Below are 56498 nucleotides of genomic sequence, written 5' to 3' on the forward strand. Positions count from 1 at the left end.
ACGTCGCGGCCTGCGGGCTCTACGACATCTGGCTCGCGAACGGACGGATCGCCGACATCGCCCCCGCGGGGGCGATCCGCCGCGCCGGACGCGTTCTCGACGCCGACGGCGCCTGGGCGGTTCCGGGGCTCTGGGACCACCACGCGCATCTTCTGCAGGCGGCGCTGGCCGTCTCCCGGGCGTCGGTCGCGCACGCCGCGTCGCCCGCGGAGGCGGCCCGGTTCGCCGCCGCCCAGCCTCTGCAGGCGGACGGCCGGAGGCTCGTGATCCGCTGGGCAGACGCGCTCTGGTCGGAGCCCGCGTCGCTCGCCCTCCTCGACGAGATGTCCGGCGAGGAACCCGCCTACCTCATCGGCGCCGACGTGCATGCGGTGTGGATGAACTCGGCCGCCTTCCGCCGCGAGGGGCTCGTGCCCTCCGACGCCACCGGCGTGGTGCGCGAGGCGCCGGCCTTCGCCCTCATCGATCGCCTCGGCGACGTCGACGGGGCGATCGCCGACGGGGCGCTGCGGCAGCTCGCCGAGCGCTCGGCGGCACGCGGGGTCGTCGGCGTCTGGGACCTCGAGCTGGGGGAGAACCTCGGGCCGTGGACCCGTCGCGCCGAGGCGGGGTGGGACGGCCTCCGTGTGTTCACCGACGTGTACCCGGAGCACCTCGACGCGGCGATCGCGGCGGGGCTCGGGACGGGGGATCCGGTCGCGGGGAGCGAGCTCGTCCGCCTGGGCATGCTCAAGGTGTTCGGCGACGGGTCGCTGGGCACCCGGACGGCGGCGACGACAGACGACTACTCCGGGCTGCCCGGTCGGAGGGGCGCGCTCAGCACGTCGCCCGATGAGATGGCGGCCCTCGTCGAGCGGGCCGCATCGGCGGGGCTCGCGACGACGATCCACGCGATCGGGGACGTCGCGAACGCGGCGGCTCTCGACGCGTTCGCCCGGGCGGAGGTGCCGGGGCGCATCGAGCACGCGCAGCTCGTGCGCGCGGCCGACGTGCCGCGATTCGCCCGCCTGGACGTCGAGGCGAGCATGCAGCCGCGCCATCTCGTCGACGACCGCGATCTCACCGATCGCTTCTGGGGCGGTCAGACCGCCGTTCCCTACCCCCTCCGGGCGCTCCGCGACGTCGGCGCGAGCCTGCTGTTCGGATCCGACGCCCCGGTCTCCGACCTCGACCCGTGGACCCAGATCGCGGCGGCCGTGCACCGCACGGGCGACGAGCGCGATCCGTGGCGCCCCGAGCAGGCGCTCGACGTCCGCACGGCGCTCGCGGCGTCGACGCTCGGCGGCTCCGGCGACCCGCAGCAGGTGCTGCCGGGGGCGCCGGCGGACCTCGCGCTCGTCGCGGCGGATCCGCTCGCCGCTCCCCGCGCGGTGCTCGAGGCGATGCCCGTGCACGCGACGATGATCGCGGGGCGGCTCACCCACCTCGGCTGAGCCCGCGCACGCGAGAGGCCCCGGGCGACGCCCGGGGCCTCTCGTCTTCGTGCGGCTCAGATCACGCGGAGATGTGCGCGACGAGGAACCAGCGGTCCTTCTCGAGACCGGCCTTGATGCCGATCGCGACGTCCTGGCTCGTGAGGTCGATCTCGTCGAGGCCCTCGATCGCCGCGTCGAGGTCGGCGATGACGGCGTCGATGTCGGAGACGATCCCGGCGATCACGTCGTCCGAGGGGGCGAAGCCGGCCGGGGCGCCCGTGGCGGGGACCTTCTCGGCGACCTTCTCGATGCGGGCGTCGATCGGCAGACCCAGGGCGACGATGCGCTCTGCGGCCTCGTCGGCCCAGCCGCCCGCGTGCTCGACGAGCGTGTCGAGGAACTCGTGGACGCCGATGAAGTTGGCGCCGCGCACGTGCCAGTGCGCCTGCTTGCCGTTGACGGTGAGCGCCTGGAGGCCCAGGACGACGGGGGAGAGGAACTGCGCGGAGCCGGCGGCGACGGTCGGGTCGGCGGCGGTTGCGGCGACGGTGGACTTGCTCATGGAGGATCCCCTTCTCTCGGATGCAGGCGGATGTTCGCCTGCGATGACCTCAACGGTACTCGCTTCTCGCGGCGGCGCAACCAAGGATCGCCTACGCTGATTCAGCATTTGACCAGGGGAAAACAAGGCTCACCTCACTGAGGCGGGCCTTGCCTTCACGCGCCGTCATATGCTCGGGGCATGATGATCGATCCCTCCTCCACCGTGCGGGCGATCGGCGGACTCTCTCCCGCCGTCGCGGAGACCGCCTTCGTCGCCGCGGGCGCCCGGATCGTCGGCGACGTCTCCCTCGGCGAGCGGTCGAGCGTCTGGTACAACGCGGTGCTCCGCGGCGACGTGAACGGCATCCGGGTCGGCGCCGGCTCGAACCTGCAGGACGGCGTGGCCGTGCACGTGGACGCCGCCCACCCGTGCCGGATCGGCGCGGACGTCTCGATCGGCCACGGCGCGGTCGTGCACGGCTGCGAGATCGGAGACGGATCGCTCATCGGAATGGGCGCCGTCGTGCTGTCGGGGGCGGTCATCGGCGAGGAGACGCTCGTGGCGGCCGGCGCCGTGGTGCGGGAGGGGGAGCGGATCCCGCCCCGCTCGCTCGTCGCGGGCGTGCCGGCGAAGACGCGGAGACCCCTGACCGACGAGGAGATCGCGGGCCTGAGGGATAACGCGTCGCGGTACGTCGGATACCGCGAGGAGCATGCGGCCGCCCTGCCGTGACGCGCCCGAGCGACGCGCCGACGCGAGCGCGGCGCCGGATCCGCTACACTCGAGGGGTTGCCTGCGGGCGACGCGGGGATGTAGCTCAATGGTAGAGCCCCAGTCTTCCAAACTGGTTGTGCGGGTTCGATTCCCGTCATCCCCTCCGAATCCGAGAAGGGCTCCGCTCCGGCGGGGCCCTTTCTCCGTATTCGCGGAACGGCTCCCCGGATCCGGTCGGCTAGACTCGTCGAGGCCGTGTCGTGTTCCCGAGGGTCGCGGAATCCGCGGGGCGTAGCTCAGCTTGGTAGAGCGCCCGCTTTGGGAGCGGGAGGTCGCAGGTTCAAATCCTGTCGCCCCGACAACGGCCCACCCCAGACCTCAGCCCGCGGGCGATCCCGTCGGGTCCGCAACAAGGAAGAAGCGAACCAGCATGGTGAACAGCACCGTCGAGAAGCTCAGCCCCACGCGGGTCAAGCTGCACATCACGGTCACCCCGGAGGAGCTCAAGCCGAGCATCGACCACGCCTACGAGCACATCGCTCAGGACGTGCAGATCCCCGGCTTCCGCAAGGGCAAGGTTCCCGCTCCGATCATCGACCAGCGCGTCGGCCGCGGCGTCGTCATCGAGCACGCCGTCAACGAGGGCCTCGACGGGTTCTTCCGCGCCGCGGTCGTCGAGCACGAGATCCAGATGCTCGGCCGTCCCCAGGCCGACATCACGCAGTGGCCGGAGGAGAAGGACTTCTCGGGCGACCTGATCGTCGACATCGAGGTGGACGTCGCGCCGGAGTTCGAGGTCCCCGAGCTCGAGGGCCTGAAGGTCACGGTCGACGCGCTCGAGGTCGACGACGCCGCGATCGACGAGGAGCTCGACGCCCTGCGCGCGCGCTTCGGCACGCTCGTGCCCGTCGACCGTCCCGCGGCGAAGGGCGACTTCGTCGAGCTCGACCTCGTCGCCACCATCGGCGACGACGAGATCGACCGCGCCGAGGGCGTGTCGTACGAGGTCGGCTCGGGCCAGCTGCTCGAGGGCACCGACGAGGCGATCGACTCGCTCACCGCGGGCGAGGAGACGACCTTCCGCTCGACGCTGGTCGGCGGCGAGCGCGCGGGCGAGGAGGCCGAGGTCGCGGTGACCGTCAAGGCCGTCAAGGAGCGCGAGCTCCCCGAGGTCGACGACGACTTCGCCCAGATGGCGAGCGAGCACGACACCGTCGCCGAGCTGCGCGAGTCGCTCGCGGAGACCGCGAAGTCGCGCCGCTCCTTCGAGCAGGGCCAGGCGGCGCGCGACGCGCTCGTCGAGCAGCTGCTCGAGGCCGTCGACCTTCCCGTGCCGGAGAGCGTCATCGAGGACGAGGTGCACCGTCACCTCGAGCAGGAGAACCGCCTCGAGGACGACGAGCACCGCGCCGAGGTCACCGAGGCGAGCGAGAAGCAGTTCCGCACGCAGATCCTCTTCGACCGCATCGCGCGCGACCTCGACATCCAGGTGTCGCAGGACGAGTTCACGCAGTACCTCATCCAGGCCTCCGGGCAGTACGGGATGAGCCCGCAGGACTTCATCCAGGCGCTCCAGCAGGGCGGCCAGCTGCAGGCCGTCATGGGCGACGTGGCGCGCAACAAGGCCATCGCGGTGGTCCTCGGCAAGGCCGAGGTCGTCGACTCGAACGGCGAGAAGGTCGACCTGTCGGGCTTCGTCGCGACGGACGACGACGAGCAGGGCGACGAGGCCGGCGAGGCCGAGCAGAACGCCTGATCCTCCTCTCGCGGCGGGGGGGGGGGGGGGGGGGGGGGGGGGGGGCGGGCCCCGCCCCCCCCCCCCCCCCCCCCGCGGGGAGGGTCATCGGACGAAGAACGAGGACGGAACGCCGTAGCGCAGCGTCTCTCGGGCGAGCTGCGCCTCGGTCTCGCGACGGAGGGTGGCGAGCTCTCGGGGATCCGGGCGGTCCGGCGCCTGGCTCGCGACGGGCTGCTGTTCGGGGCGGGTGCCCCAGACCAGCAGGGCGAGGCCGACGCGCATGGCGATGCGGTCGAGCAGCGACGTGCGCGGGGCGCGGTGCCGGAGGATCTCGTCGGGTCGTCGGGCGTCGCGGCGCGTGTCGGGCGTCGACGACGCAGAGGGAGGGCGGGTGGGAACGGTGGTGTTCACGGGCGTGCTCCTGAGAAGCGTGAGAGGTGTCGGCGGGCCAGAACGGCCGCGCCGGAGGGACGCGCGACGGCGCGTCCGAAAGGAGGGAGGAGAGCGAGCCGCGTGGGGCTCGCGACGCGGCCGACGAGCGGCGCGTCAGGCGGGTCGGGTCGCGCCGGACGTCAGAGGACGAACGCGACGATCGACCGACCGCGGGCGCAGAAGGACCGCGTGGGGACTGCTAGCAGCCGCCGCCGATGGCGAGGAGTCGCTGATCTCGCTGAGCGGGGACGGAAGTCCATGCGGTCGCGTGCACCGGATTGCCGTGTGCGATGTGCGTGATCGTGTTCATGGTCTTCCTCCTCTCGGACCTCAGCGGGCGATCCACCCGTCTCATCAGGGACGTCCCGAACGCTACGCGGCTCCGGGCGTGTCGTCAAGCGAGTTCTCAGGTTCGGCGTGTCGCGCGGCGTGTTCCGCAGGATCCCGCGGAAGTCGGCGAGCACGCGGAATAGGGTGTGTCGAGGATTTCCCGCGGACGAGACGGAGCTGAGGAGGCGTCGGCGCGTGCACCTGAAGAGCCTGACCCTCAAGGGGTTCAAGTCGTTCGCCCAGCCGACGACCTTCGTCCTGGAGCCGGGCGTGACGGCGATCGTCGGTCCCAACGGGTCCGGCAAGTCGAACGTGGTCGACGCCCTCGCCTGGGTCATGGGGGAGCAGGGCGCGAAGAGCCTGCGCGGCGGGAAGATGGAGGACGTCATCTTCGCCGGAACCGCGACGCGCGGACCGCTCGGTCGCGCCGAGGTGCAGCTGACGATCGACAACTCCGACGGAGCGCTGCCGATCGAGTACAGCGAGGTCTCGATCCGGCGCACCCTCTTCCGCAGCGGGCAGAGCGAGTACGCGATCAACGGCGAGGTCTGCCGCCTCCTCGACGTGCAGGAGCTGCTGAGCGACTCGGGGCTCGGGCGGGAGATGCACGTCATCGTCGGCCAGGGGCGGCTCGACACCGTGCTCCGCGCGACGCCCGAAGAGCGCCGCGGATTCATCGAGGAGGCCGCGGGCATCCTCAAGCACCGTCGTCGCAAGGAGAAGACGGTGCGCAAGCTCGAGGCGATGGAGCAGAACCTCGCGCGGCTGAGCGACCTCGCCGGGGAGCTCCGCCGCCAGCTCAAGCCCCTCGGGCGGCAGGCGGAGATCGCCCGCCGCGCCCAGACGGTGCAGGCGGTCGTGCGCGATGCGCGGGCGCGCCTCCTCGCCGACGACGTCGTGCAGCTGCGGGAGGCGCTCGCGGATCACGTCCGCACCGAGCGCGAGAAGCACACGGAGCGCATCGCGCTCGAGGAGCAGGCGACGATGGCCCGCGCTCGCATCGCGGAGCTCGAACGCGAGCGCACCGCCCGCGAGGTCGACGACGCGCGTCAGGTGGTCTTCGGGCTGGAGCAGGTGCAGGATCGGCTGCGCGGCCTGTTCGCCCTCGCCGGCCAGAAGCTGGCGATGCTCGGGTCCGACGACGACCAGGGGGCGCCCGTCACGGTGTCGCAGCAGGCCATCGACGCCGCGCACGAGGAGGTCACCCGCCTGACCGACGGCGTCGGCGACGCCGAGGACGCGGTGCAGGCGGCCGCCCGCGCTCTCGCGGCGGCCCGCGCCGAGCTCGACGAGCTGGACACCCGGATCGCGGAGCAGAGCGCGCTCGTGTCGGAGCACGACATGCGGCTGAACACCCTGCGCGGCGCCGCCGAGGCGGCCGAGCAGACGCTCGACGCGGTGCGCCAGGGGGTCGTCCGCCAGCAGGCCGCGCTCGACGCCGCCCGCGAGCGCCGTCGCGAGGCCGAGGAGGCGTACGACGCGCTCGAGACGGGGGAGGCCTCCGACGCCGCCGCGGACCTGCAGGCGGCCTACGAGCGCGCGCAGGGCGAGGCCTCCGCGGCGGAGCGCGCCCTCGAGGAGACGCGAGCGGCGCACCGCGAGGCCGAGCGCGAGGCCGACGCGCTCGCCGCGAAGGTCTCCGCGCTGGGCTCCGCGCTTGACGTGCAGAGCGCGGCGGCCGACATCATCGCGGAAGGCGGCGACGGCGTGCGCGGCCTCGTGAGCGAGGCAGTGCAGGTGACGGCCGGCTTCGAGCGCGCGGTCGAGACCGTGCTCGGCCCGCTCGCCGAGGGCGTGCTCGTCGACGACGCCGCCGCGGCCTATCGGGTCGCCGCCGCCTCGGCGGACCGGGGCGCGGTGGATCTCGTGATCGCCGAGGGGCGCGACGCCGACCCGGCGCCGACCGCGGCCGGCGCGACCCGGGCGATCGACGTCGTGCGCGCACCCGCAGGCGTCCGGGGAGTGCTCGCCCGCGTGCTCGTCGTCGACGACCTCGCCGCCGCGCGGACCGTGCTCGACTCCCTCGCGCCGGCGGACGCCGCGCTGGCCACGGTCGTGACCCGCGACGGCGAGGTCGCCACCGAGCGCACCGTCCGCGCGGGATCCGGCGACGGCCGTTCGCGTCTCGCCCTCCAGGCGGAGCGCGATGACGCCGCCGAGCGCCTGACGGCCGTTCGCGCCGACGTCGAGCGGCTGAACGAGGACCGCGCGACGGCCGGCGAGCGGCTGCAGGGCGCGCGCGCCGCGCAGAAGACCGCGCTCGCCGAGCTGCGCGCCCACGACGCGCAGCTCGCTCAGCAGGCGGAGCACGTGAACCGGGTGACGGTGCGCCGGGAGGCCGCCGTCGCGGAGTGCGAGCGCCTCGAAGCGGATCTCGGACGGGCGCAGGCGGCCGTGGGCGACTCCGAGGAGCGCCGCCGGCGGGCGCTCGCCGAGCTGCGGGCGGCGGAGGAGCTGCCTCGGCCGGTGCTCGACGTCTCGGCGCGCGACGGGCTCTCCGAGGCCGTCGAACGGGCTCGGGAGGAGGAGATGACCGCGCGGCTCGCGGTCGAGACCCTCCGGGAGCGGGTGCGCACCGCCCAGGCGCACGCCGCGGGCCTCGAACGTCAGCGCGCCCGCGAGCAGGAGGCCGCCGAGCGCGCGGCTCGCCGCGCCGTGATCCGCCGCCGTCAGCGGGAGGCGGCGCAGGCCGTCGTCGACGATCTGCCGGCCGTGCTCGATTCCGTCGCATGCGGCGTGGAGGAGGCGCGGAGCGCGCTGGGGGAGGCGGAGCGCGCCCGCAGCCGCGTCTCGGGAGAGCTCCGGGAGCTGCGCGAGCGCGAGGCGCGTCTCCGCGAGCGCCTCGCGGGGCTGACCGAGAGCGTGCACGGGATCGAGCTGCAGATCCACGAGAAGCGGCTCCATCTCGGGAGCCTCCTCGAGCGCGTCCAGTCCGAGCTCGGGCTCGACGAGGAGGTGCTCGTCGCCGAATACGGGCCCGATCAGCCGGTGCCGCTCGACGCGGTCCTGTCCGATCAGCGCGGGTCCGACTCCGAGGGGGAGAGCGACGCGGACGACGACGAGACCGCGGAGACGACCCCGTACGACCGCGCCGAGCAGGAGAGGCGCCTGCGGCAGGCCGAGCGCGCGCTCACGCAGCTCGGCCGCGTCAACCCCCTCGCCCTCGAGGAGTTCGCGGCCCTCGAGCAGCGGCACGCCTTCCTCGTCGAGCAGCTCGACGACCTCGTGCGCACGCGGAAGGACCTCGAGACGATCATCGCCGACCTCGACGAGCGGATGCAGACGATCTTCGCGGAGGCGTTCGCCGACACGCAGCGCGCGTTCGACGAGATGTTCCCGATCCTGTTCCCCGGCGGCAGCGGATCCATCTCGCTCACGGATCCCGACGACATGCTCGCCACGGGCATCGAGGTCGCGGTGCGCCCCGCGGGCAAGAAGATCGAGCGGCTGTCGCTGCTGTCCGGAGGCGAGCGCTCTCTCGCGGCCGTCGCGCTCCTGACCGCGATCTTCACCGCACGACCCAGCCCCTTCTACATCCTGGACGAGGTCGAGGCCGCGCTCGACGACGCGAACCTCGGCCGCCTCCTCGGGGTGTTCGAGAAGCTGCGCGAGAACAGCCAGCTCCTCGTGATCACCCACCAGAAGCGCACGATGGAGATCGCCGACGCCCTCTACGGCGTCTCGATGCGACAGGACGGCGTCTCGGCGGTCGTGGGGCAGAGGATCCGCGAGACGGCGTAGGTGCCGCGGGCACGGTGCGTGTCTCGCTTTCGGTGGGTATGGGATCCGCATTCCCGCCCCACGTGAGACATGGCCAGTGGGGTGGCGGCGCGGCGCAGGTGCGTGTCTCGCTTTCGGCGGGTGTGGGGCGCTCTTTGCCCCTGTTCGTGAGACACGGTTCGTGGTCCACCGGATCCGTGTCTCACCTTCGGTGGGTATGGGATCCGCATTCCCGCCCCAAGCGAGACATGGTGATCATTCCCGGACGCGCATATGGGGATCCGCGACCTAGGCTGGAGCGCATGGCGACGAGCGAGCACGGCACCTCCGTACACGGATCGGCCGCAGCGGCGTTCGACGCCATCTCGCCCCGGCTGCGCCGTCGCCCCGATGTCGAGGCGCACGACCTCGTCGCCGCCGACGCGAGCGACCGGCTCGCGCTCGTCGAGGCTGAGCGAGTCGCCGGGCCGATCCGCGAGGCGACCGTGATCGGGGACCGCTACGGGGCGATCGCGCTGTCGATCCTCGCGGCCGACGAGACCGCCTGCGTGCGGGTGCACCAGGATCCGATCACCGGCGAGCAGGCGCTGCGGCGCAACGCGGCCGAGCTCGGCATCTCGCTCGACGGGCGCCTGACGCACCATCCGCTCGACGCAGGGCTCGCCGACGGCGCCGGCCTCGTGATCCTCCAGCTGCCGCGCGGCCTCGACGCGCTCGACGAGATCGCCCAGACCGTCGCGGCGTCCGCCGCAGAGGACGCGCGTCTGGTCGCCGTGGGGCGCGTGAAGCACATGACCCTGGCGATGAACGACGTGCTGGCCCGCCGCTTCCGGGAGGTGCGCGCGAGCCGCGGCGTCGGGAAGTCGCGCGCGCTCCACGCGACGGGGGCGGTCCGCGGGCCCGTGACCTGGCCGCGGGAGGAGCGCCACGACGACGTCGGCCTCGTCATCCGCGCGCACGGCGCGGCGTTCGCCGGCACCTCGCTCGATCTCGGCGCGCGGCTCATGATCGGGACGATCCCGCAGATGCCGGATGCGGAATACGCGATCGACCTCGGCTGCGGCACGGGAGCGCTCGGCGTCTCCTACGCGCTCGCCCGCCACGGATCCCGGGTGAGGGCGAGCGATCGCTCGGCGGCGGCCGTGCTCTCGGCGCGCGCGACGGCCGAGGCGAACGGCGTCTCGGACCGCGTGGAGGTCGAACGCCGCGACGCGCTCTCCGCGCAGCCGGACGCGTCCGCCGACCTCGTGCTGCTCAACCCGCCCTTCCACTCCGGCTCCGCCGTCACGACCGCGATCGCGCCGCGCCTGTTCGCCGACGCGGCGCGCGTGCTGCGGCCAGGCGGCGAGCTGTGGACCGTGTGGAACAGCCACCTGCGCTACCGGCCCCAGCTGGAGCGGATCGTCGGGCCCACGCGGCAGGTCGCGCGCGATCGCACGTTCACCGTCACCGCCTCGGCGCGCCGGTAGGCTGGGAGCATGGCGGAGAAGTGGTCCCTCGGTCGCGCGCTGCGCGGCATGTTCGTGAAGCCGACGATCGATGAGAGCACCTGGGACGACCTGGAGACGGCGCTCATCACGGCCGACTTCGGCCCGGACATCACCGAGGCGATCGTCGACGACCTGCGCGAGAAGGTCGAGAGGTTCCGCACGACCGACCCCCGCGACCTCAAGCGGATGCTCGTGGAGAGCCTGGAGGACCGGTTCGCGAAGTTCGACACGACCCTGAAGCTCACCGAGCGTCCCGCCGTGGTGCTCGTCGTCGGCGTCAACGGCGTGGGGAAGACCACCACGATCGGCAAGTTCGCGAACTTCCTGCGCCGCTACGGGCGCTCGATCGTCGTCGGCGCCGCCGACACGTTCCGCGCGGCGGCGGTGGATCAGCTGGCGACCTGGGCGGAGCGCGGCGGCGCGGCCATCGTGCGGCCCGAGCGCGAGGGACAGGATCCGGCGTCCGTCGCCTATCAGACGATCGAGTACGCCCAGCGCACGGGCACGGAGATCGTCCTCGTCGACACCGCGGGGCGCCTGCACACCAAGGGCGGGCTCATGGACGAGCTCACCAAGGTGCGCCGCGTCATCGAGAAGCGCGCCCCCATCAGCGAGGTGCTGCTCGTGCTCGACGCGACCACGGGGCAGAACGGCGTGCAGCAGGCCGAGGTCTTCCTCGAGCACGCCGGCGTCACGGGCCTCGTCATCACGAAGCTCGACGGATCCGCGAAGGGCGGGTTCGTGCTCGCGGTGCAGGAGCGCACGGGGATCCCCGTGAAGCTGCTCGGCCAGGGCGAGGGCATCGGCGATCTCACCGGCTTCACGCCCGCGGCCTTCGCCGCCCAGCTCGTCGGCTGACCCCCGCGCCCCGCGTCGCGCGACGTGGTTGAGTAGTCGTATGGCGATCGAACACGACTTCTTCGGCCTCCTCGAGACCCGGCCCGACGGATCCATCTCCTGGGCCGAGGACATCGACCTCGGTGACATGCGCGTCGAGGTCGAGCTGTCGGCGCCCGACGAGGACGACGTGACCCTCGACGCCCTCGATGCCGGCGCGTCGTTCGTGAACGGGCTCGAGGAGCTCGACAGCCGGGCGCGCAACGCCATGCTCGGCGAGGTGGACAACCGCGCCAGCGATGCGGCCGAGTTCGTCGTGGCGATCGTCGAGAAGTACGGGGACGACCTCGAGGACCTCCTCATCGACGTGTCCGGAGACGCCCCGGTCGACGTGATCCGCACGCTGTCGCTGACGACCGTGCTGATCGTGGCCGAGGAGCACGGCACCTCCGAGCCGTTCGCGCTGTTCGAGTACGTGTTCGACCCCGAGGGCGACGTCGGCGCCGGCCTCGTCGTCGGCTTCGCGAGCGACGGCACCGTGATGTCGGTGCGCGGAGACTGACGAGCCGGATCAGAGCGCGGCGTGGGCCGCGATGAGCTCCTTCGTGAAAGGATGGGCGGGAGACGCCCACACGGCCTCGGTCGGCCCCTGCTCGACGGCGCGCCCGTCGCGCATGACGAGCACCCGGTCGCTCACCCGGCGCACGACCGCGAGGTCATGCGAGATGAACACGAGCGAGAGCCCCTCGTCGCGCTGCAGGGAAGCCAGCAGGTCAAGGATCCCCGCCTGCGTCGTCACGTCGAGCGCGGAGACCGGCTCGTCGCAGACGAGGACGTCTGGCTGGGCGGCGAGGGCGCGGGCGATCGCGACGCGCTGACGCTGCCCGCCGGAGAGAGAGGCGGGTCGGCGGTCGAGGAGCGACGGGGAGAGCCCGACGCGCGCGAGCAGGGCGTCCGGCTCCGGCGCCCGGGGGCCGCGCCGCGCGTCGCGCAGGATGCGCCCCACGACGTGCCGCGGATCGAACGAGCCGAAGGGGTCCTGCGGCACGAGGCGCACGCCCGCGTCGGGATCCCGGAGGATCTCGCCCCCGTCCGGCGCCTCCTGCCCGATGAGGAGGCGCGCCAGGGTCGACTTGCCCGACCCCGACTCGCCCACGATCCCGAGCGCCTCGCCCCGGCGCAGCTCGAGCGACACCTCGTCGACGGCGAGGGTCGGGGGCGCGCCCGCCTGCCCCCGGTAGCGGCGCACGGCGCGATCCGCACGGAGGATCGGCGGCGCATCGTCGACCGACGCGGGCACGGGCTTCGGCCCCGCCGGGATCGCCGCGACGAGCGCACGGGCCGCGGCGGAGCGGGGGCGGGTGAGCACCTCCGCCGTGGCTCCCTCCTCGACGATCCGCCCGCGGTCGAGCACGATCGCGCGCCCGGCGACGCGGCGCACCGCATCGAGATCGTGGGTGATGAGGAGGATCGACGCGCCCTCGTCGCGCAGACGGGCGAGGAGCTCGAGGATCCGCACGGCGGTCGTCGCGTCGAGCGCCGTCGTCGGCTCGTCGGCGATGACGAGGCGTGCATCCCCGACGATCGCCGACGCGATGAGCGCGCGCTGGCGCATGCCGCCTGAGAGCGCTCCTGAGCGCTGGGACATCCTCCGCTCGGGGTCGGGGAGGCCGGCGTGCGCGAGCGCCTCCTGCACGCGCCGACGCCGCTCGCCGCGGGGCACGCGCCGCACGGCGAGCGCCTCTCCGACCTCGTTCTCGATCGTGCGCAGCGGATCGAGCGACTGCAGGGCGTCCTGCAGCACGAAGCCGAGCGCATCGCCGCGCAGCCGGCGCCACGCCCTCTGGGGCGCGCGGCGGAGGTCGGCGCCGCAGGCGGCGAGACGCTCGGCGGAGACGCGCGCGAGGGGGTCCGCCTGCGTGAGGCCGATGAGGGTGCGGGCGAGGACCGACTTCCCCGCGCCGGACTCGCCCACGACGCCGACGGCCTCGCCGGGCGCGATCCGGAGCGACACGTCCTCGAGGACGCGGCCCGCGCGGCCGAGGTCGACGCGGAGCCCCGCGACGTCGAGCAGCGGCGTCATGCCGGGACCCCCTTCGACAGGCGACGGCCGAGGACCGTGAGCGCGGCGGCCGTGACGATGATCGCGACGCCGGGGAACACCGTCATCCACCACGCGTTCAGCAGGTAGACCCGCCCCGCGTTGAGCATCGAGCCCCACTCCGGCGAGGGCGGAGCCGCGCCGAGGCCGAGGAAGCTGAGGGCCGAGACCCACACGACGGCCTGTCCGATGCCGAGCGTGACCATCGCGGCCAGCGGCCAGAGGGTGTTCGGCACGATGTGGCGGACGAGGATCCGGGGCCGGGTGAGCCCCTCGTGGCGCGCGTACGCGACGTAGTCGCTGCGGAGCACGGAGCGCACCCGCGCGCGGATGACGCGCGCGTAGCCCGGTGCGGTCGCGATGCCGATCGCGAGGATCGAGCTGCGGGTGCCCGGGCCGATGATCGTCACGAACAGCAGGGCCAGCACGAGCGTGGGCAGCGCGTAGAGCACCTCGATCACCCGCGACAGCGCGGCGTCGACGAGGCGCGGGCCGACGCCGGCGGCGAAGCCGAGCACGAGCCCGCCCGCCATCCCGATCCCGGTGGCGGCGAGGCCGATCCCCGCGGACGCCCGCGCGCCGTGCACGATGCGGGTGAGGACGTCCCGACCGGACTCGTCCGCGCCGAGGGGGTGGCCGAGCGACGGGCCCCGGAAGCCGTCGGCGGGGGAGACCGCGAGCGGGTCTCCCGGAGCGAGGAGCCCCGGCCAGGCGATCGCGACGAGGAGCAGGGCGATGGCCGCGAGCGACAGGATCCCCGACGCGCCGAGCGAGCGCGCCGCGCGGGCGATCACGAGCCGACCCCCGCGGTCGGCGCGGACAGCGCCCCCGGACGCGGCCCGCGCAGGCGCGGATCGACGACGAGCTCGAGCGCGTCGGTCGCGATCACGACCGCGACGTAGAGCACCGCGACGACCGCGACGGCGCCGATGACGACCGGCACGTCGCGCTGCAGCGCCGCCTCCTGCAGGAGGCGCCCCAGACCGGGCCGGGCGAAGAGCACCTCGACGACGACCGCCCCGCTGAGCAGGCTCCCGAACGCCCAGCCCGACAGGGAGAGCGCGGGGAGCGCGGCGTGGCGGAGGGTGTGGCGGAGGAGCACCCGCGCCTCGCTCGCGCCGCGGGCCCTGGCCGTCACGGCGAACGGAGCGCGGTCGGCGTCGTCGAGCGCGTCCCGCGACACCTGGGAGAGGAAGCCGGCGATCGGGATGGCGAGCGTCACGACGGGCAGCACGAGGGCGGCCGGCTGCGATCCGGAGCTCGTGGCGGGCAGCCAGCCGAGCGTCGAGGCGAACAGGACGATGAGGACGGCGCCGAGCCAGAACTGCGGGGCGACGCTCGCGACGATCTCGAGGCCGCGCATCGCCGCGCCGACGACGGCGCCGACGCGGCCGCGGGAGACGGCCTGGACGAGGGCGCCCGCGACCGTGAGGATCCAGGCGAGCGCGAGGGCGAGGACCGCGAGCAGCAGCGTCGGCGGCAGGTGCGCCCCCAGGAGGTCGATGACCGGCTGACGGCGGGCGTACGAATCGCCCAGCTGCAGCGTGGCGATGTCGCGCAGCTGCACGAGATACTGCACGGCGAGCGGCCGGTCGAGGCCGTACTGCGCGATCGCGTGCTCGACGGCCTCCGGCCCCGCCTGGGAGCCGGGGCCGCCGAGGATCGCCTCGAGCGGGTCGCCCGAGAGGCGCAGGGCGAAGAACACGAGCGTCGCGACGACCCACACGACGAGCAGCGCCGAGCCGATCCGCGCGGCGATCCAGCGCGCGACCGCCGCGCCGCGCCTCGCGCCCGCCGACATCAGCCGTCGAGCTGCGCGTTCACGAAGGTCGGCGTCGAGATCGTGTGCAGCGTCGTCACGCCGGAGACGCCCTTCGTGAGGAAGTGGTTCTGCTGGTCGTACAGCGGCAGCACGGCGTGGGTGCCGAGGATGATCTCCTGCGCCTCCGTGTAGAGGGCGCGGCGCTCGTCCTCGTCTGTCGTCGCGAGGGCCGCCTCGAGCGCCTCGTCGAGCTCGGGGATCGTGAGCTGCGCGTTGTTCGCGAAGTACCCGGACGGCGCGGGGATCGTGCCGTCGGAGTGGTACAGGATCCGCAGGACGTCCGGTCCGACGGTCGTGTACGGGGCCGAGACCGCCTCGTAGTCGTGCGCGGCGAGCGCGCCGTACCAGCTCGAGAGGTCCATGGGCTCGAGCTGCACGTCGAAGCCGACCTCGAGGGCGTTCGCCTGGATCTGCTCGAAGAGCGACTGCTCGGCCGCCGTGGACTGGTTGGTGGACACGGGGAAGCGCACCGTGAGCGCCTCGCCGTCCTTCTGGCGGACCCCGTCGGCGTCGCGCTCGCTCCAGCCCGCCTCGTCGAGCAGCTCATTCGCGCGGTCGACGTCGGTCGCGAACAGCTCCTCGTCGGAGGAGCCGAAGGGCTCCACGCTCGAGAGCACCGAGAACGAGCGCTGGGCCGTGCCGACGAAGAGGGTCTCGATGCCCGGCGACGGGTCGGCGGACCGGACGAACGCCTCGCGCACCCGCTCGTCGTCGAACGGCGCCTGCGACGAGTTCAGCTCGATCCGGTTGGACGACGCGGGGCGCGGGGCGTCGATGTGCTCGATGCCCTGCCCCTCCGCCGCCGCGATGTCGCTCGGCAGCGGATTGTCGATGACGTGCACCTCGCCGGAGGCGAGTGCGGCCTGGCGCGTGGCGGCATCCGGGATGAAGCGCCACTCGATGCCCTCGAGGTGGGCCGGTCCGTCGTGGTCGGCCTCCGGCGCGGTCGCGACGTAGTCGTCGTTGCGCGTGAGCGTCACGCTCTCCTGCGGCGTCCAGCTCTCGACGACGAAGGGCCCGGTGCCGATCGGCGCCTGGCAGTTCTCCTCCTGGCCGCGCTCGATGCCCGCGGGCGACTGCATCGCGGCCCAGTGCTGGCTGAGCACCTCGAGGAGCGCGGACTTGGGCGTCGACAGGTGCAGGCGCACGTGCGCGTCGTCCACGACCTCCACGCTCTCGACCTGCTCGACGGCGAGGTAGCCGGTCGACGAGGCGGTCTCGGGGTCCTGGAGGTGCTCGATGTTGGCCTTGACCGCCTCCGCGTCGAACGGGGTGCCGTCGGTGAAGGAGATGCCCTCGCGGAGGGCGATGTCCCACGTGAGCCCGTCGTCGGACGCCTCGCCCGACTCGGCGAGCCACGGGGCGATCTCGCCCTCGGCGGTGCGGCCGAACAGCGGTTCGAGGTACTGCGTCGACAGCAGCGCCTGCGGATAGTTGCCGCCGACGTGGGGGTCGAGGCAGGTGGGCTCGGCGTCGCCGGTCGCGTAGACGAGCGTGCCGCCCTCGACGGGCTCGGCGGCGTCTCCGCCGTCTGAGGCGGGGGCGCAGCCGACCGCGAGAGCGGCGGTGGCGGCGAGGGCGATGATCGGCAGGGCGCGGCGGATGGTGCGCATGGCTCCTCGGAGGGGGAAGGGATGCTGTGGGCGGACTTTCCGGACCGTGTCCGGAAGTCCGCCCACCAGCCTATCCCGCTTCTCCGGGGGCCGGCCCGCTCAGACCGCCTGCGCGAACTCGGCGGGCGCGCTGTCGGCGATGTGCTGCAGGTGCGCCGGGATCTCGCGGCCCTTCTCGCGCATCGACTGCGCCCAGAGGCGCCCCGCGCGGTACGACGAGCGCACCAGGGGGCCGGCGAGCACTCCGAGGAAGCCGATCCGCTCGGCCTCCTCCTTCATCTCCACGAACTCGGCGGGCTTGACCCACCGCTGGACCGGCAGGTGGCGCGGGGAGGGCCGCAGGTACTGCGTGAGCGTGATGATGTCGCATCCCGCGTCGCGCAGATCCTGCAGCGTCTCGACGACCTCGTGCGGCTCCTCGCCCATGCCGAGGATGAGGTTCGACTTCGTGATGAGCCCGGCGTCGTGCCCCTGCGTGAGCACGCCGAGCGAGCGCTCGTAGGTGAAGGCGGGGCGGATCCGGCGGAAGACCCTCGGCACCGTCTCGACGTTGTGCGCGAAGACCTCGGGCCTGGCGTCGAAGATCTGCCCGAGGAACTCCGGCTTGCCGCTGTGGTCGTTCGCCAGCAGCTCGACGCCCGTGTTCGGGTTGCGGGCGTGGATCTGGCGCACCGTCTCGGCGTTGAGCCAGGCCCCCGTGTCCGGGAGGTCGTCGCGCGCGACGCTCGTGACGGTCGCGTACCGCAGCCCCATCCGGGAGACGGACTCCGCGACGCGCCGGGGCTCGTCGGTGTCGTAGTCCGCGGGCTTGCCCGTGTCGATCTGGCAGAAGTCGCAGCGCCTCGTGCACTGCGAGCCGCCGATGAGGAAGGTCGCCTCGCGGTCCTCCCAGCACTCGAAGATGTTGGGGCAGCCGGCCTCCTGGCACACCGTGTGCAGGTCCTCGGTCTTCACGAGGTTCTGCAGCTCGCGGTACTCGGGCCCCTGGCGCACGCGCGTCTTGATCCACTCGGGCTTCTTCTCGATGGGCGTCTGCGCGTTGCGCACCTCGAGGCGCAGCATCTTGCGGCCCTCGGGGGCGGCGGGGCTCACGCGGGGACCTCCTCGAAGATCTCGAGGAAAGCGCTCGCGACGGCGTCGCGCATCGCCGCGGGGGTGGTCTCCCCGCCGATCTCCCTGCTGATCGTCGTCACGCCGGCGTCGCGGATGCCGCACGGGACGATCTCGTCGAAGGGCGCCAGGGAGTTGGAGCAGTTGAGGGCGAAGCCGTGCATCGACGCGCCCTTCTCGACGCGCACGCCGATCGCGGCGATCTTCGCCGGGGCGAGGGGGCCGTCGACCCACACGCCGGTGCGCCCGGTCACCTGGTAGCCGGAGATCCCGAGCGGGCGGAGCACGTCGATGAGCATGCGCTCGAGGCGGCGCACATGCGGCACGACCTCGCGCTGACCGCCGAGGCGGACGATCGGGTAGCCGACGAGCTGACCCGGGCCGTGCCACGTGATGCGACCGCCGCGGTCGACCTCGATGACGGGGGTCGTCGACCGGGTCGGCCGGTCGGCGGGCTCCGTGCGCGAGCCGGCCGTGAAGACCGCCTCGTGCTCGAGCAGGATCAGCGTGTCGTCGCGGTCGCCCGCGACGACCTCGGAGTGGATGCGCCGCTGCAGCTCCCACCCCTCCGTGTACGGGACCAGGCTCGGGGCGAGCCCGGCATCGAGAATCTCCACGTCATGCTCCTCGGATCGAATTGCGGACCGTGTCCAACAATAGGGCAGAACCCGGGAGCGCCGGCGCACCGGCCTACGCTGGGGGGATGAGCACGAAGAGCCCCCGACCCGGTCGGCCGCGCGCCATCTCCCGGGAGATGCTCGCGGAGGCGGCCTGCGATCTCTTCCTCGAGCAGGGCTACGACGGCACGTCCGTCTCGGCGATCGCGCGGCGCGCCGGCATCGCGCGATCGAGCTTCTTCAACTACGCGGCCTCGAAGGCCGAGCTGCTGTGGGGGCCGCTGGACGACCGCATCGCGGCGGCGGGCGACGCGCTCGACGCCGGGGAGTCGGTGCGCGACGCGCTCCGCAGGATCGGGGAGGGAGCGGCGCCAGACGCGCTGGCCCTCGCGTTCGCGAACGCCGAGGCGATGCGCATCGAGGAGCATCTCGAGGCGGAGGCGGCCCTGCGCGCCTCCCGCGTGGCCCGCGTCGTCGCGCGCGGACTCCGGCGCGACGGCCGGGACGCGCTCGAGGCCGACGTGCACGCCGGCGCCTACGGCGCGGCGGTCGTCGCGGCCCTGCGCGCCTGGTCGGGAGCCGGCGCGGGGGCGACCTCGCTCGCCGCGCACGTCGACCGGGCGCTCGACATCGCCGCGACACGGTAAAATCTCGATCATCATGGCTACTTTCGGCAACCTCTCTGAGCGCCTCACCGAGACCTTCAAGAACCTCCGCACCAAGGGAAAGCTGTCGGCGGCCGACGTCGACGGCACCGTGCGCGAGATCCGGCGAGCGCTCCTCGACGCCGACGTCGCGCTCGAGGTCGTGAAGACGTTCACCGCGCGGGTGCGCGAACGCGCGCTCGGCGACGAGGTGAACCGGGCTCTCAACCCGGCCCAGCAGGTCGTGCAGATCGTGAACGAGGAGCTCGTCGCGATCCTCGGCGGCGAGCAGCGCAAGCTCATGTTCGCGAAGACCCCGCCGACGATCATCATGCTCGCCGGACTCCAGGGATCCGGAAAGACGACCTTCGCGGGGAAGCTCGCGAAGAAGCTCCAGAAGGAGGGGCACACGCCGCTCCTCGTGGCCGCCGACCTGCAGCGCCCGAACGCCGTGAACCAGCTGCAGGTCGTGGCCGAGCAGGCCGGCGCCGCGATCTTCGCCCCCGAGCCGGGCAACGGCGTGGGCGACCCCGTGAAGGTGTCGAAGGCGGGCGTCGAGCACGCGCGCCAGAAGCTCTACGACACGGTCATCATCGACACCGCCGGTCGGCTCGGCGTCGACGAGGAGCTCATGGACCAGGCGGCGAGGATCCGCCGCGCGACGAACCCCGACGAGGTGCTCTTCGTCATCGACTCGATGATCGGCCAGGACGCCGTCAACACGGCCAAGGCGTTCCTCGACGGCGTCGACTTCACCGGCGTGGTCCTCACGAAGCTCGACGGCGACGCCCGCGGCGGCGCGGCGCTGTCGGTCGCCTCGGTCACGCAGCGGCCGATCATCTTCGCCTCGGCCGGCGAGACCCTCGACGACCTCGAGGACTTCCACCCCGACCGCATGGCGAGCCGCATCCTCGACCTCGGCGACATCCTCACCCTCATCGAGCAGGCCCAGCAGGCGTTCGACGAGGAGGAGGCGAAGAAGGTCGCCGAGAAGCTCGCGAAGGAGGCCTTCACCCTCGACGACTTCCTCGAGCAGATGCAGCAGCTCAAGAAGATGGGGTCGATGAAGAAGATGCTCGGCATGCTGCCGGGCATGAACGGCCAGATGAAGCAGCAGCTGCAGGACTTCGACGAGGGGGAGATCACGCGCACCGAGGCGATCATCCGCTCGATGACGCCCTCGGAGCGCGCCAACACGAAGATCCTCAACGGGTCGCGCCGCGCTCGCATCGCGCGCGGCTCCGGCATGACCGTCACCGACGTCAACCAGCTCGTGAACCGCTTCGAGCAGGCGGCGAAGATGATGAAGAAGGTCGCGCGCGGCGAGCAGGCGGGCATCCCCGGGATGGGCATGATCCCCGGCGCGAAGCCGGGCGCGTCCTCCAAGCGGGGCAAGAAGGGCAAGAAGAAGCCCGTCGCCCGCTCGGGCAACCCCGCCAAGCGGGCCGCGGAGCAGGCCGCCCCGGCGCCCCAGGCGCAGGCCGGATCGGGCTTCGGGCTCGGAGCGGGCGCTCCGGAGGGCGACGCCCCCGACATGGCGGAGATCCAGAAGCTCTTCGGCAAGCGCTGACGCGTGGCGGTCTGGGAGATCGCGCTCGCGATCCTCGCCGTCCTCCTCGGCTCGACTCTGCAGCGCGCGACGGGGATGGGCTTCGCGCTCTTCTCCGCCCCGTTCATCGTCCTCCTCCTCGGCCCGATGAGCGGCGTCGCGCTCCTGAACCTCTGCGCGCCCCTCGCGAGCCTGGTGATCCTCGCGCGGGTGCGGCGCGACGTCGACTGGCGCCGCATGCTCGTCATGACCGTCGCGGCCGCCGTCGGCACGGCGCCCGCCCTGCTCGTGGTGCTCGCGGTGCCGGGGCCCGTCCTCGAGATCGGCATCGGCGGCCTGATCGTGGTCGCCCTGACGGCGACCCTGCTCATGCGGGCGGGAGAGGCGCGGCAGCGCACCTCGACGCTCGGGCTCGCCGGCTTCGCGAGCGGGTTCATGAACACGGCGGCCGGCATCGGCGGGCCGCCCATGAGCATCTACGCCATCGCCACCGGCTGGGAGCAGCGGTCGTTCGCGGCGACGCTGCAGCCCTTCTTCGTCGTGACGAGCCTCCTCGCGCTCGCGACGAAGGCGGGCACCGCGCCCGACGCCCTCGGCGCGATCCCGTGGACCCTCTGGATCGGCGTCGTGGCGGGCACCGGGGCGGGGCTCGTGCTCGGCGAGCGGGTGGCGCGTGCGGCGAGCCCTGGCACCCTGCAGCGCCTGCTGATCAGCGTGGCCTACCTCGGCGGCGCGCTCACGCTGGCCCGCGGGATCTGGACCCTGTCGTGAGGGGGAGAGCAGAGGTCGGCGCCTCGGGACCCGGCGACCCGCACGCGCCGGATCGCGCGCCGCGCGTGCGCCCCTGGACGTATCCGGGGACGCGTCCGGATCGCTCCGTCCTCATCGCGCAGGACGTCGTCGCGGAGCTCGTGGGCGCATCGGGAGCGATCGACGGGACCGGCCGGGATCGCGTCGAGGACCTGCGGGTGGCCGGTCTCCCGGGGAGCGAGGGCGAGGCCGTTCGGCTGAGCGCCGAGCTCGCGCGGCGGGGCGGCGCCCCGCTCGCCGATCGCGTGCCGGTGCTCGCGATCGGCTCGAACGCCGCGCCGGCTCAGCTGCGCCACAAGTTCGCCGACGGGCCCGCTCTCGCGATCCCGTCGATCCGGGCGCGGGCGCAGGGGATCTCCGTCGGCTTCTGCGCGTTCCTCGCCCCGCTGGGCTACGTGCCCGCGACGGCGACGCCCTCGCCCGGCGCGCGGACCCGCATCGCGCTCCAGCTGGTCGACGACGCGCAGCTCGACGCGATCGACCGCACAGAGGCCCCGCGCTACCGACGCGTGCTTCTCGAGACGCCCCTCCTGCTCGACACGGGGGAGACCATCCGGAGCGCCTACGCCTACGCGGCGCTCGGGGGCGTCATCGGCGAGTCGCGCGGCATCTGGATGATGCGGCAGCCGGGGGAGGAGGATCCGGAGGGGGACGCCGAACGGCGGATCAGGGACCAGGCCGATCTCCGCGCGCGGCTGGCCGCTCGGGGCGTCGCGCTCTCAGGGGACATCGACGTCGATCGCCCCGCGCTCGACGCCGCGGGCCTCATCCGGCCGAACCCCCTCGCGGATCTGCCTGACGCCATCGGCCGGGCGCCCCTCCGCTGGCGCGACGTCGTCCGCGACCGGCCATGAGCGACGACGCGGGGCCGGGGATCCGACGATCCCCGGCCCCGCGTCGAGGGCGCGTCAGCGCGTCACGCGACGTCCTCGTCGACCCAGCCCATCGACTTCTCGATGGCCTTGCGCCACTGGCGCAGCAGGCGCTCGCGCTCGGCGGCGTCCATCTGGGGCTCCCAGCGGCGGTCCTCCTGCCAGTTGGCGGAGAGGTCGTCGAGGCCCGCCCAGAACCCGACGGCGAGGCCCGCCGCGTAGGCGGCGCCGAGCGCGGTCGTCTCGGCCACCACGGGGCGCACGACCGGCACGCCGAGCACGTCGGCCTGGAACTGCATGAGCGTGTCGTTGGCGACCATGCCGCCGTCGACCTTGAGCTCGGCGAGGTCGACCCCGGCATCGGCGTTGACGGCGTCGAGCACGTCGCGCGACTGGTACGCGACGGCCTCGAGCGCGGCGCGCGCGATGTGGTTCTTCGTCGCGTAGCGCGTCAGGCCGAGGATCGCGCCGCGAGCGTCCGGACGCCAGTACGGAGCGAACAGGCCCGAGAAGGCCGGCACGACGTAGACGCCGCCGTTGTCGTCGACCTGCTTCGCGAGCTCCTCCACCTCAGGGGCGTCCGAGATGATGCCGAGCTGGTCGCGCAGCCACTGGATGAGCGATCCGGTGACGGCGATCGACCCCTCGAGCGCGTAGCGCGTCGGCTGGTCGCCCAGCTTGTATCCCACCGTGGTGAGCAGGCCGTTCTTCGAGTGGACGATCTCCTCGCCCGTCTGGAAGATGAGGAAGTTGCCCGTCCCGTAGGTGTTCTTGCTCTCGCCCGCCTGGAATGCCGCCTGCCCGAAGGTGGCCGCCTGCTGGTCGCCCAGGATGCCCGCGATCGGGGTCTCGCGCAGCAGCGACGAGTCCTCCGCGTGCCCGTAGATCTCCGACGATGAGCGGATCTCGGGCATCATCGACTTCGGCACGCCGAATTCCTCGAGGATGTCGTCGCGCCACTCGAGGGTCTCGAGGTCCATGAACAGCGTGCGGGAGGCGTTCGTCACGTCGGTGACGTGCACGCCGCCGTCGGTGCCGCCCGTGAGGTTCCACAGCACCCACGCGTCGGTCGTGCCGAACGCGAGGTCGCCCGCCTCGGCGCGCTCGCGAGCGCCCTCGACGTTCTCGAGGATCCAGCGGATCTTCGTGCCGGCGAAGTAGGTCGCGAGCGGCAGGCCCACGATCTCCTTGAAGCGGTCGGTGCCCTCGTCGCCGGCGATCTCGTCGACGATGTCCTGCGTGCGGGTGTCCTGCCACACGATGGCGTTGTAGACGGGCTCTCCGGTCTTGCGGTCCCACACGACCGTCGTCTCGCGCTGGTTCGTGATCCCGACGGCGGCGATGTGGTGGCGGGTGAGGTCGGCGCGGCTCAGCGCGAGGCCGATGACCTCCTGGACGTTGCGCCAGATCTCCCGCGGGTCATGCTCCACCCAGCCCGGGCGGGGCATGATCTGCTCGTGCTCCTTCTGCCCGACCGAGACGATCGAGCCCTTCTTGTCGAAGACGATGGCGCGGGACGACGTCGTGCCCTGGTCGATCGCGAGGATGTAGTCAGCCATGGTGTTTCTTCTCCTTTGAAAGGCCGTGGGGTCAGACGAGCGAGAGGAGGGCGGGGGCGGCGAGGGCCGCGAGGACGCCGCCGATCAGCGGGCCCACGACGGGCACCCACGAGTAGGCCCAGTCGCTCGAGCCCTTGCCGGGGATCGGGAGGATCGCGTGGGCGATGCGGGGGCCGAGGTCGCGGGCCGGGTTGATCGCGTACCCCGTGGGGCCGCCGAGCGAGGCGCCGATGCCGACGACGAGGAGCGCGACGGGGAGCGCGGTGAGCGGTCCGAGTCCTCCGGGGACGCCGACCTGGATGTCGCCGTGATCCGCGAACCCGAAGATGATGAACACCAGCGCGAACGTGCCGATGATCTCCGTGACGAGGTTCCATCCGTAGGAGCGCAGCTCTGGTCCCGTCGAGAACACGCCGAGCTTGTTGGCGGGGCTCTCCTCGGCGTCGAAGTGCTTCTTGTAGGCGAGCCAGCACAGGATCGCGCCGAGGACGCCGCCGACGAGCTCCGCCGCGGTGGCGACGAAGAACATCGTCATCGTGATGTCGCCCGCGACGAGCAGGCCGATGCCGACGGCGGGGTTGAGGATCGCGCCGGAGTACGACGAGGCGATCACGCCGATGAACACCGCGAGGCCCCAGCCCCAGTTGATCATCAGGGTGCCGCCGCCGAAGCCCTTCGTCTTGGCGAGGACCACGTTGGCGACGACGCCGCATCCGAACAGGACGAGGAGGGTGGTGCCGACGAGCTCCGAGGTGAAGTAGAGCCCGAGATTGACGTCTTCCATGTCTTCTTTGACCTTTCGTCGTGCAGCGTCCGTCGCTGCGACGTGTGTGGGGTTGTGGGTTGTGGGGTGCTGCCTCCGGCGGGGCGTCGTCCGCGATGCCCCGCCGGACGGCTTCTAGGAGGCGGCGAGCTCGACGCCGTGCGCGTCGGCGAGCTCCGCGCGGAAGGCGCGGACCTCGTCGTCCCGACGCTCGGCGTCCCAGCCCAGCAGCGGGGCGAGGGCGTCGGCGATCTCGTCGATCGCGGACGCGTCGGCATCGCCCGTGAAGGCGAGGCTCGTCCGACGCAGGATCACGTCGACGAGGTGCACGACGTACTCGTTCTCGACCATCCAGGCGAGTTCGCGCGTCGAGACGTCTCCGTCGGCGAGCGGCTGGTCGTCGTCGTCGGCGATGTGCGACCAGACATCCGCCGCGCGGGTTCCGTAGCGCGCCAGCAGGGTCTCGGCGCGGTCTCCCGCTCCGGCCAGGTTCCGTCGGATCCACTCGGCGCGCTGCGCGTCCTCGCGGGGGAAGCCCTTCCCGCCGCCGATCGGCAGGTCGGCCGTGGACGTCGTGCGGGGCCGCCCGAGGATCTCGAGCACGCGGTCGGCGAGCGACTCCCCGAGCGCGCGGAAGGTCGTCCACTTCCCGCCCACGAGGCTGAGCAGCGGCACGCCGCCGGAGCGGTCGACCTCCACCCGGTAGTCGCGGGAGACGAAGCCGGGCGCGGTGTCCTCGTGGCGGGGGAGCGGGCGGATCCCGGAGAAGCGGTAGACGATCTGCGAGCGGTCGACCGCGATCTGCGGGAACACGTGGTGGATGAGGTCGAAGAAGTAGTCGATCTCCTCCTCCGTGCAGCGCGCGGGCTCGCGGGGGTCGGCGTCGATGTCGGTCGTGCCGACGAGCACCCGCCCCTTGAGCGGGTAGATGAGGACGATGCGCCCGTCGTCGTGCTCGAAGAAGATCTCGCGCCCCTTGGTGGCGGCGAGCAGCTCCGGGTGGTCGAGCACGACGTGCGAGCCCTTGGTCCCTCCCATGAAGCGGGTGCCCTTCCCGAGCGCCTCGTTCGTGAGGTCGGTCCAGGGGCCCGAGGCGTTGACGACCACGTCTGCCGCGATCTCGAAGGTCTCGCCGGTCTCGCGGTCGGCGACCTCCACGCCCGTCGCGGTGCGGCCCACGGCCTCCACGTAGTTCAGGGCGTGCGCGCCGTCGTGCGCGCGGACGCCGTCGAGCAGCACGTCGAGCGCGAGGCGCTCGGGATCGTGCATCGAGGCGTCGAAGTAGGTCGCGGTGTACTTGACGTTCGCGTCGAGCGCCGGGAGGTCGGCGAGGGCGCGGGAGCGGCGCCGGAAGCTGTGGCGGGGGACGGATCCGCCGTCGCGCGAGAAGGTGTCGTAGATGGTGAGCCCGACCTTGATGAGCGCCGCGCCGCGCTCCTTCGGCTTCCCCGAGCGGTGGGTGAGGAAGCGCAGGGGCGCCGACATCACGCCGGAGAAGGTGGAGTAGATCGGGATGGTCGTCTCGAGCGGCTTCACGAAGTGCGGTGCGAGGCGCAGCAGGCGGTTGCGCTCCTCGACCGACTCCTTCACGAGGCGGAACTCGCCGTTCTCCAGGTAGCGGATGCCGCCGTGCACCATGTGGCTGGAGGCCGACGAGGCTCCGGACGCGAAGTCGCCGCGCTCCACGAGCACGACGTCGATGCCCTGCAGCGCGAGGTCGCGGAAGGTCGAGATGCCGTTGATGCCGCCGCCGATGATGAGGACGGAGGTGCGGCCGTTCTCACGCACGGTGCGGACGTCGGATCGGGTGGCAGACATCGGATTCCTCTTTCGTCGAAGTCGGGAATATCCTGACAACGCCGACAGAGATGAGCAAGCGGGCTGCACGAATGTGCAGAAGGGGACGGAGCGCGGCGATGAACGAGGGACGAGGCATGCAAGCTCGTGACCAGAAGGCCATGCAGGCGCTGCGCGCGGCGCAGCTCTACTACCAGCAGGACCGCACGATGGAGGCGATCGCGCACGAGCTGCGCACGTCGCGCTCGTCGGTCTCGCGGCTGCTGTCCTACGCGCGCGAGATCGGCATCGTGGACATCCGGGTCTCCTCGCCGCTCGAGCACGCGGGCATCCTCGCCAAGCGCATCCACTCGCGCTACGGCGTGTCCGCGCACGTCGTCCCGATGCCGGGGAGCGTCAGCGAGACGGATCGCCTGGACCGGGTCGCGATGACAGGCGCGCACCTGCTCGCGCAGTTCATGGAGTCGAACATGGTCGTGGGCGTCGCGTGGGGGTCCACCGTGAGCGCCGTGAGCAGGCACCTCACACGCGTGCCCGTGCACGGGACGACGTTCGTGCAGCTCAACGGGGCGGGGAACACGCTCACGACGGGCGTCGAGTACTCGAGCGAGATCCTCGTGCGCTTCCGGGAGGCGTTCGACGCGAAGGTGCAGCAGTTCCCCGTCCCGGCCTTCTTCGACGACCCGCGCACGCGCGACGCGATGTGGCGCGAGCGGATGACGCAGCGCGTGCTCGGGCTGCAGTCGCGCATGGACATCGCCCTGTTCAGCGTCGGATCGCCCGCGGCCGACGTGCCCAGCCAGGTGTACGTCGGCGGGTACCTCGAGGACGAGGACTACCGCCAGCTCGAAGACGACGGGGCGATCGGAGACGTCGCGACGGTGTTCTATCGCGCGGACGGGTCATGGCGCGACATCGCTCTCAACCACCGGGCGACGGGGCCGTCGCTCGACCGGCTGCGCCGGGTGCCGCGGCGGATCTGCGCCGTCGCCGGAACGCACAAGCTGGCGGCGCTCCGCGGGGCTCTGGCAGGGGAGCTCGTGACCGATCTCGTGGTCGACGAGCTGCTCGCGAGCCGGCTGATCGAGGCGCCCTGATCGGATCAGGATCCCTCCGCCCTGCCCCGTCGCCGGTACCCCATGAACGCCACGGAGCGGCGAGGGGCGAGAGAGGGAGGCTCGCTTCACTCCTCTCAGTCCGCGAGCCGAGGACACGCGACCGCTCCCGTTCGCTTCACAGGGCGGCATCTGGCAAGATGGAACGCTGAAGCGCGTGCTCGACCCTCTATCCAGCACGGCGCTTCGCCCTTTCAGAGCTTCCGCCGGCGTGCATACCCCACGCGCAGGGCGACTGGTTCGTTCACTCTTTCCAATCCACAGGAGAATCGTGGCTGTCAAGATCCGTCTGAAGCGCCTCGGCAAGATCCGCGCGCCCTACTACCGCATCGTCATCGCCGACTCGCGCACCAAGCGCGATGGTCGTGTGATCGAGGAGATCGGCAAGTACCACCCCACCGAGGAGCCCTCGTTCATCGAGGTCGACTCGGAGCGCGCTCAGTACTGGCTGTCCGTCGGCGCCCAGCCGACCGACCAGGTGCGCGCCCTGCTCAAGATCACGGGCGACTGGGGTCGCTTCCAGGGCGACGCCGACGCGAAGAGCACCCTCAAGGTCGCCGACGAGAAGAAGGCCTACGAGGCCGACTCCTCCAAGAAGTCCGTCGTCAAGCCCGCTCAGCCGAAGAAGGCCGAGGAGCCCGCCGAGGCTCCCGAGGCCGAGTCGGCCGAGTAACGCGCGAAGAACCGTCATGCTGGCCGCCGCTCTCGAGCACCTCGTCACGGGCATCGTCGATGACCCGGACGGCGTGCGCATCGTCGAATCCACCTCGCCGCGGGGGGACGTGCTCGAAGTGCACGTCTCGCCCGACGACCGTGGGCGCGTGATCGGGCGCGGCGGCCGCACGGCGAAGTCCCTGCGGGTCGTCGTCTCCGCTCTGGCCGAAGGACGACGCGTGCGCGTCGACGTGGCCGACGACTGATGGCAGCGCAGAAGACCCCGAAGAACCAGCTCCGCGTCGGCCGCGTCCTCAAGGCGCACGGCCTCAAGGGCGCGCTCAAGCTGGAGCTGTACACCGACGACCCCGAGGGACGCTTCGTCCCGGGAGCGTCCTTCACGCTCCAGGTGCCCGAGCACTCGAAGTGGCACCGCCAGACGATCTCCGTCCGCGAGTTCCGCTGGATGAACGCGAGCCCCATCGTCTTCTTCGACGGCATCGACGATCGCACGGAGGCGGAGACGCTCGTGCGCGCGATCCTGTGGGTGGACCACGACGAGTCCACGCAGAGCACCGAGCCGGACGCCTGGTACGACCACCAGCTGGTCGGCCTCGAGGCCGTCCGCGACGGCGAGGTCGTCGGGCGCATCGCCCGCGTCGAGCATCTGCCGGCGCAGGATCTCCTCATCGTCTCGTCGGGCGACCGCGAGGTCATGGTGCCCTTCGTCCGCGCGATCGTGCCGGACGTGGACCCGATCGCGGGTCGCGTCGTCCTCACGCCCCCTCCGGGCCTCTTCGAGGACCTCCCCGACGGCGACGACGCCTAGCGCGGGATGTCCGCGGACGTCGGGAGACCCCCGAGCGGGGGCGCGCTGCCGCTCTGGCTCGCCTCCCTCCTCGCCGTCCTCGGCGGCCTCGCGCTCGACGCGGCGTTCCCGTCGTGGGGCGTCTGGCCGCTCGCCTTCGTCGGCGTCGGCCTGAGCCTCCTCTCCCTCATCGGACGCCGAGCAGGCGGCGCGCTGCTCGTGGGCGCGCTCTTCGGTGCGGCGTTCTACTTCCCCCACATCGACTGGGCCTCGCGGTTCCTCGGCGACGATCCCCTGAGGTGGGTGCCGTGGGTCGCGCTCGCGGGCGTCGAGACGCTCTTCACGGGCCTCGGGGCGATCCTCATCACCCTGGCGTATCGGTGGGTGCGGAGGGCAGGCGCCGGCGCGCTCGTCCGCCTCGCGGCGGCGCCCCTCGTCGCCGGTCTCTGGACCGCGCGCGAGCTCGTCATGGGCTCGTGGCCCTACACGGGCTTCCCGTGGGGGCGGATCGGCATGGCGTTCGCGAGCAGCCCGCTCGCGCCCGTCGCGTCGTGGACCGGCGTCGCGGGGCTGACGTTCCTCGTGGTGCTCCTGGTCGCTCTCGCGATCGAGGGCGCGCGGCTGCTGCGCGCGCCGAGGGCCCTGGCGAGCCGTCGCGGTCTCGTGCTCGTCGCTCCGGCGCTCCTCCTCGCCGTGCTCGTCGTCGTGCCCGCCTTCCCGACGGCGCCGGCCGGGACGATCCGCGTCGCCGCCGTCCAGGGCGACGGGCCCGCCGCGTATCTGGACCGGCGCGAGGCCTACGACGTGCTCGACGCCCAGATCGCCGCGTCGGAGCCGGCGATCGGCGCGGACGTCGACCTCGTGCTCTGGCCGGAGGGCGGCGTCGACGCCGATCCGCTGGCCGATCGGCGGGCCGCGGCCGCGCTCGACGCGGCGGTCGGCGCCTTCGACGCGCCGCTCCTCATGAACGCCGCCGTGCAGAACGGCGAGCTCGTGTTCAACACGTCGATGCTCTGGACCGAGGAGGGGCCAGCGGGGCGGCATTCCAAGCGCTACCCGGTCCCGTTCGGCGAGTACGTGCCGCAGCGCGACCTGTACGAGCGGATCGTCCCGTCGCTCGTGGGGATGATCCAGCGGGAGTACGAGCCGGGCAGGGACGCGCCGGTCATCGACGTGGACGGCACGGGCGTCGGGCTCGCGATCTGCTTCGACGTGCTCTTCGACGATCTCCTCCAGGAGGGGATCCGCGAGGGCGCTCAGGTGCTCATGTTCCAGACGAACAACGCCGACTTCCGCGGGACAGACGAGAACCTCCAGCAGCTCGCGTTCGCGCGCATGCGCGCCGTGGAGACGGGGCGGAGCGTGGTGAACGTGTCGACCGTCGGCACCAGCCAGGTGATCGGACCCGACGGCGCGACCCTCCAGCAGATCCCCGCGGACGAGCCGGGCGCGCTCATCGCCGACGTCGAGCTGCGCGACGGCGAGACCCCGGCGGTCGCGATCGGCGGCGGCATCCGCGTGCTCCTCCTCCTGGCGCCGATCGCGGGGCTCGTCGCGCTCGGCGCGCGGCACGCGAGACGCCGGGCCCGCTGACCGGGACGGGCGTACGCTGAGGGCATGGCCGAGAAGTACTGGTACAACTCCCGCACCGGCGAGGTCGAGAAGGGCCCGCAGTCGCTCGCGATCGATCGCGTCGGCCCCTTCGACACGGCCGAGGAGGCCGCGCGGGCGCCCGAGGTGCTCCGCGAGCGGGCGAAGTCCTGGGAAGAGGACGAGGAGCGCGAGAGCGAATGGCCGGGCGCCGATGGGCGCTGAGCGCGTGTCGCGCGGGACGCGGACAGTAAGCTGACAGGCATGGACAAGCAGCAGGATTTCGTGCTCCGCACGATCGAGGAGCGCGGCGTGAAGTTCGTGCGCCTGTGGTTCACCGATGTCATCGGATCGCTGAAGTCCGTCGCGATCGCGCCCGCCGAGGTCGAGGGCGCGTTCGCCGAGGGCATCGGCTTCGACGGCTCGGCGATCGAGGGGCTCACGCGCGTCCACGAGAGCGATCTGTTGGCGCATCCCGAGCCCTCCACGTTCCAGCTGCTGCCCTGGCGGGGCGACGTCGAGCCGACGGCGCGCATGTTCTGCGACCTCACGACGCCCGACGGCCAGCCCGCCGTCTCCGACCCGCGCAACGTGCTGAAGCGCACGCTCGCGAAGGCGGCGGACGCCGGGTTCACCTTCTACACCCACCCCGAGATGGAGTTCTACCTCTTCACGGGGGGGGAGAACGGCCAGCCGCCCGTGCCCGTCGACACGGCGGGCTACTTCGACAACGTGCCAGGCGGCACCGCCCACGACTTCCGGCGTCGCGCGGTGCGCATGCTCGAGGAGCTGGGCATCTCCGTCGAGTACAGCCACCACGAGGGCGGACCGGGCCAGAACGAGATCGACCTGCGCTACGCCGACGGCCTGACGATGGCCGACAACATCATGACCTTCCGCACGGTCGTGAAGGAGGTGGCGATCGAGGAGGGCGTGCGCGCGACGTTCATGCCCAAGCCTCTCTCGGGCGAGCCGGGCAGCGGCATGCACACGCACATGTCGCTCTTCGAGGGCGATCAGAACGCCTTCTACGAGGAGGGCGCGCCCCACCAGCTCTCGGACGTCGGGCGGCACTTCATCGCGGGGCTGCTGCGCCACTCCGAGGAGATCTCGCTGGTGCTCAACCAGTTCGTCAACTCGTACAAGCGGGTGTGGGGCGGCGACGAGGCGCCCAGCTACATCGCGTGGGGGCACAACAACCGCTCCGCGCTCGTGCGCGTGCCCATGTACAAGCCGGGCAAGGGCCAGTCGGCGCGCGTCGAGCACCGCGGCGTCGACTCGGCCGCGAACCCGTACCTCGCCTACGCGCTCATGCTCGCGGCCGGCCTGAAGGGCATCGAGGAGGAGTACGAGCTCCCGCCCGAGGCCCAGCACAACATCTGGCTCCTGAGCGACGCGGAGCGCCGCGCCCTCGGCTACCGCCCCCTGCCGTCGAGCCTCGAGCACGCGATCGAGCTCATGGAGCGCAGCGAGCTCGTGGCCGAGACGCTGGGGGAGCAGGCGTTCCGCTACGTCCTCGCGAACAAGCGCCGCGAGTTCGAGCAGTACCGCCAGCAGGTCACCTCGCTGGAGCTGAAGACGACGCTGAACCTCATCTGACCCGCCGTGTCCTCGGAACGCCGCTCTCCCCGCGCCCATCTCGCGCGCGCGGGATTCGTCGACCTCGACGAGGCCTCCGCGGGGCTCGACGAGCTCGCGGAGCTGACCGGATTCGACCGCGAGAGGCTCGTCGCGGGGGCCGCCCTCGCGGCCGACGCCGACGAGAGCGTGCGCTCGCTCGGCGCGATCGCCCGCAGAGACCCGGGCGCGCTGCGCGCGGCGATGGCGGAGCCGCTGTCGGAGAGGCGGGTCTGGCGCCTGCTCGGAGCCTCGCAGGGCTTCGCGACCTTCTTCCTCCGGCACCCCGGCCTCCTCGCCGACGCCGTGGAGGGCGAGCGGATCCTGCCGACGGCCGACGAGATGGAGCGCGCGCTGGCGGAGTCGGTCGGCGCGGCGGACGGCATCGCCGCGGTCACGGGCGAGGATGCCTGGAACGCGCTGCGCGTGGCCTACCGCTGCGTGCTCGCGCGGATCGCGATGGTCGACCTCTCGTCCCCCGAGCCTGTCGAGGCGGTGCGCGGCGTGTCCCGCGCCCTGGCGGATGCCGCCGGCGCCGCGCTCGAGGCGTCGCTCGCCGTCGCGCGGGCCCGCCTCTCCGACGCGCGGGTCCCGGGATCCTTCTCGCCGGAGGAGGTCCGCGACACCCGGATGGCGATCATCGGCATGGGCAAGGCCGGCGCCAGGGAACTGAACTACGTCTCGGACGTCGACGTGATCTTCGTCGGCGAGCCGCGGGAGGGCTCTGACCTCTCCGAGGCGCGCGCCCTCGAGATCGCCACGCGCCTCGCGGTCGAGACGATGCGCGGCATCAGCTCCTTCGAGACCGAGCCGCCCCTGTGGGAGGTCGACCCGAACCTGAGGCCGGAGGGACGGCAGGGGGCGCTCGTGCGCACGCTCGCGTCCCACCTCGCCTACTACGCGCGGTGGGCGCACTCGTGGGAGTTCCAGGCGCTGCTCAAGGCCCGCCCGCTCGCCGGCGACCGCGCGCTCGGCGAGGACTACGTAGCCGGGACCCAGCCGCTCGTGTGGGCGAGCGCGTCGCGCGACGGATTCGTCGACAGCGTGCAGGAGATGCGCGAGCGCGTGAGCGACAACGTTTCCTCCGACGAGGCGGACCGGCAGATCAAGCTCGGGCGGGGAGGGCTGCGCGACATCGAGTTCACGGTGCAGCTCCTGCAGCTCGTGCACGGTCGCGCCGACCCCTCCGTGCGCGCGTCCGGGACGCTCGACGCCCTCGATCAGCTCGTCGAGGGCGGCTACATCGGCCGAGCCGATGCGGCGACCTTCGCGACCGACTATCGGCTCCTGCGCCTCCTCGAGCACCGGCTGCAGCTCATGCCGCTCACGCGCACCCATCTCGTTCCCGACTCCGACGAGGGGCGTCGCGTGCTCGCCCGCTCGACGGGGCTGTTCGATCCCTCGGTCGACGCGGCCGGAGGCGGATCCTCCGACATCACGACGCTCTGGGCGCGGGTGCGCCAGGAGGTGCGCGACGCGCACGTGCGGCTCTTCTACCGGCCGCTGCTGTCGGCGGTCGCGACGATGTCCCCTGGCGACGCCCGCGCTCTGACGGGGGACGAGGCGCACGACCGCCTCGCGGCGATCGGCTTCCGCAACCCGACGGGGGCGCTCCGCCACATCGGTGCCCTGACCCGCGGGGTGAGCCGGAAGTCGACGGTGCAGCGCACCCTCATGCCGGTCATGCTGCACTGGTTCGCCGACGGCGTGGATCCCGATCAGGGCCTCATCTCGTACCGCCGCATCAGCGAGCGCCTGGGCGACAGCCCGTGGTTCCTCCGCGTGCTGCGCGACTCGTCCGGCGCCGCGGAGTCGCTGACGACGCTGCTCAGCGGCTCCCGCTACGTCGGCGAGCTCATGGAGTGGATCCCGGAGTCGGTCGCGTGGCTCGACAGCGAGGAGCAGATGCGGCCCCGATCCCGCGACGTGCTCGAGTTCGAGGCGCGGGCGATCGCGAAGCGCCGGCAGTCGCTCGACAAGGCCGCCCAGGCGATCCGCGGGATGCGGCGTCGGGAGCTGCTGCGCACCGCGATGGGCGCGGTCCTGGGGTCGCTCACGATCAAGGAGGTCACGACCTCCATCTCCGCGATCACCGACGTGACCCTGAGCGCGATGCTCGCGGCTGTGCGGCGCGAGGTCGTGCCGCCCGAGCACGACGGGCTGGAGTTCGCGATCATCGGCATGGGCCGCTACGGCGGCGAGGAGATGGGCTACGGCTCGGATGTGGACGTCATGTACGTCTCCCGGCCGGGGCCGGTCGAGTCATCCGTCGCAGATCGGCTGTCGCGCGCGATCGTCTCGCGTCTCCGAGAGGTCTGCGAGGACGCCAGGGCGCCCTTCGACCTCGACGCCGATCTGCGCCCCGAGGGACGCAAGGGCCCGCTCGTGCGCACGCTCGACGCGTACGCCGCCTACTACGCCCGCTGGTCGGTGTCGTGGGAGGCGCAGGCGCTCCTGCGCGCCCGGGCCGTCGCGGGCAGCCCGGATCTGGGCGCCGACTTCATGCGGATGGCCGACGAGGTCCGGTACCCCTCGCGTGCCGAGGAGACCGACGTGCGCGAGATCAAGCGGATCAAGGCGCGCGTGGAGAACGAGCGCCTGCCGCGCGGCATCGACCGCACGCGGCACCTGAAGCTCGGCCCCGGCGGGCTGAGCGACGTCGAGTGGCTCGTGCAGCTCATCCAGCTGCAGCACGCGCACGAGGTCCCCGAGCTGCGCACGCCGCGCACGCTGAAGGCCCTGCGCGCCGCCTACGATGCGGGCTTCATCGGCCGGGAGGACGCGCAGAGGCTGGGGGCGGCATGGCGCCTCGCGACCCGCCTGCGCTCGGCCAACACGCTCCTCGCCGGGCGCACGAGCGACGTGCTCCCCACGGGGCTCCACGACCTCGACGGCGTCGGACGGATCCTCGGACGGGGGCCGGGAGCGGGGGCGGCGGTCGAGGAGGGCTGGCTGCGCACGGCCAGGCGCGCCCGCTGGTCGTACGAGGAGATCTTCTACGACCTGTGACCCGCACCCGTGACATCTGTCACGGGTGCGACGTGACATCGCCCTCCTGCGCCCCGCCGCGGCCGCGCGAGAGAGTCGTGGCATGGACGACGCACGCAGCACCTCGGCCCGTCTGGCGCCATCGGACCGCGATCAGGCGGTCGAGATCACGGGCCTCACGCGCCGATTCGGCCGAGGCGAACAGAGGGTCACCGCGGTCGACGGCATCGATCTGCGCATCGCGCAGGGCGAGGTCGTCGCGCTGCTCGGCCCCAACGGGGCGGGCAAGACGACCGCGCTCGACATGCTCCTCGGCCTCAGCGAACCCGACTCAGGGACGGCGCGCGTGCGGGGCGAGCGGCCGCGCCGCGCGGTCGAGACCGGACGCCTCGCGGCGGTGCTGCAGACGGGCGGGCTGCTCGCGGACCTCACGGTGCGCGAGACGCTCGACGTCATCGGCAGCCTCCACGGCGCGTCCTCCCGGATCCCGGAGACCATCGAGCGGACCGATCTCGGCGGGATCGCCCGCCGGCGGGTGGGGAAGTGCTCGGGAGGCGAGCAGCAGAGGCTGAAGTTCGCCCTCGCCCTCCTGCCCGACCCTGACGTGCTCGTGCTCGACGAGCCGACCGCCGGAATGGACGTCACCGCGAGGCGCCGCTTCTGGGACGTGATGCGCGAGGACGCCCGCGCCGGGCGCACGATCCTGTTCGCCACCCACTATCTCGAGGAGGCCGAGCAGTTCGCGCCGCGCACCGTCGTCATGAACCGCGGGAGGATCGTCGCGGACGGCGACACGGCGCAGCTGCGCGGATCCCTCGGCGGGCGCACCGTCGCGGCGACGGCGGAGGGCGACGCGGCCCTGCTCCTCGAGGAAGCCCGCGCGTCGGGGCCGCTCGCGGACGATCCGCACGCCGAAGCGACGGCGGAGGGCGCGCGGATCTCGGTCCGCACCGAGCGCTCGGACGACCTCGCGGCGTGGCTGCTCGCTCGTGGAGCCGTCGATCTGGAGATCACCGCTCCGACCCTCGAATCCGCCTTCGCCACCCTCACGGAGGACTGATCATGCTCTTCTCACCCGTCTTCTTCCGCGTCGAGGCGATCCGCCAGCTGCGGAACCCCTACACGCTCGTCTTCACGCTCGCGATGCCCATCGCGATGTACCTGCTGTTCGGCGCGGGGGCCGCTTACGGGGACATGAGCGCCGGGCACGGGAACGTCCGGTTCTACGTGATGTGCTCGATGGCGGCGTTCGGCGCGGCGACGGCCATGAGCTCGCTCTGCTCGCTCGCGGCGTCGGAGGTCGGGCAGGGATGGGGCAGGCAGCTGGCGATGACGCCGATGCGGATGGCCGGATACGCGGCGGTAAAGCTCGCGAGCGCCCTCTGCTTCGCGGCTCTCGCGACCGTCCTGCTGTTCATCGTGGGCGCCGCGACGGGCGCCAGGGCGGAGGACGCCTGGCGATGGGTCGCCGTCGGAACGCTCGTGCTCGCCGGATCCCTCATGTTCGGGCTGTTCGGCCTCGGCGTCGGGCTCGCCTTCAACTCCGACTCGTCGGCCGCGCTCGCGTCGATCGCCATCACCTTCTTCGGATTCTTCGGGAACGTGTTCATGCCGCTGGACGGCGTGATGCTCGACATCGCGCGCTTCACGCCCATGTACGGCTACGCCGCGCTCATGCGCTGGCCGATCACGGAGGGCGCGCTGATGTCGGGCGGTCAGGACCCGCTGTGGCTCGTGCTCGCGAGCGTCGCCGCCTGGACAGCCGTGTTCGCGGCCGTGGCGCGCATCGGCGTCCTCCGCTCGCGGCGGCGTCGATAGGCTCGGGGCATGGGGACGACGGGACGGGCGGGGGAGCGGGATCCCTGGGAGCGCTGGGGATGGCTCATGGCCGTCGTCTGGATGGTCTTCCTCGCCTTCCCGATCATCTCGCTGCTGCGATCGGACGCCTCGCCGTTCGCCGTCGGCATCGGCTGGTTCGGCCTCGTCGCCTTCGGCGCGGCGTACGTCGCGGGCTTCCTGCGCGGGATGCGCGGAGGCTGGCGTCGGCCTGTCCGCTCCGTCCTCCTGCTCTTCCTCGCGGCGGTGCTGTGCGCGGGGCTCACGGTGCCGGCGATCGGCTGGCAGGCGACGAGCTTCCTGCCGTTCCTTATGGCCTACGCCGCATACGGGCTGGCGCGCCCCTGGCACTGGACGGTGCTCTCGGCGAGCGTCGCGCTGGTCGTCGCGCACGCGATCCTCGCCCCGGCGCGCGGCGAGCAGCCGGCCTGGCCGCTGCTCGGCATCGTCCTGATGATGGCTGTCGTGAACACGATCACCACCTGGCTCATCGACCGATCGGTCGCCGCAGAGGAGCTGCGCCTCGACCTCGCGACGAGCCGCGAGCGGGAGTCCGTCGCCCGCGACGTGCACGACCTGGTGGGGCACTCGCTCACCGTCGTGAAGCTCAAGGCGGAGCTCGCCGCGCGACTCGTCGAGAGGGATCCGGCCGCGGCGCGCGCCGAGCTCGAGGAGATCGCGCGCCTCACGGGCGAGGCGATCTCAGGCGTGCGGAGCACCGTGACGGGGCTGCGGGCCGAGGGCCTCGACGCGCAGCTGGCGGCGATCAGGGCGGCGTTCGAGTCCGCCGGGATCGACATCGAGGTGGTCGGGGACGCCTCGGCGCTCTCGACCGCCCAGTCCCTCCCGGCGGGATGGATCCTCCGGGAGGCGACGACGAACATCCTGCGCCACGCGCGGGCGCGGAGCGTGCGCATCGTGCTCGCGCCGGGCACGATGACGGTGGAGGACGACGGCACGGGGCTGCGAGGGGCGCCCGGAAACGGGCTGCGGGGGATGGCGGAGCGGGCGGCGGCCGCGGGCGCGGTGCTCGACGTGGCTCCGCTCGGAGGGGGAGACCGAGGAACGAAGGTGAGCCTGACATGGTGAGCGAGCCGATCCGCCTGCTCGTCGCGGACGACCAGGCGCTCGTGCGCGGGGCGCTCGGCGCGCTGCTCGACCTGGAGCCGGATCTCGAGGTGGTGGGGTTCGCGGGCGACGGCGCCCAGGCCGTCGCCGAGGCCGCGCGGCTCGCACCGGACGTCTGCCTCGTGGACATCCAGATGCCGGGCGTCGACGGGATCGAGGCGACCCGCGCGCTGCGCGCGGCGCACCCCGCGACGCGGGTGCTCATCGTGACGACGTTCGCGCGCCCCGGCTATCTCCGGGCGGCGCTGGACGCCGGGGCGAGCGGGTTCGTCGTGAAGGACGCGCCGCCGGAGGAGCTCGCGGACGCGGTGCGCTCGGTGCACGCCGGGAGGCGCGTCGTGGATCCCTCGCTCGCTGAGGCGACGCTCTTCGACGGCGACAGCCCCCTCACGCCCCGGGAGCAGCAGATCCTGCGTCTCGCGGGCGACGGACGCGCGGCCGCCGACATCGCCCGTGAGGTCTTCCTGTCCGCGGGAACCGTGCGCAACCATCTCTCGTCGGCGATCGGCAAGACCTCCGCGCGCAACCGCGCGGAGGCCGCCCGCATCGCCCGCGAGAAGGGCTGGATCTGAGGATCCGCCCCTCCTCGCGGGCACGCCGGACCCGAGGCCGGCGTCAGCCCTCGGACGCGCGCGTGCCGGGCGACGGGTCGCCGGCCGCGGCGAGCGCTCTCTTCTCGGCGCGCGCGGAGCGATACCGGAAGAAGAGCGTGAGGAGCCCTCCCGAGATGTTGTGCCAGACGCTGAAGACGGCGGCGGGCAGCGCGGCCACGGGGCTGAAGTGGGCGGCCGCGAGGGTCGCCGCGAGGCCGGAGTTCTGCATCCCGACCTCGACCGCCGTCGTGCGGGCGACCCGCTCGGGATAGCGGAAGACGCGGGCGGCGAAGTAGCCGAGGAGGTATCCGAACCCGTTGTGCAGCACGACGACGAGCAGCACGAGGAGCCCGGCTTCGACGATCCGCTCCGCCGACCCCGAGACGACCGCGATGACGACGTACGAGATGCCGAGCACGCTGATCCAGGGGAGGATCGGGAGGATCCGGTCGATGAGGCTGCGCAGCAGCCAGCGGACCAGCAGTCCGGCGACGATCGGGATCAGGACGAGCTGCACGATGGACAGCGCCATGGCGCCGGCGTCGACGGGGAGCAGCGTTCCCGCGAGCCACAGCGTGAGAAGCGGCGTGAAGATCGGAGCGAGCAGCGTCGACACCGAGGTCATGGTCACGGAGAGCGCGACGTCGCCCTTCGCCAGGTAGGTGATGACGTTCGACGAGGTGCCACCGGGGGCGCATCCGACGAGGATGACGCCGATCGCCAGCTCGGCGGGCAGCTGGAAGACGAAGACGAGCACGACCGCGATGCCGGGCATGATCACGTACTGGGCGACGACGCCGAGCAGGATCGGCAGCGGCCTCTTCACGATGAGCGCGAAGTCGGGGATCGTGAGGGTGATGCCCATCGCGAACATGATCAGGCCGAGCGCGACGTTCGTGTACGCGGCGAGCGGCACGGTCTGCTCGGGGAACAGGAACCCGACGAGGAACGCCGCGATGATGATGACGGGGAAGACCGTGACGGCGACGCGGGCCGATCGATCCTCCGCGTTCCTCGTCTGCGGCACGGTGTTGTCTGACTCTGCGGGCGCCATGCGGCTCTCCTCGAGCTTCTGCGTTGCGGTGAAGGAGGCAGGGATCGCCTGACGATCGGGGCGGCGATCGTGGCGCCGACGGGCTCCGGCTCGGGGTGGGAGACGCGCCCGACCCCCCAGCATATCCGCGGGCGCGCGATGCTCCGGAACCCCGGCGCGAGCGCCGTTCCGCTTCGCATGATCGTCGAACTCTGTGACCGGGAGGAGGATCTCGGTGACATGATCTGAGGCGTGAGAGGGGGCGTCGCGATGCTCGGCTCTCCCGGAGAGGCCCCGCCGCGATGACGCGGCGCTCCTCCCGGCCGCAGAGAGGAGGGGTGATGGGCACCCGCACGAGCATCATCCGGCTGACCCTGTTCTCGCCCGATGCGCAGACCGTCGAGGGGATGGCCGCGGCGCGCACCGCGGAGACGCGCGAGCGGATCCGGCGCTGGCCCCGCATCGAGACCGGCGGGATCGCGACCGCCCTGGCGGGCGTCGCTCTGCTCATGCTGGCGCCGCTCGCGTCGGTCGCGGTCGCGATCTGGTCCGGCGTCGCGGACGGCGATCCTGCCGCCCCGATGCGGGGGATCTGGGGCACAGCGGTCGGCGTCGCCGGCATCGGGGTCCTCGCCTGGGGCCTCGGGAGCTCCCGACGGCGGGCCGTGTGCTTCTCCGACGGATACGAGAGCCTGGGCGTCGTGGACCGGGCCATCGAGCACCCCGGCAGCGGCGACGAGATGACCTGGTGGGACCTGCGGATCAGCGCGGTGCTGCCCGACGGCACGACGATGCGCCGACGGCTCCACCTCGAGGGCGAGCATCACGACCGTCGGGTCGGCGGCCCGGTGCGCTTCCGCCACAGCACCCTCGACACCGAGGCGCTCGACGACATCCACGTCGTCGCTCGGCCCGGCCGTCCATCCGGGAGGGGCCATGATGACTGAACGGGCGCTCGTCCGCATCCGGCGTGCGCGGCGCCGCGCCGAACCGACCATCGGAGGAGGGACATCGTGACCGCTCGGAACTGGCCAGCGGATCCCGCATCCGCCTGGGCGGAGGCCGTGCGGTCGCCCGCGTCCTCCGAGCGCCTCGCGGATCCGCCCGATGCCGACGCGGCGGATGCGGCGTCGATCGCGGACTGGATCGAGGATCAGCGGTCGGTGCTGCCGCTGCTCGCGATCGTCAGCGCGGTGGTCGGGGTGCTCCTCATCGGCGGCCTGCTGATCGGCAGCCTTCCCCGCCCCGAGGAGCGCGCAGGGGGAGCCGCGGCGCTGTGGGCGGCCGGGACCGGACTGCTCGTCGCGAGCGTCGTGCTCGGGCTATGGGAGGCGATCAGGCGGCGGAGGCGGAGGACGCGCCCGGCGCGCCTGATCCCGGAGGCGCGCCTCGTGGTCTGCGAGCTGCACCCGACGCGCTTCGCGGTTCGTGAGGGCGACGGCTACCGGGAGACGTGCGTGGCGATCGCCGCGGACACCCCGGATGCGCAGGCCGCCCGGCTCGCCGACGACGACGGTCTCGCCCGCCGCGCCCGCGACGAGGCGTGGAACCCGCGCGACGCGACCGTGTTCGCCTCGGAGGAGATCTTCGGCCCCGACGCGTCGGGCGGCTATCTCGTGCGCCGCCCCAACCCTCCGGCCGACGGCTGGGGCGTGCTGATCACCCCGCGCCGGCCCGCGCGGATCGTGGGGCAGCTGCGGTTCGCCGAGGTCCGTCGGTGGACAGGGACGGGATGGAGCCGGTGAGATGAGTGCGATCGACCCACGCAGCCGTCTGCGACGCAGGCGCTGGTTCCTCCCCGCTCTGCGCGCCGTGCTCTGGACCCTGTCCGGCGCCGTCGCCTTCGCGATCGCGCTTCTCCTCGTCGCGGTCCCGTTCGATGAGGGCGGCTGGCTGCTCGGATGCGCGCCCGTCGCCCTCCTGCTCGTCATCGCGGTCGGGCTCACCGACGCGAACACCGACGACCTCGCGCGGAGGGCTCGCTATCCTTGGCCGTATCTGCTGTGGATCATCGGCATCCTGGCGAGCTGCGCCGGGGAAGGGCTGCTCCTCGGGTGCGCGTGGCTCGCCGTCCGCGGCTCCGTTCAGGGCGTCGACCAGAGGCCCGCGGCGTCACTCGCCTGGCTCGGCGCCCTGCTCCTGCTCGTCGGAATCGGTCTGCTGGTCGGCTCCGCGCTCCTGCGCGTCCGCAGCGGGAAGAGCGCCGAGCGCGCCCGCAGCGTTCGGCTGACCGGACCGCGCGTGCCGGCGGTCGTGACCGAGGTCACCCAGAACCGCAGCGACAACGTGCAGATGCTCTGGAACGTGACCCTGCGGTTCGAGGACTCCCAGGGCCGGCCGCGCTGGCACACGCTCGTGCATCACGACCGGGTGCGGGTCGGCAGCAGGCGCGGTATACGATTCGATCCCCGGAAGCCCCAGCGCCGGTCGACGATCTTCGTGGAGTGGGACCGCCGATGAGCGCGCGTCGCGCCGCGGCCGTCCTGCCTGCGGCGGCGCTCGCTCCAGGCTCTCCGACGGGATGCGCGCTGTTTCCCGATCCGGTCGCCGTCAGGCACGTCGAGGACACCCGGGAGGCGCGATGAGCTCGACCCTCCCGCGGCCGGACGACGGCTGGGCGCACGTCCTGCGGCAGGCCATCGCCGTCGCGGCGCTCTGGGCGGTCGCGACGTTCGGCATCGCGGCGGCGGGCCTGCCGCAGATCGACCCGCAGTGCTACACGGACTCGGACGGCGGGGCGCAGATCTGCCCGCTTCACCCCGATCCCGCGCTCACCCACCTCTTCGACGCCCGCTGGCCCGCCGTGCCCGAACCCGTGACCGTGTCGGCGACCCTCGCGGCGCTGTTCCTGGGCGTCGGGCTCGTCCTCTTCCTCGACACCTCGGAGCCCTGGTCGGAGCGCGGCGGGGCCCCGACGGCAGCCGGGCACATCGCGGGTCTGCTCGGCGCGGGCCTCGGCCTGTTCGTCGCCGGGCCCGGCTTCCTGGATCCGCTCGTCGCGATCGGGATCACCGCGCTCGGCGCCCTGCTGCTCCTGCTGGGGCTGCTGGACCTGCGCGCCTTCGTCCGGGCGCTGCGCCGGCGGTATGCGCGTCACCTGCGCCGCGAGCACCTGCTCGCGTACGGCACCCGCACCCTCGCCGCGATCACCGAGCTCGTCTGGACCGAGCGGTACGGCGGTGCGGACGGCGACGAGCCGGTGTTCGTCGTGACGGCCCGGTTCGGGAAGCGATCCCGTGCGCGCACGGTGACCGACGAGCTGTCGGTGCCGCGCGCGGACGCTCCCGTCGTCGGCGGCACCGTGATCGTCATCCACGACGGGCGGGAATCGCACGCGACCGGCATCGACGTGATCCTCGAGCGCGACCCCGAGGGCCTCCGCGACCCCGATGCGCTCGAGAGGTATCCGGAGCCGCCCGAGAGCTCGCCGAGCTGAACCGTCGGATCGAGGCCGAGCCATGGCCGGGTTCGACGCGGCCATCGATGAGCCCCGCAGATCTCTCGGTTCCCCGGGCACGGACGTCGCGGTTCTGAAGCCCGCCGGCATGGCGGATCTGTTCGCGCTGACGGCGGCGCTGCGCGTCTAGCGGTTCGGAGCGACGATGATCGCGACGACGGCGACCGTGACGACCAGCACGATCGCGGCGGTCAGCAGGAGCGCGAACGCGAGGGGGTGCGCGTACCGCCACGGCATGAACCGGTGGTCGACGGCACGGACGTGTGCCGCCGTCGTCGGTTCGACGAAGTGGGTGACGGGGATGCCTCGCCGGGTCAGGTCGGTCGCCAGCGCGGACATCTGCTCGTACGTCCACATCTGCCCGACGAGCGAGAGCAGCCGTCGGCGGTTCCCGGCGAGCACGAGGTGGTGGGCAGATGCTCCGACCCCGAGCGCCAGGCGATCGATCATCGCCGCCCGCGTGACGTCGGAGGCGACCAGTCTCCGCGTGGCGAACCAGCCGGTCACCGTGTAGCCGCCCTCGCCGAAGACGATCCGCTGCCGCGCGACCAGCCTCGGGACGGCCAGGAGGATGGAGAGCAGGAGCAGCAGCGCGAGTGCGACGCAGCAGGCGAACACGATGGGCCATGCGCGGGGGTAGCCGGCAAGCGCCAGGAGCGGGCCGGGGATGGCGAGCAGGGGCAGGGCGGCCCACGAGAGCTGCCGGTTCATCCGGATGATGTGCCGACGATTCTCCTCGGTGATCCGCATCTCGACCATGGCGCAGATCCTATTCGTCGCGCGCATTCCGCGTCACCGGCGACCAGCGGCGCCCGCTTGTACAGTGGGAGCAGGGGGCGCGGATGCGTCCGAGGGACGCCTCCGCGATGATGCGGTCGATGCCCTGCGTGGAGCGAGAGGGGAAGGTGATGTCTTCGGATCCGAGCGACGTGCGTGCGGCTCTGGAGCGGGGGACCGTCGATGAGGTCGTCCAGATGCTCGATCCGGGCGAAGCGGCCTCGTGGACGGACGGCCACCGACCGGCGCTCGCCCTCGCACTCCAGAACCGGTCTCCCGCAGACCGGCTGGCGATCGCTCACCTGCTGCTCGACCGGGGCGCTGACGCGGGATTCGTGCTGGGACGCGACCGAGTCGGCGCGCTGCACATCCTGTTCAGCCACGAGCCGCACGATTTCGCGGCCGAGGGCGTGCTGGCGACGAGGCTGATGGACTGCGGAGCCGACCCGAACCTCGTCTCCGCCAGGTTCGGATCGCCGCTGGCCACCCTGGCCGCCGCCTTCAAGTACACCGACCAGACCCTGCAGCCCTTCTACACGGCGCTGATCGACTCGGGACGCCTGGATCTCGACACGGTCGACAAGGGAGGCCGGACGATGCTCGAGAACATCGCCGTCAAGGTCACGCGTCGCCAGTCGCTCTACGACCAGCTGCGGGCGCTCCCGCCGAACACGAGCCGCGGTCCGAGATAGGTCTCCCGCGCAGACCCCGTCGGCGGACGGCTCGCGCGCACCGGATGCCGCGTCGCCAGGTGGCGGCCGGCTGCGCCCGTCCCTCCGCCTCTGTGCCGGGGGTCTCGCCTGAGCGCAGCGCCTCCGGCGCCGGATCAGTCGGCGGCATACGGGCGGAGGCGGATGGTGTCGTCGGAGATGGTGACGACGATGCCTTCGGCCAGGGCGAGCAGCCTTCCGGCCAGGGGCTCGGAGCGGACGGCGCCGGTGCGGTCGACCGCGACGCTCGTCTTCCGGTCGTCGGAGGCGACCCAGATGTAACCGTCATCGCCTGCGGCCTGCACGATCCCGTTCTCGAGCGCGGTCCCGCCCCGGATCACCTCGCCCCCGTCGTCGACCGAGTAGAGGACCGTGGCGTCGTCTTCAGCGGCCCAGGCGGCGAATGCACCGCCCTCGGCCCGGCCGAACTGCGGGAGCATCGGCTTCGGAGCGTTCGGCGCCGTGATGATCTCCCCCGTATGCAGGTCGATCAGCTCGCCTGCCGGGAGGAAGGCCGCGGCGAGCCGATCCCGGGGGTGCCCGTCGACCGCCCACATGCCCGTCTCCCCGTCGCCGACCGTCCACAGGCGCTCCCCGCTGCCGGCATCGAGCCCGCCCAGCACCGCGTCCTCCGGCGAGGAGGGCGAACCGGACGAGACCCCGACGACGTCGCCTTCCACGAAGGCCGCCACGAGATCCTGCTGCGCCCACAGCACATGCCCGGTGCGGGAATCGAGGCCGACGGCGACATCGACGCGCTCGCCGTCCTCGCTTCCCTCCCCGCGCACGTTCGCGAGCACCACCTCCGCCGAGGCGTCGACCACGTCGATCGACGCGGTGCGATCGATGATGCCGTCCACGTGATCCGGAACCACCGGCGCACCCCAGAGCGGAGTGCCGTCCGCGGGATCGAGCGCGACGACACCCGACTGGCGGGCGCCCTCGTCCTCCCCGTCCGCGCACTCGTCCCCCGCGGCATCGCCGCAGCGGGTCGCGTCGTATCCGACGAAGACGCTTTCCGGTCCGACGACCACCGAGGAGAAGTCCAGGCGTCCTTCGCCGAGACCGGCGCTGGACACGAGATGTTCGGTCTCGGACGCCGTGAGCTGCCACGACAGCTCGCCGGTGGCGCTGTCGTACGCGTCCAGCTCCTCGCCGTCGTCGGTCGAGAACGACGACACGACGAGGCGCCCGTCCTCGAGCCCCACCGCGCCCAGCAGCGACTCGCGATACTCGCCTTCGTCGCCGATCTGCGTCTCGCCGACGGCGAGGCCAGGCAGTTCCCGCCCCTCGTCGGGCGCGGGTGCGTCATCGGTGCGCACGGGCTCGGGTTCCGACGGGGCTCCGCACCCTGCCAGCATCAGGCCGACCGTCAGCAGGCCGACCGCCGCGAATCGACGCACGCGCATCCCCTCTCCGCCTCCGCCGCCAGCTTAATCGTCCTCTGCGCCCGCGCAGGAGGCGTTCGTCCGAAGCCGCGGAATGACGTCGGAGGCGAACGGCGGGCAGAGCTCCGACGAGGACGACGTCGTCGTGCCGGGGACCGGTCGCGTTCGCCGGAACAGCGCCGGCGTCTCCGGCTCCGCGGGCTGCGTCGGCTGCGGCTCGATCACGCGGACGGCGTGCGCGAGCTCCTCGGACGCGCCGCCGCGTCTCGGCGGAGAGCACCGGAGCGAGGCTCCGGAGACGGCGACCAGAAGAGCCCCCGTGGCCCGCTTCGGCCCGCGAAGCGGACGGAAGCGGGCACCCGAGGGCTCTCGAGTGAGAACGCCGCATGCGTTCGTGCCTCCGGAAAGCCCGGAGATCCGGGCCGAATCAGGTGGTGGAGGCCACGCTGGGGCGGTTACACCCCGTAGTAGAGCTCGAACTCGTACGGGTGGGGGCGCTGCGCCATCGGGAGGATCTCGTTGTCGTACTTGTAGTCGATCCAGGTGTCGATGAGGTCCTGCGTGAACACGCCGCCCTCGAGGAGGAACGCGTGGTCGTCGCGGAGCGCCTCCAGCGCCGCCGACAGGCTCGTCGGGAGCTGCGGGATGCCCTTCGCCTCCTCCGGCGGGAGCTCGTAGAGGTCCTTGTCGATCGGCTCGAGCGGCTCGATGCGGTTGCGGATGCCGTCGAGGCCCGCCATCAGCTGCGCGGCGAAGGCCAGATACGGGTTGCCCGAGGCGTCGGGGGCGCGGAACTCGATGCGCTTCGCCTTCGGGTTCGAGCCCGTGATCGGGATGCGGATCGCCGCCGAGCGGTTGCCCGCCGAGTAGACGAGGTTGATCGGCGCCTCGAAGCCCTTCACCAGGCGGTGATAGCTGTTGAGCGTGGGGTTCGTGAACGCGAGCAGCGCTGGGGCGTGCTCGAGGATCCCGCCGATGTACCAGCGCGCGACGTCGCTGAGCTGGCCGTAGCCCTGCTCGTCGTAGAACAGCGGCTCGCCGTCGAGCCAGAGCGACTGGTGCGTGTGCATGCCCGAGCCGTTGTCGCCGAAGACGGGCTTCGGCATGAACGTCGCCGTCTTGCCCCACTCCTCGGCCGTGTTCTTGACGATGTACTTGAACTTCAGGATGTCGTCGGCCGCGTGCACCATCGTGTCGAAGCGGTAGTTGATCTCCGCCTGGCCGGCCGTGCCGACCTCGTGGTGCGAGCGCTCGAGCTCGAGGCCCGCGTCGGCGAGACGGAGGCAGATGTCGTCGCGCAGGTCCGCCTGCTTGTCGACGGGGGAGACGGGGAAGTAGCCGCCCTTGTGCGGGGTCTTGTTCGCGAGGTTGCCGCCCTCCTCCTCGCGCCCGGAGTTCCAGACGGCCTCCTCCGAGTCCACGGAGTAGAAGCTCTTTCCGGCCGAGACCTCGTAGCGCACGTCGTCGAAGACGAAGAACTCGGCCTCGGGGGCGAAGAAGGCGGTGTCGGCGATGCCCGTCGACGCGAGGTACTTCTCGGCCTTCTTGGCCACCTGGCGCGGATCGCGGTCGTAGATCTCGCCGTTGCGCGGGTTGTAGATGTCGAAGACCATCACGAGGGTCTTGTGCTGGCGGAACGGGTCGACGTACGCGGTCGTCACGTCCGGGATGAGCTGCATGTCCGACTCGTTGATGCTCGCGAAGCCGCGGATCGAGGATCCGTCGAAGAGCTGGCCGTTGACGAAGAAGTCCTCATCGACCGTCGACGCCGGGACGTTGAAGTGCTGCTGCACACCGGGGAGGTCGGTGAACCGGATGTCGACGAACTTGACATCCTCGTCCTGAATGAACTTCAGCACGTCGGACGGATCTTTGAACATGGAGGCTCCAGACGTATGGGACTTCGGGCGCTGTCCCGCGAGCGGTCAGCTGCTCACAGGGTAGGCAGGGGCGATTGCCCTGTCGTGTCTCGTGTGTTTCCTGAATGTTACATGCGAGCCCGCCGCGGGCCCCGGCGGCGCGCGCCCATAGGCTGGACGCGTGACATCGGACGAGCGCGATTACGACTACCCCGGGAAGTCCCTCGGACGGCCCCGTTCGGGGCCGGGGAGCGTCGCCTCCGTCTCGCGGCGCGTCGGAGCGATCGCGACCGACTGGGCGGCGATCGTGCTGCTGTCGGTGACGTTCTTCGACTACGCGTGGTGGTCGATGCCGCTGCTCCTCGTCGTCATCCACACGGTGTTCATCGCGACGGCCGCCGGCAGCCCGGGACACCGGATCTGGGGGCTGCGCGTCGTGCGCCGCACCGGCGAGCGCAACGGGCTGTGGCGGCCGCTCGTCCGCTCCGCGCTGCTCGCCCTCGTGATCCCGGCCGCGATCTGGGACGAGAACCAGCGAGGCCTCCACGACCTCCTCGCCGACACCGTGGTGGTGCGGGGCTGAGGATCGGTCGCGGAGGCCTGCGGACGACGCGGGTCAGCGGGGCTTGGGAGCCCGGACGCGCGTGGGGTCGATGCCCTTCGGGATCGGCAGCGAGGCGACGCCGTGCTGGAGCGACTCGGTGCGCGCGACCAGCTGCGTCATCCCGGCGCGGTCGACGACCTTGGGCAGCTTCTTGATCGTGCGCGCCAGCTGAGAGATCCGCACGTCGTCCTCGCCGTGTCCGACGTGCAGCACCGTGACGGGCACGGCGCCGTGGGTGATGCGGAGGACGGTGGTCTTCTCCTTCTTGACGAGCTTCTCGATCTGCTTACGCGATCCCTCGCCGACGAGGACGACCCCGCCGCGGCCGACCGCGCGGTAGACGGCGTCCTGCGTCTTCGGGTTGACCGCGACCGGCATCTCCTCGCCGCGCCAGCGACGGCCGAGCATGTTGCCGACGACGTGCCCCGCGCCGCCCGGCATGCCGTCGATCCGGCGGTACATCGCCTTCGTCGCGAGGCGGTTCATGAGCAGCATCGAGGCGATGAAGCCCAGCATGATGCCGAAGATGCCCCAGATGATGTAGCCCCACCAGGGCTGGCCCGTGAGCAGGGCGATGCCGATGCCGACGCCGATGCCCGCGACGACGATGAGCGGCAGCACCCAGGCGAGCCAGGGGTAGGCCTCGCGCGTGAACGTGAAGAGGCTCTTGATGGTGCGGAAGAATCCGGGGCGCTTCTCGGGCTCGGACGTGCGTGGTGCCATGTCACCAGCTTACCGGCCGCGCCGCGCCTCCTCCTGCGCGCCGACCTCGCATCCACAGGCGAGGATCCTCCGGATCCGTCCCGAAACCGAGAGGCGGTCGCCGCGCGAGCTCTCCGGAGTCGGGATGCTGTCGTCATGACCGCGACGATCGCCCAGCCGAAGGACATCCGCCTCGACGAGCCGGTGCGGGCGATCCGCCGCTTCTCGGAGCACGCGGCGGATGGCCTCCTCGTGCGCGCGACGCTCGCGGACGAGCCGGTGCTCCTCGCCGATGCGGAGGCTCTCGTCGACTGGGCGGGGTGGCGCTGCCCCGACGCGCAGCACGTCCTCGCCCCGCGCGACATCGTGCGTCGGGCGGAGGGGCACGACGTCGTGCTCGACGATCTCGCGGAGCGCCTCGACGCGGTCTGCGGGCGCCGTGCGGCCGCAGGCGAGGCGTGGGCGCGCGGAGAGGCGGTGACCCTCGCCGTCGCTGCGCTGCGCGGCGTGGAGGAAGCGTCGGATGTCGGAGACGAGCCAGGGGAGTGGTGGCTGACGTGCGACGGGCGCCCGATCTTCGTCCATCGGCTCCCCGGGTCGTCCGAGGGGAAGCCGGTCGTCGAGGCGACGAGGCTGCTGCTGGAGGCGGTCGCGCAGGGGTGCGGCGATCGGCACGTCGTGCGGGTGCTCTCCGAGGTGCGCGAGGCGCTCGCCCGTCCCCGGAGCATCCCCCGCCGCGCCGCCGAGCTCGAGAGCCTCCTGTTCGACGCGGCCGCGCCGCAGCCGATCGCCGTCGGGGGAGAGCGCCCGACGGTCGTGCGGGAGGGGGTGGAGCGGACCGAGGCCGACGAGGGCGACGGCGCCGGCTGGCGGGCGCTCCTCGTCCGTCACGTCGACGGCCGGATCGCGGACCTCGTCGTCGATGCGGCGGGGCCCCTCCTCGCCCGGTGGCGTGCGCGGCGAGACCGGAGGGAGGCCAGGCGCGCGAATGGCCCGGCGGATGCTCCCACGCCGGAGCGGCCGCCCCGCCGAGGCCGCCGGGCCGCGGTCGGCCTGGTCGCCGGGCTCGCGGTGCTCGCGGGTGGGCTGCTGTGGCCGGGAGGCGAGAGCCCGCCCCGCGCCGCGGGCGAGGGAGCGTCCGTGACGCGCGGGGTCGGGGACGAGGGGACGAGCGCGGAGCCGCCGCCTCCTTCCGAGGAGGCGGCGGGTGATGCGGCCGAGCGTGCGCCGGCCGACGGCGGGGCTCCCGTCAGCGAGGAGGCGGATCCGATCGCGGAGGCGGAGCGTCTGCTCGCCGCCGCCGACGACTGCGCCGAGGAGTGCCCGACGCGGGAGGTGGCGTTCGTCGAAGACCTCGGAGACATCGTGGTCATCCGCATCGAGGAGGAGGGCGTCGAACCCCGGTTCGCCGCCGTCGAGAGGACGGACGACGGCTGGGCGCTCCGCGCCGCGGACGCCGAAGGGGCCGGGCGACGCGTCGCGTCTCCCGGCCCCTTCGCGCCGATCGGAGGGATCAGATGCCGAGGTTCCCGGCGAACTCCGCCTCCTCCAGGCGCGCCTTGACCGCCGACAGGTAGCGGGCCGCGTCGGCGCCGTCGATCGTCCGGTGGTCGTACGAGAGCGCGAGGTACACGTACGAGCGGATGCCGATGGCCTCCACGCCGTCGACCTTCACGACACCGGGGCGCTTGAACACGATGCCCGTGCCGAGGATCGCCGACTGGGGGAGGAACACGAGCGGGGTGTCGAACAGCGCACCGCGCGATCCCGTGTTCGTGATCGTGAAGGTGCCGCCGGCGAGGTCGTCGGGCTTCAGCTTGCTGTCCCGCGTGCGGGAGGCGAGGTCGGCGATGCCGGCCGCGATCTCCGAGAGGTTCTTCGACGACGCGTCGCGGAGGACCGGCGTGAACAGGCCCTTCTCGGTGTCGACCGCGATCGAGAGGTTCTCGGTCTCGGGGTAGACGATGCTGTCGCCGTCGAGGGTCGAATTGATCACCGGGTAGGCCTTGAGGGCCTCGACCGCGGCGAGCGAGAAGAAGGGCAGGAACGAGAGCTTGTTGCCCGTCTTCTCCAGGAACTCGGCCTTCTTCGCATCGCGGAACGCCGCGAGCTTCGTGACGTCGACCTCGACGATGGTCGTGAGCTGCGCCGTCGTGTTGAGCGACTCGACCGCACGCGACGAGACGACCTTGCGCAGGCGGCTCATCGGCTGCGTCGTGCCGCGCAGCGACGAGGTCTCGAGGATCGTCTGCGGGCCCGACGCGGCGGGGGCCGGTGCGGACGCGGCCACGGACGAGGCCGCCGGGGCGCCGCTCTTCGCGGCGTTCAGGACGTCCTCCTTGCGGATGCGTCCGCCGACGCCCGTCCCCGTGACGGAGGCGAGGTCGACGCCGTGCTGAGTCGCGAGCTTGCGCACGAGCGGCGTCACGTACTGCTTCTGCCCCTCTGCGGGAGCCGCGGCCTGCGGGGCCGCCTGCGCGGGCGCGGCGGGCGCTGCCGCGGGAGCGGCGGGCTTCTCGGGGGCGGGTGCCGGTGCGGCGGGCTTCTCCGCGGCGGGTTCCGCGGGCTTCTCGGCGGGTGCCTCGGGTGCGGCGGCGGGGGATCCGCTGCCGACGCGGGCGAGGACGCCGCCGACCTCGACGGTGTCGTCCTCTGCGGCGAGGAGCTCGAGCACGGTTCCGGCGACGGGCGACGGGACCTCGGTGTCGACCTTGTCGGTGGAGATCTCGAGGAGGGGCTCGTCGACGTCGACGGTGTCGCCGACCTGCTTGAGCCAGCGGGTCACGGTGCCCTCGGTGACGGACTCGCCGAGCTCGGGGAGCACGACGTCGGTCGCGTCGCCCGACGACGCAGGCGCCTCAGCGGCGGGTGCCGGCGCGGCCTCGGGGGCGGCGGGCTCTGCGGGCTTCTCGGCCGCGGGTGCGGGGGTCTCGGCGGGTGCCTCGGGTGCGGCGGCGGGGGATCCGCTGCCGACGCGGGCGAGGACGCCGCCGACCTCGACGGTGTCGTCCTCTGCGGCGAGGAGCTCGAGCACGGTTCCGGCGACGGGCGACGGGACCTCGGTGTCGACCTTGTCGGTGGAGATCTCGAGGAGGGGCTCGTCGACGTCGACGGTGTCGCCGACCTGCTTGAGCCAGCGGGTCACGGTGCCCTCGGTGACGGACTCGCCGAGCTCGGGGAGCACGACGTCGGTCGCGTCGCCCGACGACGCAGGCGCCTCAGCGGCGGGCGTCTCAGCCGCGGGAGCCTCGGCGGCAGGAGCCGCGGACTCCTCCGCGGCGGGAGCGGTCTGCGCCGGGGCGGCGGGAGCCTCCGAAGAGCCCGAGCCGTCGCCGACCTTCGCCAGCTCGGCCCCGACCTCGGCGGTCTCGTCCTCCTGCACGAGGATGGCCTCGAGCACACCGGCGACGGGCGAGGGGATCTCGGTGTCGACCTTGTCGGTCGAGACCTCGAGCAGAGGCTCATCGACCTCGATGGTGTCGCCCACCTGCTTGAGCCAGCGGGTGACCGTTCCCTCGGTGACGCTCTCGCCGAGAGCGGGGAGGACAACGGAAGTGCTCATAATCGAGTCTCCTTAAAAAAGGTGTGAATGCGTGAATCAGCTTAGGGGATGGGCGCGCGTTCGCGCCCGGGCGACGCTCAGAGCGTGTGGAGGGGGGAGCCGGCGAGCGCGAGGAACGCCTCGCCCAGCACCTCGCTCTGCGAGGGGTGCGCGTGGACGAGCGGCGTGAGATCGTCGGGCGTGGCCTCCCACGCGACCGCGAGCTGCCCCTCCGTCACGAGCTCGCCGACCCGGGGGCCGACGAGGTGCACGCCGAGCACGGGGCCGTCGACGCGCCGGACGACCTTCGCGAATCCGCCGCGGACATCGGAGCCCGCGGAGACGATCTCGGACTTGGCGTTGCTCGCGAGCGGCACCTCGACGGTCCGGACGGCGTCGGCGCCGAAGCGCTCCGCCGCCTGCGGCTCCGTGAGGCCGACCGATGCGATCTCCGGCGTCGCGTAGGTCACGCGCGGGACGAGAGCGTCGTCGAGCGGCGAGACGGGCAGATCGTGGATGCGCTCCGCGATGAACAGGCCGTGGCGGAACCCCCGATGCGCGAGCTGGGGGCCCGACACGAGATCGCCGGCCGCCCAGACATGCGCGGCCGGCGTGCGGAGCTCCGCGTCGACGGAGACGAAGGGGCCCTCGAGGGCGATGCCCGCCTCGTCGAGCCCGATGCCGGCCGTCGCGGGAACGCGGCCGATCGCCACGAGCACGGTGTCGGCGTCGAGCACCTCGCTCGCGTCGTCGCGTCCGATCGTCACCGACGCGCCGTCGGCCGTCTCGGAGACGCCGGAGACCGGCGCGGACAGCTCGACGCGGATCCCCCGTCGGCGCAGCGCCTTCAGCAGGGCGTCGCGCACGGCGGGATCCTCGTTCGGGACGAGGGTCTCCGCCGCCTCGACGATGACGACCTCGGCCCCGAGGGAGCGCCAGGCGCTCGCGAACTCGACGCCGATGACGCCCCCGCCGATCACGACCGCCCGGTCGGGGACGCGCTCGAGGGCGAGGGCGCCCTCCGAGTCCATGACGCGCGGACCGAAGGCGACGCCGGGGAGAGCGCGGCTGGCGGCCCCCGTCGCGAGGACGACGTCGCGCCCGACGAGCAGGTCGTCTCCCACGGCGATCGCCGGGGAGCCGTCACCCGTCAAGAGGCGTCCTTCGCCCGAAACCACCTCGACGCCGCGGGCCGACAGGAGGGAGCGCAGCCCGCGATGCTTGCCCTCGACGAGCTTCCGCCGCCAGGCGAGCGCCGATGCGGGGTCCACGCCGTCGAGCGTCGCGTGCACCCCGACCGCCGCGGCGTGGCGGACGGCGTCCGCCACCTCCGCGGTGTGCAGGAGCGCCTTCGTCGGAACGCATCCGCGGTGCAGGCAGGTGCCTCCGACCGCGTCGCGCTCGACGACGGCGACGGAGTCGCCCAGCTCCGCGGCGCGGAGCGCGGCCGCATAGCCGGCGCTGCCGCCGCCGAGGACGACGAGATCGAATTCGCGTGTGGCCACGGCTCTGTCCTCCCCGGTCGCGCTCAGGCGACCTGTCCGCCCGCGGCGACGAAGTCGATGAGCGCGCGCGTCGACGCGCCCGTGGGGCCCTTGTCCGTGAAGCCCCAGGCGGAGGAGGTGCTCATCGACGAGCCCGCGATGTCGAGGTGGGCCCACGGGATGCGCTCGCCCTCGGGATCCCCGTCGACCCGGCCGACGAACCGGCGCAGGAACAGGCCGGCGTACAGCGAGCCCGCCGCGCGGTTGCCCACGTTCGCGTTCTGCATGTCGGCGACGCGGGAGCGCAGCTCCTCCTCGATGTACTCGGGGAGGGGGAGGGCCCAGGCCGGCTCGCCGGTGCGGTCGGCCGAGCGCAGGAAGGCGTCGACGGCCTCGTCGGATCCCATGACGCCCGTGTACCGCGTGCCGAGCGCGACCACCATCGCGCCGGTCAGCGTCGCGACGTCGACGATCACGTCCGGGGTCTCGCGGCTCGCGGCCACGAGCCCGTCGGCGAGGACGAGGCGCCCCTCCGCGTCGGTGTTGGTGACCTCGACGGTCGTGCCGTCGGCCATCGTGAGCACGTCGCCGGGGCGCGTGGCGCGACCGGACGGCATGTTGTCGGCGATGCACATCCACGCGGTGACGCGCGTCGGCAGGCCGAGCTGCGCGGCCGCGCGGACGACGGCGAGCACCTCGGCCGCGCCCGTCATGTCCTCCTGCATGCCCACCATCGACGCCGCCGGCTTGAGCGACAGGCCGCCGGTGTCGAACGTGATGCCCTTGCCGACGAGGGCGACGTGGCGCTCGGCGCCCGCCGGGGCGTAGTCCAGGCGCACGAGGCGCGGCGGGCGGTCGGAGCCCTGGCCCACGCCGAGGATGCCGCCGAAGCCGCCGTCGGCGAGGTCCTTCTCGTCCCAGACGGTCACCTGGATCGGAAGGCCCTTGGCGGCCGACTCGGCCGTCGCCGCGAGCTGAGCGGGGCTCTGCCTGTCGGCGGGCGTCGAGACGAGATCCTTCACGAGCGCGACGGCCTCGGCGTGCACCCGAGCCGTCTCGAGGTCGGCATCGGACACGTGGGCCGGCGCCCCGACGAGCACGCGGGACGCGCGGCGGCGCTTGGCCTTCGCGTCGGCGTCGTCGCTCCGGAAGTCGTCGAACGCGTATCCGCCGAGCGCCGCGCCCTCGGCGGCGGGACGCCACGCGTCGTCCACGGCGTCCGCGACGTGCACGGCGACCGAGTCGAACCCGGTCAGCTGCCGCACGCCGGCGCCGATCGCCTCGCGGACCGCGTCGGCGTCGGCGGACGATCCGAGCCCCGCGACCGCGATGGGCAGGGAGGAGACCTCCGGGGCGTGGACCCGGGCGAAGGAGCCCTTCGCGCCGGTGAAGCCGATGGCGTCGAGCGCGGGGCGGAGACCGAGCATGTCGTCCGCGGATCCCTCGAGGGAAGGAACGGCGACGACGAGGGCATCGGCCTCCTCGTGCGGGAACGTGGCGTGCGTGATCGCGAGTTCGGGAAGAGGCATGCCCCCATCCTAGGTTCGCGCCGTCGACCGCGGCGCGAGCCGCGCGGAGCGGCCCCTCGCGCGCCGGACCCTCGTAGCATGGAAGGATGCCCCGGTTCACCGACATCGTCGAGCGCGTCGCGAACGCGCCCGTCGTGCCGTCGCGCCTGCCCCTCGTCGCCCTCCTGACGGGCTTCACCGACGCCGGCGGCGCGGTCGCATCGACCGTCGAGTACATGCGCGAGGAGCTGGATCCCCAGCCCGTCGCGGTGTTCCGCAACGACGCCCTGCTCGACTACCGCGCGCGGCGTCCGATCCTCACCTTCGACCGCGACCACATCTCGGAGATCCGCGCGCCGAGGCTCGAGCTGTCGCTGGTGCGCGACGCCCTCGGGCAGCCCTTCCTCCTTCTGTCGGGGTACGAGCCCGACTACGCGTGGGAGGCGTTCGCGGACGCCGTGCGCGACCTCGCCGACGCGTTCGACGTCGCGTCGTTCACCTGGGCGCACGCGATCGCGATGCCCGTGCCGCACACCCGCCCCCTCACGACGACCGTCAGCGGATCCCGCGAGGAGCTCATCCGCGCCCACTCGGCGTGGAAGCCCACGACTCAGGCCCCCGCGACGATC

51 protein-coding genes and 2 tRNA genes (2 of these 53 only partly in view) are annotated in these 56498 nt (G+C 72.6%); 34 read left to right on the forward strand and 19 right to left on the reverse strand.

All coding sequences use genetic code 11. From position 1 onward, the window contains the following. On the forward strand, window positions 1–1433 hold the 3' portion of the coding sequence (locus NHL53_RS02635; RefSeq protein ID WP_433774870.1) for an amidohydrolase. Its footprint begins 79 nt before the window's first position; the window shows 1433 of its 1512 coding nt (coding positions 80–1512); its start codon lies off the left edge, out of view; the stop codon is at window positions 1431–1433. Window positions 1434–1494: 61 nt separating this feature from the next. Here NHL53_RS02635 and NHL53_RS02640 read toward each other — a convergent pair whose 3' ends face one another. Beyond that, window positions 1495–1977, reverse strand: a complete 483-nt coding sequence (locus NHL53_RS02640; protein ID WP_433774872.1) for a Dps family protein — start codon at window positions 1975–1977, stop codon at window positions 1495–1497. 180 nt (window positions 1978–2157) lie between these two features. Here NHL53_RS02640 and NHL53_RS02645 point away from each other — a divergent pair, with 180 nt between their 5' ends. The 4 genes from NHL53_RS02645 to tig all read left to right on the forward strand — a co-directional run bounded on the left by NHL53_RS02645 (window position 2158) and on the right by tig (window position 4429). Next, window positions 2158–2691: a gamma carbonic anhydrase family protein gene (locus NHL53_RS02645; protein WP_433774874.1), complete on the forward strand. Its 534-nt coding sequence runs from the start codon at window positions 2158–2160 to the stop codon at window positions 2689–2691. Between the two features lie 74 nt (window positions 2692–2765). Further along, a tRNA-Gly gene (locus tag NHL53_RS02650) sits at window positions 2766–2836 on the forward strand. A gap of 122 nt (window positions 2837–2958) precedes the next feature. Further along, a tRNA-Pro gene (locus NHL53_RS02655) sits at window positions 2959–3032 on the forward strand. A gap of 71 nt (window positions 3033–3103) precedes the next feature. Then, the gene (gene tig / locus NHL53_RS02660; protein ID WP_433774876.1) at window positions 3104–4429 is read left to right on the forward strand and encodes a trigger factor; all 1326 of its coding nucleotides are present in this window, start codon (window positions 3104–3106) and stop codon (window positions 4427–4429) included. Window positions 4430–4513: 84 nt separating this feature from the next. On the opposite strand, the gene NHL53_RS02665 is transcribed toward tig, so the two are convergent. After that, window positions 4514–4822 carry a hypothetical protein gene (locus NHL53_RS02665; RefSeq protein ID WP_433774878.1) on the reverse strand — a complete coding sequence of 103 codons (309 nt, stop codon included), beginning with the start codon at window positions 4820–4822 and terminating at the stop codon, window positions 4514–4516. 546 nt (window positions 4823–5368) lie between these two features. On the opposite strand from NHL53_RS02665, the gene smc reads away from it, so the two are divergent. The 4 genes from smc (at window position 5369) to NHL53_RS02685 (ending at window position 11782) form a co-directional block, all read left to right on the forward strand. Then, entirely contained in the window at window positions 5369–8914 is a 3546-nt protein-coding gene (gene smc, locus NHL53_RS02670; protein ID WP_433774880.1) for a chromosome segregation protein SMC, read from the forward strand. Between the two features lie 281 nt (window positions 8915–9195). Then, complete coding sequence (locus tag NHL53_RS02675; RefSeq protein WP_433774882.1) at window positions 9196–10362, forward strand: class I SAM-dependent methyltransferase; 1167 nt, start codon at window positions 9196–9198, stop codon at window positions 10360–10362. Between the two features lie 9 nt (window positions 10363–10371). Further along, window positions 10372–11241 (forward strand): signal recognition particle-docking protein FtsY, encoded by an 870-nt coding sequence (ftsY, locus tag NHL53_RS02680; protein ID WP_433774884.1) that lies wholly within the window; start codon window positions 10372–10374, stop codon window positions 11239–11241. A 40-nt stretch (window positions 11242–11281) separates the two neighbouring features. After that, complete coding sequence (locus NHL53_RS02685; protein WP_433774886.1) at window positions 11282–11782, forward strand: DUF2004 domain-containing protein; 501 nt, start codon at window positions 11282–11284, stop codon at window positions 11780–11782. A gap of 9 nt (window positions 11783–11791) precedes the next feature. Here the strand turns inward: NHL53_RS02685 and NHL53_RS02690 are convergent, their stop codons facing one another. The 6 genes from NHL53_RS02690 to lipB form a co-directional block, all read right to left on the reverse strand. Continuing rightward, on the reverse strand, window positions 11792–13303 hold the full coding sequence (locus NHL53_RS02690; RefSeq protein ID WP_433774888.1) for an ATP-binding cassette domain-containing protein: 1512 nt from the start codon (window positions 13301–13303) through the stop codon (window positions 11792–11794). After that, window positions 13300–14115 carry an ABC transporter permease gene (locus tag NHL53_RS02695; RefSeq protein ID WP_433774891.1) on the reverse strand — a complete coding sequence of 272 codons (816 nt, stop codon included), beginning with the start codon at window positions 14113–14115 and terminating at the stop codon, window positions 13300–13302. Before NHL53_RS02695 ends, NHL53_RS02690 begins: the two co-directional genes overlap by 4 nt. Beyond that, window positions 14112–15122 carry an ABC transporter permease gene (locus NHL53_RS02700; RefSeq protein WP_433774893.1) on the reverse strand — a complete coding sequence of 337 codons (1011 nt, stop codon included), beginning with the start codon at window positions 15120–15122 and terminating at the stop codon, window positions 14112–14114. Before NHL53_RS02700 ends, NHL53_RS02695 begins: the two co-directional genes overlap by 4 nt. Then, a complete protein-coding gene (locus NHL53_RS02705; RefSeq protein ID WP_433774895.1) occupies window positions 15122–16756 on the reverse strand; it encodes an ABC transporter substrate-binding protein in 1635 nt (544 codons plus the stop codon). Before NHL53_RS02705 ends, NHL53_RS02700 begins: the two co-directional genes overlap by 1 nt. A 99-nt stretch (window positions 16757–16855) precedes the next feature. Beyond that, entirely contained in the window at window positions 16856–17818 is a 963-nt protein-coding gene (gene lipA / locus NHL53_RS02710) for a lipoyl synthase (protein ID WP_433774981.1), read from the reverse strand. A gap of 26 nt (window positions 17819–17844) precedes the next feature. Beyond that, the gene (gene lipB / locus NHL53_RS02715; RefSeq protein ID WP_433774983.1) at window positions 17845–18504 is read right to left on the reverse strand and encodes a lipoyl(octanoyl) transferase LipB; all 660 of its coding nucleotides are present in this window, start codon (window positions 18502–18504) and stop codon (window positions 17845–17847) included. 65 nt (window positions 18505–18569) lie between these two features. Between lipB and NHL53_RS02720 the strand changes: the two genes are divergently transcribed. The 4 genes from NHL53_RS02720 (at window position 18570) to NHL53_RS02735 (ending at window position 22340) form a co-directional block, all read left to right on the forward strand. Next, window positions 18570–19130: a TetR/AcrR family transcriptional regulator gene (locus NHL53_RS02720; RefSeq protein ID WP_433774897.1), complete on the forward strand. Its 561-nt coding sequence runs from the start codon at window positions 18570–18572 to the stop codon at window positions 19128–19130. A 13-nt stretch (window positions 19131–19143) separates the two neighbouring features. Further along, window positions 19144–20697, forward strand: a complete 1554-nt coding sequence (gene ffh, locus NHL53_RS02725) for a signal recognition particle protein (protein ID WP_433774899.1) — start codon at window positions 19144–19146, stop codon at window positions 20695–20697. A 3-nt stretch (window positions 20698–20700) separates the two neighbouring features. Continuing rightward, entirely contained in the window at window positions 20701–21447 is a 747-nt protein-coding gene (locus NHL53_RS02730) for a TSUP family transporter (protein WP_433774901.1), read from the forward strand. 65 nt (window positions 21448–21512) lie between these two features. Continuing rightward, window positions 21513–22340: a hypothetical protein gene (locus tag NHL53_RS02735; RefSeq protein ID WP_433774903.1), complete on the forward strand. Its 828-nt coding sequence runs from the start codon at window positions 21513–21515 to the stop codon at window positions 22338–22340. A 62-nt stretch (window positions 22341–22402) separates the two neighbouring features. On the opposite strand, the gene glpK is transcribed toward NHL53_RS02735, so the two are convergent. The 3 genes from glpK to NHL53_RS02750 form a co-directional block, all read right to left on the reverse strand. Beyond that, entirely contained in the window at window positions 22403–23917 is a 1515-nt protein-coding gene (glpK, locus tag NHL53_RS02740; protein WP_433774905.1) for a glycerol kinase GlpK, read from the reverse strand. 31 nt (window positions 23918–23948) lie between these two features. Then, window positions 23949–24701, reverse strand: coding sequence for an MIP/aquaporin family protein (locus NHL53_RS02745; RefSeq protein WP_433774907.1), 753 nt, complete (start codon window positions 24699–24701; stop codon window positions 23949–23951). A 114-nt stretch (window positions 24702–24815) separates the two neighbouring features. Beyond that, window positions 24816–26498 (reverse strand): glycerol-3-phosphate dehydrogenase/oxidase, encoded by a 1683-nt coding sequence (locus NHL53_RS02750; RefSeq protein ID WP_433774909.1) that lies wholly within the window; start codon window positions 26496–26498, stop codon window positions 24816–24818. 116 nt (window positions 26499–26614) lie between these two features. On the opposite strand from NHL53_RS02750, the gene NHL53_RS02755 reads away from it, so the two are divergent. The 12 genes from NHL53_RS02755 to NHL53_RS02810 all read left to right on the forward strand — a co-directional run bounded on the left by NHL53_RS02755 (window position 26615) and on the right by NHL53_RS02810 (window position 38785). Beyond that, window positions 26615–27574, forward strand: coding sequence for a sugar-binding transcriptional regulator (locus NHL53_RS02755; RefSeq protein ID WP_433774911.1), 960 nt, complete (start codon window positions 26615–26617; stop codon window positions 27572–27574). A gap of 289 nt (window positions 27575–27863) precedes the next feature. Then, window positions 27864–28265: a 30S ribosomal protein S16 gene (gene rpsP / locus NHL53_RS02760; protein ID WP_433774913.1), complete on the forward strand. Its 402-nt coding sequence runs from the start codon at window positions 27864–27866 to the stop codon at window positions 28263–28265. A 16-nt stretch (window positions 28266–28281) separates the two neighbouring features. After that, window positions 28282–28512, forward strand: a complete 231-nt coding sequence (locus tag NHL53_RS02765; RefSeq protein WP_433774915.1) for a KH domain-containing protein — start codon at window positions 28282–28284, stop codon at window positions 28510–28512. Continuing rightward, entirely contained in the window at window positions 28512–29075 is a 564-nt protein-coding gene (gene rimM / locus NHL53_RS02770) for a ribosome maturation factor RimM (protein ID WP_433774917.1), read from the forward strand. The genes NHL53_RS02765 and rimM overlap by 1 nt, the downstream gene beginning before the upstream one ends. 6 nt (window positions 29076–29081) lie before the next feature. Next, a complete protein-coding gene (gene lnt, locus NHL53_RS02775) occupies window positions 29082–30647 on the forward strand; it encodes an apolipoprotein N-acyltransferase (RefSeq protein ID WP_433774920.1) in 1566 nt (521 codons plus the stop codon). Window positions 30648–30671: 24 nt separating this feature from the next. Then, a complete protein-coding gene (locus tag NHL53_RS02780; RefSeq protein WP_433774922.1) occupies window positions 30672–30869 on the forward strand; it encodes an SPOR domain-containing protein in 198 nt (65 codons plus the stop codon). Between the two features lie 39 nt (window positions 30870–30908). Then, on the forward strand, window positions 30909–32243 hold the full coding sequence (locus NHL53_RS02785; RefSeq protein ID WP_433774924.1) for a glutamine synthetase family protein: 1335 nt from the start codon (window positions 30909–30911) through the stop codon (window positions 32241–32243). A 6-nt stretch (window positions 32244–32249) separates the two neighbouring features. After that, on the forward strand, window positions 32250–35270 hold the full coding sequence (locus NHL53_RS02790) for a bifunctional [glutamine synthetase] adenylyltransferase/[glutamine synthetase]-adenylyl-L-tyrosine phosphorylase (protein WP_433774927.1): 3021 nt from the start codon (window positions 32250–32252) through the stop codon (window positions 35268–35270). Between the two features lie 82 nt (window positions 35271–35352). Continuing rightward, window positions 35353–36309: an ABC transporter ATP-binding protein gene (locus NHL53_RS02795; RefSeq protein ID WP_433774929.1), complete on the forward strand. Its 957-nt coding sequence runs from the start codon at window positions 35353–35355 to the stop codon at window positions 36307–36309. Between the two features lie 2 nt (window positions 36310–36311). Next, window positions 36312–37067, forward strand: a complete 756-nt coding sequence (locus NHL53_RS02800) for an ABC transporter permease (RefSeq protein ID WP_433774931.1) — start codon at window positions 36312–36314, stop codon at window positions 37065–37067. A 9-nt stretch (window positions 37068–37076) separates the two neighbouring features. After that, the gene (locus tag NHL53_RS02805; protein WP_433774933.1) at window positions 37077–38174 is read left to right on the forward strand and encodes a sensor histidine kinase; all 1098 of its coding nucleotides are present in this window, start codon (window positions 37077–37079) and stop codon (window positions 38172–38174) included. Continuing rightward, entirely contained in the window at window positions 38168–38785 is a 618-nt protein-coding gene (locus tag NHL53_RS02810) for a response regulator (RefSeq protein ID WP_433774935.1), read from the forward strand. The genes NHL53_RS02805 and NHL53_RS02810 overlap by 7 nt, the downstream gene beginning before the upstream one ends. 43 nt (window positions 38786–38828) lie before the next feature. On the opposite strand, the gene NHL53_RS02815 is transcribed toward NHL53_RS02810, so the two are convergent. Further along, complete coding sequence (locus tag NHL53_RS02815) at window positions 38829–39860, reverse strand: bile acid:sodium symporter family protein (protein ID WP_433774937.1); 1032 nt, start codon at window positions 39858–39860, stop codon at window positions 38829–38831. Window positions 39861–40180: 320 nt separating this feature from the next. Between NHL53_RS02815 and NHL53_RS02820 the strand changes: the two genes are divergently transcribed. The 5 genes from NHL53_RS02820 (at window position 40181) to NHL53_RS02840 (ending at window position 43426) form a co-directional block, all read left to right on the forward strand. Next, window positions 40181–40786: a hypothetical protein gene (locus NHL53_RS02820; RefSeq protein WP_433774939.1), complete on the forward strand. Its 606-nt coding sequence runs from the start codon at window positions 40181–40183 to the stop codon at window positions 40784–40786. A gap of 66 nt (window positions 40787–40852) precedes the next feature. After that, complete coding sequence (locus tag NHL53_RS02825; RefSeq protein ID WP_433774941.1) at window positions 40853–41584, forward strand: hypothetical protein; 732 nt, start codon at window positions 40853–40855, stop codon at window positions 41582–41584. 1 nt (window position 41585) lies between these two features. Beyond that, the gene (locus tag NHL53_RS02830; RefSeq protein ID WP_433774943.1) at window positions 41586–42299 is read left to right on the forward strand and encodes a hypothetical protein; all 714 of its coding nucleotides are present in this window, start codon (window positions 41586–41588) and stop codon (window positions 42297–42299) included. Between the two features lie 121 nt (window positions 42300–42420). Further along, a complete protein-coding gene (locus NHL53_RS02835; RefSeq protein ID WP_433774944.1) occupies window positions 42421–43275 on the forward strand; it encodes a hypothetical protein in 855 nt (284 codons plus the stop codon). 22 nt (window positions 43276–43297) lie between these two features. Then, on the forward strand, window positions 43298–43426 hold the full coding sequence (locus NHL53_RS02840; protein WP_433774946.1) for a hypothetical protein: 129 nt from the start codon (window positions 43298–43300) through the stop codon (window positions 43424–43426). Here the strand turns inward: NHL53_RS02840 and NHL53_RS02845 are convergent. Then, window positions 43423–44055, reverse strand: a complete 633-nt coding sequence (locus NHL53_RS02845) for a hypothetical protein (protein ID WP_433774948.1) — start codon at window positions 44053–44055, stop codon at window positions 43423–43425. The genes NHL53_RS02840 and NHL53_RS02845 overlap by 4 nt on opposite strands. Window positions 44056–44204: 149 nt before the next feature. Between NHL53_RS02845 and NHL53_RS02850 the strand changes: the two genes are divergently transcribed. Next, complete coding sequence (locus tag NHL53_RS02850) at window positions 44205–44765, forward strand: hypothetical protein (protein ID WP_433774949.1); 561 nt, start codon at window positions 44205–44207, stop codon at window positions 44763–44765. Window positions 44766–44899: 134 nt separating this feature from the next. Here the strand turns inward: NHL53_RS02850 and NHL53_RS02855 are convergent, their stop codons facing one another. Together NHL53_RS02855 and glnA are read right to left on the reverse strand one after the other, a co-directional pair. Beyond that, complete coding sequence (locus NHL53_RS02855; protein WP_433774951.1) at window positions 44900–46186, reverse strand: PQQ-binding-like beta-propeller repeat protein; 1287 nt, start codon at window positions 46184–46186, stop codon at window positions 44900–44902. Between the two features lie 440 nt (window positions 46187–46626). Next, entirely contained in the window at window positions 46627–48051 is a 1425-nt protein-coding gene (glnA, locus tag NHL53_RS02860; protein WP_433774953.1) for a type I glutamate--ammonia ligase, read from the reverse strand. 160 nt (window positions 48052–48211) lie between these two features. Here glnA and NHL53_RS02865 point away from each other — a divergent pair, with 160 nt between their 5' ends. Further along, entirely contained in the window at window positions 48212–48613 is a 402-nt protein-coding gene (locus tag NHL53_RS02865) for an RDD family protein (RefSeq protein WP_433774954.1), read from the forward strand. Between the two features lie 33 nt (window positions 48614–48646). Here NHL53_RS02865 and NHL53_RS02870 read toward each other — a convergent pair whose 3' ends face one another. Continuing rightward, window positions 48647–49357 carry a DUF4191 family protein gene (locus tag NHL53_RS02870; RefSeq protein ID WP_433774955.1) on the reverse strand — a complete coding sequence of 237 codons (711 nt, stop codon included), beginning with the start codon at window positions 49355–49357 and terminating at the stop codon, window positions 48647–48649. 135 nt (window positions 49358–49492) lie between these two features. Here NHL53_RS02870 and NHL53_RS02875 point away from each other — a divergent pair, with 135 nt between their 5' ends. After that, window positions 49493–50899: a hypothetical protein gene (locus NHL53_RS02875; RefSeq protein WP_433774956.1), complete on the forward strand. Its 1407-nt coding sequence runs from the start codon at window positions 49493–49495 to the stop codon at window positions 50897–50899. Here the strand turns inward: NHL53_RS02875 and sucB are convergent. From sucB to NHL53_RS02890, 3 genes are all read right to left on the reverse strand, one after another. After that, window positions 50850–52898: a 2-oxoglutarate dehydrogenase, E2 component, dihydrolipoamide succinyltransferase gene (gene sucB, locus NHL53_RS02880; RefSeq protein ID WP_433774958.1), complete on the reverse strand. Its 2049-nt coding sequence runs from the start codon at window positions 52896–52898 to the stop codon at window positions 50850–50852. The two genes, NHL53_RS02875 and sucB, sit on opposite strands and share 50 nt — an antisense overlap. A gap of 77 nt (window positions 52899–52975) precedes the next feature. Then, window positions 52976–54382, reverse strand: a complete 1407-nt coding sequence (lpdA, locus tag NHL53_RS02885; protein ID WP_433774960.1) for a dihydrolipoyl dehydrogenase — start codon at window positions 54380–54382, stop codon at window positions 52976–52978. 23 nt (window positions 54383–54405) lie between these two features. Then, entirely contained in the window at window positions 54406–55890 is a 1485-nt protein-coding gene (locus NHL53_RS02890) for a leucyl aminopeptidase (RefSeq protein WP_433774961.1), read from the reverse strand. A gap of 86 nt (window positions 55891–55976) precedes the next feature. Between NHL53_RS02890 and NHL53_RS02895 the strand changes: the two genes are divergently transcribed. Further along, on the forward strand, window positions 55977–56498 hold the 5' portion of the coding sequence (locus tag NHL53_RS02895) for a proteasome assembly chaperone family protein (protein WP_433774962.1). It continues 423 nt past the right edge of the window; only the first 522 of its 945 coding nucleotides appear in the window; it begins with the start codon at window positions 55977–55979; its stop codon lies off the right edge, out of view.

Origin of the sequence: Microbacterium sp. gxy059 (genome assembly GCF_050958665.1) — a bacterium.
GTDB lineage: Bacteria > Actinomycetota > Actinomycetes > Actinomycetales > Microbacteriaceae > Microbacterium.

Coding starts and splice junctions, on each gene's coding strand:
- NHL53_RS02640 (WP_433774872.1), bottom strand. CDS start 1,977: ATGAGCAAGTCCACCGTCGCCGCAACCGCCGCCGACCCGACCGTCGCC.
- NHL53_RS02645 (WP_433774874.1), top strand. CDS start 2,158: ATGATGATCGATCCCTCCTCCACCGTGCGGGCGATCGGCGGACTCTCT.
- tig (WP_433774876.1), top strand. CDS start 3,104: ATGGTGAACAGCACCGTCGAGAAGCTCAGCCCCACGCGGGTCAAGCTG.
- NHL53_RS02675 (WP_433774882.1), top strand. CDS start 9,196: ATGGCGACGAGCGAGCACGGCACCTCCGTACACGGATCGGCCGCAGCG.
- ftsY (WP_433774884.1), top strand. CDS start 10,372: ATGGCGGAGAAGTGGTCCCTCGGTCGCGCGCTGCGCGGCATGTTCGTG.
- NHL53_RS02685 (WP_433774886.1), top strand. CDS start 11,282: ATGGCGATCGAACACGACTTCTTCGGCCTCCTCGAGACCCGGCCCGAC.
- NHL53_RS02690 (WP_433774888.1), bottom strand. CDS start 13,303: ATGACGCCGCTGCTCGACGTCGCGGGGCTCCGCGTCGACCTCGGCCGC.
- NHL53_RS02700 (WP_433774893.1), bottom strand. CDS start 15,122: ATGTCGGCGGGCGCGAGGCGCGGCGCGGCGGTCGCGCGCTGGATCGCC.
- NHL53_RS02705 (WP_433774895.1), bottom strand. CDS start 16,756: ATGCGCACCATCCGCCGCGCCCTGCCGATCATCGCCCTCGCCGCCACC.
- lipA (WP_433774981.1), bottom strand. CDS start 17,818: ATGCTGCGCCTCGAGGTGCGCAACGCGCAGACGCCCATCGAGAAGAAG.
- NHL53_RS02720 (WP_433774897.1), top strand. CDS start 18,570: ATGAGCACGAAGAGCCCCCGACCCGGTCGGCCGCGCGCCATCTCCCGG.
- ffh (WP_433774899.1), top strand. CDS start 19,144: ATGGCTACTTTCGGCAACCTCTCTGAGCGCCTCACCGAGACCTTCAAG.
- glpK (WP_433774905.1), bottom strand. CDS start 23,917: ATGGCTGACTACATCCTCGCGATCGACCAGGGCACGACGTCGTCCCGC.
- NHL53_RS02745 (WP_433774907.1), bottom strand. CDS start 24,701: ATGGAAGACGTCAATCTCGGGCTCTACTTCACCTCGGAGCTCGTCGGC.
- NHL53_RS02750 (WP_433774909.1), bottom strand. CDS start 26,498: ATGTCTGCCACCCGATCCGACGTCCGCACCGTGCGTGAGAACGGCCGC.
- NHL53_RS02755 (WP_433774911.1), top strand. CDS start 26,615: ATGCAAGCTCGTGACCAGAAGGCCATGCAGGCGCTGCGCGCGGCGCAG.
- NHL53_RS02765 (WP_433774915.1), top strand. CDS start 28,282: ATGCTGGCCGCCGCTCTCGAGCACCTCGTCACGGGCATCGTCGATGAC.
- rimM (WP_433774917.1), top strand. CDS start 28,512: ATGGCAGCGCAGAAGACCCCGAAGAACCAGCTCCGCGTCGGCCGCGTC.
- lnt (WP_433774920.1), top strand. CDS start 29,082: ATGTCCGCGGACGTCGGGAGACCCCCGAGCGGGGGCGCGCTGCCGCTC.
- NHL53_RS02780 (WP_433774922.1), top strand. CDS start 30,672: ATGGCCGAGAAGTACTGGTACAACTCCCGCACCGGCGAGGTCGAGAAG.
- NHL53_RS02785 (WP_433774924.1), top strand. CDS start 30,909: ATGGACAAGCAGCAGGATTTCGTGCTCCGCACGATCGAGGAGCGCGGC.
- NHL53_RS02795 (WP_433774929.1), top strand. CDS start 35,353: ATGGACGACGCACGCAGCACCTCGGCCCGTCTGGCGCCATCGGACCGC.
- NHL53_RS02800 (WP_433774931.1), top strand. CDS start 36,312: ATGCTCTTCTCACCCGTCTTCTTCCGCGTCGAGGCGATCCGCCAGCTG.
- NHL53_RS02805 (WP_433774933.1), top strand. CDS start 37,077: ATGGGGACGACGGGACGGGCGGGGGAGCGGGATCCCTGGGAGCGCTGG.
- NHL53_RS02810 (WP_433774935.1), top strand. CDS start 38,168: ATGGTGAGCGAGCCGATCCGCCTGCTCGTCGCGGACGACCAGGCGCTC.
- NHL53_RS02815 (WP_433774937.1), bottom strand. CDS start 39,860: ATGGCGCCCGCAGAGTCAGACAACACCGTGCCGCAGACGAGGAACGCG.
- NHL53_RS02820 (WP_433774939.1), top strand. CDS start 40,181: ATGGGCACCCGCACGAGCATCATCCGGCTGACCCTGTTCTCGCCCGAT.
- NHL53_RS02830 (WP_433774943.1), top strand. CDS start 41,586: ATGAGTGCGATCGACCCACGCAGCCGTCTGCGACGCAGGCGCTGGTTC.
- NHL53_RS02835 (WP_433774944.1), top strand. CDS start 42,421: ATGAGCTCGACCCTCCCGCGGCCGGACGACGGCTGGGCGCACGTCCTG.
- NHL53_RS02840 (WP_433774946.1), top strand. CDS start 43,298: ATGGCCGGGTTCGACGCGGCCATCGATGAGCCCCGCAGATCTCTCGGT.
- NHL53_RS02845 (WP_433774948.1), bottom strand. CDS start 44,055: ATGGTCGAGATGCGGATCACCGAGGAGAATCGTCGGCACATCATCCGG.
- NHL53_RS02850 (WP_433774949.1), top strand. CDS start 44,205: ATGTCTTCGGATCCGAGCGACGTGCGTGCGGCTCTGGAGCGGGGGACC.
- glnA (WP_433774953.1), bottom strand. CDS start 48,051: ATGTTCAAAGATCCGTCCGACGTGCTGAAGTTCATTCAGGACGAGGAT.
- NHL53_RS02870 (WP_433774955.1), bottom strand. CDS start 49,357: ATGGCACCACGCACGTCCGAGCCCGAGAAGCGCCCCGGATTCTTCCGC.
- NHL53_RS02875 (WP_433774956.1), top strand. CDS start 49,493: ATGACCGCGACGATCGCCCAGCCGAAGGACATCCGCCTCGACGAGCCG.
- sucB (WP_433774958.1), bottom strand. CDS start 52,898: ATGAGCACTTCCGTTGTCCTCCCCGCTCTCGGCGAGAGCGTCACCGAG.
- NHL53_RS02890 (WP_433774961.1), bottom strand. CDS start 55,890: ATGCCTCTTCCCGAACTCGCGATCACGCACGCCACGTTCCCGCACGAG.